The following is a 54,313-nucleotide window of genomic DNA, read 5'->3' on the forward strand; positions in this document are numbered from 1 at the left end:
AAATGAAGTCGTCATGCTGTTATGAGGCGGTCACCTTCGGGACCCAGGAACAGGCAGAATGTCCAGCACCACCCCGCGCCGCGCCGAAATCAGCCGGGCGACCAAGGAAACGGAGATCTACGTTTCGGTCGATCTCGACGGATCGGGCAAGTTCGACGTCTCCACCGGCGTCGGCTTCTTCGACCATATGCTGGAGCAGCTGTCGCGGCATTCGCTGATCGACATGACCGTCAGGGCCAAGGGCGACCTGCACATCGACGACCACCACACGGTGGAGGATGTCGGCATCGCACTCGGACAGGCGATCTCGAAGGCGCTGGGAGAGCGGCGCGGCATCTGCCGCTACGCCTCGCTCGACCTTGCCATGGACGAGACGCTGACGCGCGCCGCGATCGACGTGTCCGGCCGGCCGTTCCTCGTCTGGAACGTCGCCTTCACCTCGCCGAAGATCGGCACGTTCGACACCGAGCTGGTGCGCGAGTTCTTCCAGGCGCTGTCGCAGAACGCCGGCGTGACGCTGCACGTCGCCAATCACTACGGCGCCAACAGCCACCACATCGCCGAGACCTGCTTCAAGGCCGTGGCGCGGGTGCTGCGGACGGCGATCGAGGCCGATCCGCGCCAGGCCGGTGCCATTCCCTCGACCAAGGGAACCCTGAAAGGATAGTCCATGGCGAGTTTTGTGGTCATGGAGGCCCCGGAGGGCGGCGATGAAGCGGCCTATATCCGGGACGGCTTCCACTTCTTTGCCTTCCTGCTACCTCCGATCTGGCTGGCCTGGCACCGGCTCTGGATCGAGGCGTTGGTGGCGTTCGCCGTGATGGCCGTGCTCGGATCGCTCGGCAGCGTCTCCGGCCTCAGTGAGGCTGCTCCTTTGCTGTCGCTTCTCGTCTCGCTCTATGTCGGGCTGGAGGCCCCGGCGCTGCGCATCGCAGCGCTCCGCCGCCGTGGCTGGCGCGAATGGGGCGTGGTCGACGCCTACAATCGCGACGACGCCGAGACGAAGCACCTGTTCGGCGACAGCGTCGAACAGGCAGAGGAAACGAGGGTGCCCGCGCCGATGCCCGAACCTCAGCCGCTGGCTCCGCGCGCAGGTCCGTCCGGTCCCGCCCTTGGGCTCTTTTCCTATCCGGGAGCGCGCTGATGCGGGTCGCGATCATCGACTACGGTTCGGGCAATCTCCGCTCGGCCACCAAGGCGTTCGAGCGCGCCGCGCGCGAGGCCGGCATCTCGGCCGAGATCGACCTGACGGCCGATGCGGAACGCGTGCGCACGGCGGACCGCATCGTCCTGCCCGGCGTGGGCGCCTATGCCGACTGCGCTGCCGGCCTGCACGCGGTCGAAGGCATGTGGGAGGCGGTCGAGGACGTCGCCATCCGCAAGGCCCGCCCCTTTCTCGGCATTTGCGTCGGCATGCAGCTCATGTCCGACCGGGGGCTGGAAAAGACGATCACCAAGGGCTTCGGCTGGATCTCCGGCGACGTGAAGGAGATCGAGCCTCGCGATCCGTCGCTGAAGATCCCGCAGATCGGCTGGAACACGATTCACGTGAAACACCCACATCCGCTGTTCGACGGGATATCGACCGGCGAGGGTGGGCTGCACGCCTATTTCGTGCATTCCTACCATCTGGATGCGACGGATCCGGATCAGGTTCTGGCGGTCACGGACTATGGCGGCCCGGTCACGGCCGCCGTCGGCCGAGACAATCTCGCCGGCACGCAGTTCCATCCCGAGAAGAGCCAGGCGCTCGGCTTGGCCTTGATCGCCAACTTCCTGAAATGGAAACCTTGAGGAGACCGCCATGACGACCAAGAAGGGCTACTGGATGGCGATGGTCGACATCACCGATCCGGAGAACTACCCGCGCTACATGGCGGCGAACAAGGCGGCGTTCGACAAATACGGCGCGAAATTCCTCGTCCGCGGTGGGCAGCACCAGATGTTCGAGGGGCCGGCCGCGACGCGCATGGTCGTCATCGAGTTCAAGGACTACCAGACCGCGCTCGACTGCCACAATTCGCCCGAATACCAGGCCGCGCTGAAGCTGCGCCAGCAATATGCCGTGTCGCACATGGCAGTGGTCGAGGGCGTCTGAAGGATGATCCTGTTTCCCGCGATCGACCTCAAGGACGGCAAATGCGTCCGCCTCAAGCTCGGCGACATGGCGACGGCGACCGTCTATAACGAGGATCCCGCCGCCCAGGCGAAAGCCTTTGAAGACCAGGGTTTCTCCTGGCTGCACGTGGTCGATCTCAACGGCGCCTTCAAGGGCCAGAGCGTCAACAGCGCGGCCGTCGGCGCCATCCTCAAGGCGACGAAGAACCCTGTGCAGCTCGGCGGCGGCATCCGCACCATTCCGCAGATCGAGGATTGGCTCGACCGCGGCCTCGCGCGCGTCATCCTCGGCACCGTCGCCGTGCGCGACCCGGATCTGGTGAAGGAAGCCTGCCGCCTGTTTCCGGGTCGGATCGCCGTCGGTATCGATGCCAAGAGCGGCAAGGTGGCGGTCGAAGGCTGGGCGGAAGCCTCGGAGCTCGGCGTCATCGAGCTCGCCCGCAAGTTCGAGGGCGCCGGCGTCGCCGCGATCATCTACACCGACATCGACCGCGATGGCGTGCTGACCGGCATCAACTGGGAATCGACCATCGAGCTGGCGAACGCGGTGTCCATTCCCGTCATCGCCTCCGGCGGTCTCGCCTCGCTCGCCGACATCGTGCGCATGACCATGCCGGACGCTCAAAAGCTCGAAGGCGCCATCTCCGGCCGCGCGCTCTATGACGGGCGCATCGACCCCGCGACCGCGCTGGCGATCCTGTCGGGCGATTATCAGCCGCCCAAGGGTATGCTAGACTAGTCGTATGAATATCCAGTCGAGACTGCCGACCACACCGGACGAATTCCTGCGCTGGAACGAAGGGCGCGAGGGCAAGCGGGAGTTCGTCAACGGAAAGGTGGTCGAGATGATGATCAACGTGACGCGGAACCATGCGCGGATCGCGACGAACACGCTTGTTGCGCTCGCTCGACGGCTGGATCTGGCCCGCTTTGATGTCGGTAGCGCAGATTTCGGCGTGCGTACTCCCGACGGCATCCGCTACCCCGACGTCTATGTGGATCATAAGACCGATGCTTCACGCGGCGACGATCTTGCAGCGACCGAACCCGTCATGCTGGTAGAGATACTGTCGTCTTCGTCCTATGGACGCGATTTTGTCGAGAAGCTTGCGGACTATAGTAAGGTAGCGTCACTTCGACACTATCTTATCCTTTCCCAGGACGATCCCCGCGCGTGGCTTTGGTCACGGGGTGACAGCTCGGAATGGACGGGACCGAAGGAAATCGTCGGCGCCGACGAAAAAGTCGAGCTGCAGGCATTAGCCATCGCTCTGGATATGTCCGAACTCTTTGCCGGCATCGGACATTGATCACATGACTCTCAAATCCCGCGTCATCCCCTGCCTGGACGTCAAGGACGGCCGTGTCGTCAAGGGCGTCAACTTCGTCGATCTGATCGACGCCGGTGATCCGGTTGAGGCCGCGCGCGCCTATGACGCCGCCGGCGCGGATGAGCTGTGCTTCCTCGACATCACTGCCTCGTCGGACAATCGAGAGACGATCTTCGACGTCGTCGCCCGCACGGCCGAACAGTGCTTCATGCCGCTCACTGTCGGCGGCGGAGTGCGGCAGGTCGCCGATATCCGCAAGCTGCTGCTCGCCGGGGCCGACAAGGTGTCGATCAACACGGCCGCGGTGAAGAACCCCGACTTCGTTGCCGAGGCCGCCGACAAGTTTGGCAACCAGTGCATCGTCGTCGCCATAGACGCCAAGAAGGTGTCGGGCGCGGGCGAGCCCCTCCGCTGGGAGATCTTCACCCATGGCGGCCGCCAGCCGACCGGTATCGACGCGATCGAGTTTGCCCGCAAGGTGGTGGATCTCGGCGCCGGCGAAATCCTGCTCACCTCGATGGACCGCGACGGCACCAAGGCCGGCTATGACATTCCGCTCACGCGCGCGGTCGCGGATGCGGTGCGCGCACCGGTCATCGCCTCCGGCGGCGTCGGAAATCTCGAGCATATGGTGGAAGGAATACGCGATGGCCACGCCACTGCGGTTCTCGCCGCCTCCATCTTCCACTTCGGCACCTATTCGATCGCCGAGGCGAAGGAATATATGGCAAAGGCTGGCCTCGCGATGAGACTCGACTCCGCGCCGCTCGCAGCGTAAACGCGCCTGCGATGGCCGGCTTTTCCCTGTCCGATCTCGAACGCATCATCGGCGAGCGCGCGCTTTCCGGCGACGACAGCTCGTGGACCGCGAAGCTCTACCGCTCCGGCATGGAGCGCGCCGCCAAGAAGATGGGCGAGGAAGCGGTGGAAACCGTGATCGCCGCCGTGAAAGGTGACGACGGAGCACTGGTTTCGGAGAGTGCCGACCTTCTCTATCATTGGCTGGTGGTCATGAAGGTCGCCGGAATACCGCTCTCGGACGTAATGACCGAGCTCGAGCGGCGCACCGCGCAGTCGGGAATCGCCGAAAAGGCGTCTCGCAAGCAGGACTGACGGCAAAGGATCGGCCGATGGATCAACTTGCTCCCACCGAGAAATACTCGCCCTACCGCGTCTTCACGGCGCAACAATGGGCCGGTTTCCGGGCCGACACCCCGCTGACGCTGAGAGCCGACGAAGTGCAGCGGCTTCGCTCCATGAACGACCCGATCGATCTGGAGGAAGTGCGGCGCATCTACCTGTCGATGTCGCGCCTTCTGTCGGCACATGTCGAGGCAAGCCAGCTTCTCTTCCGCCAGCGCCAGCTCTTCTTTGGCACCGACGACGCGGTGAAGACGCCCTTCATCATCGGCATTGCCGGTTCGGTGGCGGTCGGCAAGTCGACCACCGCGCGTGTCCTGAAGGAGCTGCTGCAGCGCTGGCCGTCGAGCCCGAAGGTCGACCTGGTCACGACCGACGGCTTCCTCTGGCCGAACGAGGTGCTGCGCCGCGAGAGCCTGATGGAGCGCAAGGGCTTTCCGGAAAGCTACGACGTCGGCGCCCTGCTCCGCTTCCTGTCCGCGATCAAGTCGGGCCAGCGCAATGTCCACGCGCCGCTCTATTCGCACCTGACCTACGACGTGCTGACCGGCCAGTTCGTCACCATCGATCGGCCCGACATCCTCATCTTCGAGGGCATCAACGTGCTCCAGACGCGCGACCTGCCGAAAGACGGCAAGGTGGTGCCCTTCGTGTCCGATTTCTTCGACTTCTCGATCTATATCGACGCCGAGGAGCAGCTGATCCACAAGTGGTATATCGACCGCTTCATGCGCCTGCGCGAGACCGCGTTCCGCGACCCGAATTCGTTCTTTCACCGCTATGCGAGCCTGTCGAAGGACGCGGCGCTCGCCATCGCCGAAGGCCTGTGGGCGAACATCAACCTCAAGAACCTGCACGAGAACATCCTGCCGACGCGCCCCCGCGCCGACCTGATCCTCAAGAAGGGCGCCGACCACCTCATCGAGGAAGTGGCGCTCAGGAAACTCTGAGAAAGACCTTCTTCACCACGACATATACGGCGACCGTGACCGCGACGGCGACATAGCCGTCGATCGCGTAGTGCCAGGCGAGATAGACCGAGCTCGCCAGCACCAGCGCGACATAGGCAAAGGCCAGCATCCCCCATCGCCGGCTGAACTCCGCAACGAAGAGCGCGTTCAGCGTCACCAGGCCGACATGCATGCTCGGGAAGGCCGAGATGCCCGAGCCCAGGCCGGATTGCCCGCTGGAATAGAAGTGCCAGAGATAGTCCTGCACCCTCGTCGCCGAATGCGCGCTGTCGCCGGAGGCGGCAAGGAATGCGAGCTGCTCGCCGAAGCGTGCGGCGTCTCCCGTGACGAAGCCGTAGAACGCCGGCCCGGCCGACAGGAACAGGCCGGCGAGCAGATTGCCGACGAGAGCCCAGGTGATCATGTAGGTGACGAGATAGCGCGTGCGCACCGCGCCCATGCTTGCAGAGACCGCCATGAAGAAAAGCGTCGCGTAGCAGACGATGAACCAGCCCTGGTTGTAGTTCCACTCCACAAAGGCGCGGACCCATGGAGTGCCGCCGACCGCATAGAGATAGCGCCAGGGATCGGCGCCGAAATGCAGCGCGCGGTCGATGTCGGCTTGCGCGACATCGTAGGGAAATCCCCCCTGCCACAGTGGCAACGCGGTCTTCAGTGAGGTGAAGGCGCCCTGGAAGACCATCATCGCCAGGAGCAGGCCAAGGCCCGTCGCGAACTGCTGGATATGCCTCGCGGCGAGCGCCTTGCGCAGCGCCAGCCGCCGGCCGTGCCGGGTCTCCAGACGATGGATGATCCGCAGGGCAAGCAGCAGCGCATAGATGGCCGGAAAGACCACGAAGAAGGCAGCCGGCCAGACGACGAAATAGGAGCCGAAAGCGAAGGCCTGCGTCGCGCCCGTCGAGAGGATCGCGATGCAGGCGCCGATCGTGTAGACGGCGACAAGCAGATAGACCGGCAGGCCGATCGCGGACGCCGAGAGTGCCAATGGCCTCGAACTGCCCGCGGAAAGCGCTACCGAGCTCATCGGAGCGCCTTTTCCGCTCGGCCTCGGCTTGCGAGCCCGGCGATATGCCACACGGCGACGGCCGCGATGGCGCCGACGATCCCGTCGACGGCATAGTGCCAGGCGAGATGGATCGAGCCGAGGAAGATCAGTACCGCGTAGAGGCTCAGCGCCAGTCCGAGACGCCGGCTTATCCGGAAGCCCGCGAGGGCGAACAGAACCGCCTGGGCGTTGTGCATGCTCGGCATCGCCGAGATGCCACCCGGCTCCGCGATCACGTCGGTATAGGAGCTCCAGAGGAAAGCCTTCGACATCGTCGAACTGAGGGGGAAGCTCTCGGTGACCCCGGCGAGATAGGCGTTGAGGCCGGAATAGGGTGCTGCGAGATCGGGAAACAGCGCCGGAAGGAAGCACGGCCCGGCCGACGAGAAGAGCAGCGCCATGCCGATCCCGATGCCGGTCCATGCAAGGAAGACGGCGAGCCAGTACTGCCGGCGCAGGTCCGGCGAGACATTGGGACTTACGGCGATCCAGGCCCAGACGATGAAGACCAGCGGCACCCAGGCCGAATAGAGGTAGTCGAGCACGATCGTGACGGCCGGATAGCCGAGGACGGGGTGCAGCCACTCCCAGGGTTGATATCCGCCGAACAGCACCGTGTCCCAGGCGAGGAACGTTGCGTCCCAGCCGAACGGCCTGATCACCGGAATGAGCGTCTTGTTGTAGAGGAACGAGCCCATGAAGAGCGCGAGGACGACGAACGAGAACATGAGCCGCGTCAGGCGACCGTTCGAGGCGATCGCGAGCAGCGTCCTGCCGATCTCGTAGGTCGGGCGATCCGCGCGGCGCAGGAGCACGCGAATGCCGACGAATGCGATGACCGCGCTGCAAAGCACCGCGAATGCGCGCAGCGTCCGTTCCAGATAGACGACGATCATCGGCAGGAACTCGTCGCCGCGCAGCGCGGAGACGAGGATCGATGATGTCAGGAATACGCCCAGGAAGATGTAGATGACGCGGTTGTCCCGCATCTCCGCAACGAGCCAGCCCGAAAAGACCTGCGGCTGCTCCGCCGCGGCGGAGCGTTCCAACGCTGCTTCGCTCATGCCTTTTCGGACCTGCCAAACCCTTAGCGGACTCCTATCCCAGTGCGCTTAAGGAAGCGTTTCGGCCTGCGCGGTTCGGTTTACCCGCCGCATCGTCAGATTGATCCGGCCGCCGTTCTTCAGCAGGGGTGAGGTTCCGGGAAAGATCCGGTCCACGCCGTGAAAGGCGAGCCGCGAGCGGCCGCCGAGCACCACCACGTCGCCGCTGTTCAGCCGGAAGGACTGCGTCGGATCGTTCCGCGCCGTTCCGCCGATCCTGAACAGGCAGGTGTCGCCGAGCGAGACGGACACGACCGGCGCCGAGAGGTCCTGCTCGTCCTTGTCCTGGTGCAGTCCCATCCGGGCTGTGTCGTCGTAGAAATTGACCAGGCAGGCCTCGGGCTCGACGTCGGCATCCGCCACCTCGCGCCAGATTGTCATCAGCTGCTGCGGGATAGGCGGCCACGGCGTGCCTGTCACCGGGTGTGTGGTCTGGTAGCGATATCCCCGCTCCCGGTCGGTCACCCAGCCGAGCGTGCCGCAATTCGTCATGCGCACGCTCATCGGCTTGCCGGTCCGTGGCATTTCGGGGATGTAAAGCGGCGCCGCAAGCACCACCGCTCTGATATCCTCCACGAGGGCACGCTGTTGCTCTATGTCGAGATAGGCGGGCAGGTGCCTGAAACCGTCGGGAAACGCCTTCATCGGATCGTTGCGCTCGTCCGGCCGGGATCAACCGGCCGGACAGGCTGTCGGGCCGCTCAGGCGGTCTCGAGATCGGGAATCCGGAGCACCTGGCCCGGATAGATCTTGTCCGGATGGGTCAGCATCGGGCGGTTCGCCTCGAAGATCACCGTATACTTGGAAGCCTTTCCCTTGCCGTAGTGCTTCTCGGCGATCTTGGAGAGGTTGTCGCCCTTCTTGACGGTATAGAACACCGGCTCCTTCGCCGGGGTGGCGGCCTTCACGATCGAAGTCATGTCGACGTTTCCGTCGAGCTTGAGTCCGGAATCGGGGGCCACGACCTTCAGCTCGCCGGCCTCGACCTTGGAGATGCCCAGAGTGTTGCCGACGGCGATCACGGCCTTCTCGAAGATCGACTGGTCCGCGACGACGCCCTTGAGCACCGCCTTGTCGCCCTGCACCTCGATCTCGACCTTGTCGGTCCCGAGATTGTAGGAATCGAGGTCCTTCTTGAGCTTGTCGGCCGCCGGCGGCTCGTCGTCGCCTATACCCAGCTTCTTGCCGACGGATTTGACGAAATCGAAAATACCCATTGGTTCATGGTCTCCAGCTGTTGAACCCGCGCGGACCTTGCCACCACAGGACGAAGATGGAAAGGCATTAAAGGCGTCAGTCGAGTCCGACCCGCCCCCGCATCTTCTTCACGCCGGCGCGGCCGGATTTCTCCTTCAGCCGCCGTTCGACCGCGCCCTTGCTCGGCTTGGTCTTCTTCCGCGGCTTCGGCGGAGGTTCCGACGCCTTGGCGACCAGGTCGGCAAGACGTTGGCGCGCGTCCTCGCGGTTGCGCTCCTGCAGGCGGTAGCGGCTCGCCTCGATGACGATGACCCCGTCCTTGGTCGCCCGCTGGCCGGCGATGCGGATCAGCGTTTCGCGAACATGATCGGGCAGGTCGCGCGCATTGGCGGCGTCGAAGCGCAGCTGCACCGCCGTCGCGACCTTGTTGACGTTCTGCCCGCCCGGTCCGGACGCGCGGATGAACGTCTCCTCGATCTCGTCGTCATGGACGACGATGCCGGGACGGATGATGATGTCCTCGCCGATGGGCATGGGCCCTTGTCGCCTGCCGCGGGACAAAAGAAAAGGCCCGGCGCGCGGCCGGGCCCGTTTCGCGAGACGCCGCCGGGATTACTCGGCTGCTTCCTGGACGCGAGGGGCCGCGCCCCGCACGGCCTGATCGACATGGCTTTCGAACTTGCCGAAATTGTCGATGAACATGCCGACGAGCTTCCTCGCCTGGCGGTCGTAGGCCGCCTTGTCCGCCCAGGTCGAGCGCGGATCGAGGATCGAGCCGTCGACATCGGGAACCGACACCGGCACCTCGAAGCCGAAGTTCGGATCGGTGCGGAACTCGGCGTTCTTCAGCGAGCCGTTCAGCGCGGCGGCCAGCAGCGCCCGCGTCGCCTTGATCGGCATGCGCCGGCCCGTGCCGTAGGCGCCGCCGGTCCAGCCGGTATTGACCAGCCAGCAGTCCACATTGTGCTCGGCGATCAGCTCGCGCAGCAGGTTGCCGTATTCGGACGGATGCCGCGGCATGAAGGGTGCGCCGAAGCAGGTGGAGAAGGTCGCCTCCGGTTCAGTGACACCGCGCTCGGTGCCGGCGACCTTGGCCGTGTAGCCGGACAGGAAGTGGTACATCGCCTGCGCCGGCGTCAGCCTGGCGATCGGCGGCATCACGCCGAAGGCGTCCGCCGTCAGCATGATGATGTTCTTCGGATGCGGGGCGCGGCCGGTCTCGCTGGCGTTCGGAATGAAATCGAGCGGATAGGCGCAGCGCGTGTTCTCGGTGAGCGAGCCGTCGTCGAAGTCGGGGACGCGCTTCTCGTCGAGGACGACGTTTTCGAGCACGGTGCCGAACCGGCGCGTGGTCGCGAAGATCTCGGGCTCGGCCTCCGCCGAGAGGCGGATCGTCTTGGCGTAGCAGCCGCCTTCGAAGTTGAAGATGCCGTCCTTGCCCCAGCCGTGCTCGTCGTCGCCGATCAGCGTGCGGGTCGGGTCGGCGGAAAGCGTCGTCTTGCCGGTGCCGGACAGGCCGAAGAAGACGGCCGAATCGCCCTTCGGCCCGACGTTCGCCGAGCAGTGCATCGGCATGACGCCGCGCTCCGGCAGCAGGTAGTTGAGCATGGTGAAGACGGACTTCTTCATCTCGCCCGCATAGGCGGAGCCGCCGATCAGCACGATCATCCGGGTGAGGTCGACCGCGATGACCGTCTCGGAGCGCGTGCCGTGGCGCGCGGGATCGGCGCGGAAGGAGGGCAGGTCGATGATCGTCATCTTCGGGACGAAGGTCGCGAGCTTGGCGCGGTCCGGACGGATGAGCAGGTTGCGGATGAACAGCGAGTGCCAGGCGAATTCGGTGATCACGCGCACCGGCAGCACGTTGGCGGGGTCGGCGCCGCCTTCGAGGTCCTGCACATAGAGGTCCTTGCCCTTTGCCAGCGCCTTGAAATCGGCGAACAGCGTCTCGAACTGCTCAGGCGAGATCGCCTTGTTGTTGTCCCACCAGACCTTGCCTTCCGTGTTGCCGTCCCGGACGACGAACTTGTCCTTCGGCGAACGGCCGGTATGCTGCCCCGTATAGGCCACCAGTGCGCCCTCGGCGCTCAGATGAGCTTCGCCGAGACGAATCGCCGCCTCGTAGAGTTCGGCCGCGCCGAGATTGTAGCGGACCTCTCCGAGCCCCTCCAATCCGATCGTTCCGATTGCCTGATCCGGATTGAAGACGCCGGACTCTTTCTTCGGCATACCTGCTCTCCCTAAAATTCGCGATTGGGTGTGTCACGGCACGGCAATATCGGGCGGTCGAGGGCGGGTTACCGCACCACCGCCTCGCTTGAATCGGTCAGAAACAGAAAAGCCGAACGATATCAAATCATTAATCGATTTAAAGATTTTGAAGAATTTCTAAATCGTTTATATCGGACTAACATGTCGTCGTTCCACATGCGTCGGCGGGATTGGCCGTGGAGCGATCCGACCGCCATCGGACGGAAACCCGCGGGTGGCAGCCTGTCGCGCGCCGGCGATCCGTGCCACATTTTGTGCCTAGTTTGTCCGCAACAAGCCCTTCCAATAAGAGAAGGGACATCCGCTCATGAGGGAGCCGTTCGATATGGCAACAATTGCGCTCGTCGATGACGACCGAAATATCCTGACGTCGGTCTCGATCGCGCTGGAATCCGAAGGCTATCGGGTCGAGACATATACCGACGGCGCATCCGCGCTGGAGGGACTGACTGCCCGTCCGCCGAACCTCGCGATTTTCGACATCAAGATGCCGCGCATGGACGGAATGGAACTCCTGCGCCGGCTGCGGCAGAAATCCGATCTGCCGGTCATCTTCCTGACCTCGAAGGACGACGAGATCGACGAGCTGTTCGGCCTGAAAATGGGCGCCGACGATTTCATCCGCAAACCCTTCTCGCAGCGGCTGCTCGTGGAGCGTGTGAAGGCTGTGCTGCGGCGCGGCGCGGCCAAGGACGCCGCCGTCAAGACGCCCAGCCAGCAGGCCCGCTCGCTCGAACGCGGCCAGCTCGTCATGGACCAGGAGCGCCACACCTGCACCTGGAAGGGTGAGCCGGTGACGCTGACGGTCACCGAGTTCCTGATCCTGCATTCGCTCGCCCAGCGGCCCGGCGTCGTGAAGAGCCGTGACGCGCTGATGGATTCGGCCTATGATGAGCAGGTCTATGTCGATGACCGCACGATCGACAGCCACATCAAGCGCCTGCGCAAGAAGTTCAAGGCTGTCGACGACGACTTCGACATGATCGAGACGCTTTACGGCGTCGGCTACCGGTTTCGCGAGGCGTGAGCCGGCAGGGCCGGATGCCGTCCGGCAGGGTAATGCCGGAACATGGGTTGCGGACCGCGGGCTGAATGACGGCGGATACGGAGATCGACAGGACCGCGGCGCCGCCGCGGAGCGCCACGCGGGCCAGATCATGGCTGCCCGCGCGGGCCGCCACGTCGCTGCGCCGCTTTCTCGGCCACTACGTCTTCTCGAGCCTGACGCGGCGCATCCTCGTCCTCAACCTTGCCGGGCTTGCGGTGCTGGTCTCGGGCATCCTCTACATGAACCAGTTCCGCGAGGGGCTGATCGAGGCGCGCGTTGAGAGCCTGATGACGCAGGGCGAGATCATCGCGGCCGCGATCGCGGCCTCGGCGACGGTCGACACCGATGCGATCACGCTCGATCCGGAGAAGCTGCTCGAGCTCCAGGCGGGCGAGAGCGTCAATCCGACGAGCGACCAGCTCGACAGCCTCGACTTCCCGATCAATCCGGAACTGGTCGCGCCGGTCCTGCGGCGGCTGATCTCGCCTACCCGCACCCGCGCGCGTATCTTCGACCGCGACGCCAACCTGCTGCTCGATTCCAAGCACATCTATTCGCGCGGCCAGATCCTGCGCTACCAGCTGCCGCCGGTCGATCAGGAACAGCAGGGCGTGCTCGACCGCATCGGCAAGTTCGTCGGCAACCTTTTTCGCAGGACCGACCTGCCCGTCTACCGCGAGCAGCCCGGCGGCAGCGGCGCGATCTATCCCGAGGTGATCAAGGCGCTGACGGGCAACCGGGCAACCGTCGTGCGCGTGAACGAGCAGGGTGAGCAGATGGTGTCCGTCGCCGTGCCGGTGCAGCGCTTCCGGGCGGTGCTCGGCGTCCTGATGCTCTCCACCGAAGGGGGCGACATCGACAACATCATAGCCGCCGAACGCCAGGCCATTCTCAGCGTCTTCGGCGTGGCTGCGTTCGTCATGGCCCTCTTGTCGCTGCTCACGGCGTCGACCATCGCCAATCCGCTGCGGCGGCTGGCTGCGGCGGCGGTCAGGGTGCGGCGCGGCACCAAGCACCGCGAGGAAATCCCCGATTTCTCCGACCGCGAGGACGAGATCGGCAATCTGTCGACCGCCCTTCGTGACATGACCAACGCGCTCTACGCCCGCATCGAGGCGATCGAGAGCTTCGCAGCCGATGTGAGCCATGAGCTCAAGAATCCGCTCACCTCGCTGCGCAGCGCCGTCGAGACGCTGCCACTGGCCAGGAACGAGGATTCGCGCCAGCGGCTGATGGATGTGATCCAGCACGACGTGCGCCGCCTCGACCGGCTGATCACCGACATCTCCGACGCCTCCCGCCTCGACGCCGAGCTCGCGCGCCAGGACGCGTCCACCGTCGATCTCAAGAAGCTGGTGTCCGATCTCGTCTCCTTCTCGCGCGAGGGCGGCCGGCACAAGAAGGCGGTCGACATCGAGCTCAAGGTCGGCAAGCTACCGCAGGGGGTAAAGGGCTGGACGGTCGTCGGCCACGACCTGCGGCTCGGCCAGGTGCTCACCAACCTCATCGAGAACGCCCGTTCCTTCGTGCCGGACGAAGGCGGGCGCATCGTCATCTCCATGACCCGGTCCGGACGCCGCGTCGTCGTGTCGGTGGACGACAACGGCCCGGGCATCCGTGCCGAGAACATCGACCGCATCTTCGAGCGCTTCTACACCGACCGGCCCGGCAGCGAGTCTTTCGGTCAGAATTCGGGTCTCGGCCTGTCGATCAGCCGCCAGATCGTCGAGGCGCATGGCGGCACGCTGACCGCCGAGAACATCCCCGGCATCAAGCCGGGCGACATTCGCGGCGCCCGCTTCGTCATCTCGTTGCCGGCCGAATGATCCGGTCCGCCCGCGAGGGCATTCCCGACGACGCCGTGAACCTCCATGCCTCCGTGGTCGTGCTGGATGCCGGCGCGGTGATGATCAGGGGTCGGACCGGCGCTGGCAAGACGCATCTGGCGCTTGCGCTGATCGACGAATGGCAGCGGAAGGGCCGCTTCGCGCGGCTTCTGGCCGACGATCAGGTCTTCGTCATGCGCCGCGACGGCCGGCTGACGGCCCGCACGCCGCATGCGACCGCCGGGCTGGCGGAGATCCGCGGCGTCGGCATCGTCGAGGTGCCGCACGAGCCGGCGGCGCAGGTGGATCTCGTCGTCGATCTGGTCGAACAGGATGCGCCGGATACACCTCTGTCGACGGTGCGGATCGAGGCCGTCGACCTGCCGCTTTTGACGCTGCGCCATCGCGACGCGGCTGCATCCTGCGTCTCCGTCGCACGGGCGCTCGCGACAATTCGCGCCGTCCCGGGCGGTCAAAACGGTGAAATTATGCTTGCCTCGGATAACGATTTGGGCTTGCCAAGCAGGCGCGGGCGGACAACATAGCCCACTCCGCCGACCGGCAGGACCGGGTCGCGTCCATCAGAGTATGCACCTGAGTGGTGTGTCGGGAGTCTGCACAGTATGATCGGTCTCGTGCTCGTCACGCACGGTCGTTTGGCTGAAGAGTTCCGCAATGCGGTGGAACATGTCGTCGGGCCCCAGAAGAATCTCGAAACCGTCTGCATCGGACCCGACGACGATATGGAGCAGCGCCGGCTCGACATCATCGCCGCCGTGCGCAAGGCCGACAGCGGCACCGGCGTGATCATGCTCACCGACATGTTCGGCGGCACGCCCTCCAACCTCGCGATCTCGGTGATGAATCCGGGCCGGATCGAGGTCATCGCCGGCATGAACCTGCCGATGCTGATCAAGCTGTCGAGCGTGCGCGCGGGCGACAACATGCAGGCGGCGATCGACGAGGCGCAGGCTGCCGGCCGCAAATACATCAACGTCGCGAGCCAGGTGCTGACCGGGAAATGAAGGCCGACGTCGACAAGATCACCCGCGAACTGCCGATCATCAACCAGCGCGGCCTGCATGCGCGCGCTTCCGCGAAGTTCGTCCAGACCGTGAACCGGTTCAACGCCATGGTCACGGTCGAAAAGGACGGCGTCTCCGTCGGCGGCAATTCGATCATGGGCCTGATGATGCTTGCGGCGAGCCCCGGATGCTGCATCCGGGTCTCGGCGAGCGGGCCGGACGCCTCCGATGTCATCGCCGCGCTCGAGCTCCTGATCGCCGATCGCTTCGGCGAGGAGATGTGACCGGCGCGACGCCGGGCACATGCAGGGATAAAGATTTCTTTATGTCCCATTGAGATCAAGTCGTCTGTCTGCTAGGGAAACCGCCGAAACGGGCCGCCCCACCACTGGCGGCGTGCCTGGTCCAGAGCCTTTCATACGGAGCAGACCATGGCCAACGACTATGTGATTGCCGACATCAAGCTTGCGGACTGGGGCCGCAAGGAGATCGAGATCGCCGAGACTGAGATGCCCGGCCTCATGGCTGCGCGCGAGGAGTTCGGCCCGTCCAAGCCGCTCAAGGGCGCGCGCATCTCCGGCTCGCTGCACATGACGATCCAGACCGCCGTGCTGATCGAGACCCTTCAGGCGCTGGGCGCGGATGTCCGCTGGGCCTCGTGCAACATCTTCTCGACCCAGGACCACGCGGCCGCGGCGATCGCAGCTGCCGGCACCCCGGTCTTCGCCATCAAGGGCGAGAACCTGACCGAGTATTGGGAATACACCGACAAGATCTTCCAGTGGGCCGATGGCGGCACCACCAACATGATCCTGGACGATGGTGGCGACGCCACCATGTACATCCTGATCGGCGCCCGCGCGGAAGCCGGCGAGGACGTGCTGTCGAAGCCGGGCAACGAGGAAGAGGAAATCCTCTTCGCGCAGATCAAGAAGCGCATGGCCGCCACGCCCGGTTTCTTCACCAAGAACCGCGACGCGATCCGCGGTGTCACCGAAGAGACCACCACCGGCGTCAACCGCCTCTACCAGCTGCAGAAGAAGGGCCTGCTGCCCTTCCCGGCGATCAACGTCAACGACTCGGTCACCAAGTCGAAGTTCGACAACAAATACGGCTGCAAGGAATCGTTGGTGGACGGCATCCGCCGCGGCACCGACGTGATGATGGCCGGCAAGGTCGCGGTCGTCTGCGGCTACGGTGACGTCGGCAAGGGTTCGGCCGCCTCGCTGAAGGGTGCCGGCGCTCGCGTCAAGGTCACCGAGGTCGACCCGATCTGCGCGCTGCAGGCTGCAATGGACGGGTTCGAGGTCGTGACGCTTGAGGACGCGGCCCCGACGGCCGACATCATCATTACGACGACCGGCAACAAGGACGTCATCACCATCGAGCACATGCGCCAGTTCAAGGACATGGCGATCGTCGGAAACATCGGCCACTTCGACAACGAGATTCAGGTCGCCGCGCTGCGCAACCTGAAATGGACCAACGTCAAGCCGCAGGTCGACATGATCGAGTTCCCGGGCGGCAAGCGCATCATCCTGCTGTCGGAAGGCCGGCTGCTCAATCTCGGCAATGCGACCGGTCATCCGAGCTTCGTCATGTCGGCATCGTTCACCAACCAGGTGCTGGCCCAGATCGAGCTCTGGACCAAGCCCGGCGTCTACAAGAACGAGGTCTATGTGCTGCCGAAGCATCTGGACGAAAAGGTCGCCCGCCTGCACCTCGAGAAGCTTGGCGCGAAGCTCACGGAGCTTTCGGGAGAACAGGCCGCCTATATCGGCGTGCCGCAGAACGGTCCGTTCAAGGCCGAACACTACCGCTATTGATCTGACGTTCTGCAAATACAGCATCTAGATGCCGGCTGCGCACACGCGCGGCCGGCATCATTTTTTGCCGCGACACTGCTTCCCGCAGATTCCCCTTGAGGCTATGTTGAGCTGATTCGCGGCGTTTTCCGCCCGCAAGATTGCCTTCCGGCGATTTGTTTCTGGTTCTCCGGCAAAGATCGTTCTCGTGTCCAGTGCGCGGGAACGAAAGGGGATTCCGGTGTTGCGGCCACCGGGGGCGGAGCGACGGCGCGGCAGACGGCATGAAAAGGCCGGAGAGGACGAGGCATGCCCGGGGACATCCGGACGGACGCGGCGCGCGGGGGCAGCCGTGACACGACCGATTCAATCGGTAGCGCCGTACGGCGCGACAGGAAGGCCATTTTTGGCCTGCGCAATCCTTTGAAAGCAGGCGTGAGCCTCGCCGCCGTCTCGCTTCTTGCCGGCGTGGCGCCCGTCGCGGCGCTCGACCTGACGACGATGCAGGCGGAAATGAGTGTCGCCACGTCCGACGTCATCCAGGTCGCGGTCTTCGCCGGCATAATGGGAGCGGCGCTTCTTTCGGCGATCTGGCTCATCCGCGAGCGCGGCCGCATCGCGGCGGACAATCTCGAGCTGCGAGGGCGGCTCGCGGAACAGAATACCGCGCTTCAGCGGGCGGAATCGCTGCTGAACCTGAACGACCAGCGGCTGGTCGTGTGGATGAAGGACAGGGCGAAGCCCGACGTGGTGGGCTCGCTCGGGCTCGCGGCGGGCGTGCCGGAAGAGCGTGCAACCTTCCTCGCCTTCGGCCGCTGGCTGATGGCGCGTTCCGCCTCGCAGCTCGAACGCGCGATCGCCGAGCTTCGGGAGAAGGGCCGGACCTTCGAACTGGTTGTCGAGACGCAGCGCGGTTCGCTGCTCGAGGCGCATGGGCGCAATTCGGCGTCCAACGCCATTGTCCGCTTCGTGTCGCTCTCCGATGCGCAGACCGAACATGCCAGGCTCCGCGCCGAGCATATCTCTCTGCAATCCGAATACGAGACCATCCGGGGGCTGATCGATGCCCTGCCGATGCCGTTCTGGCTGCGCGAGATCGAGGGTCGCCTGCGCTGGGTGAATCCGGCCTATGCCGCCGCGGTCGAGACCGGTGAGACGGCGGATGTCGTCCGCGATGGCAAAGAGCTTTTGCCGACATCGGTGCGCGACGCCATCGCCGCGCGCCACCGCGACGGCAAGCTGTTCGAGCAGACCGTCTCTACCGTGATCCATGGCGACCGCAGGCTGTTCTCCGTCGTCGACTACGCCGGCCGCGAAGGCATCGCCGGCATCGCGACGGACCGGACCGAGATCGAGACCGTTCGCGAGGAACTCCGCAAGGTCCAGCGCAGCCACTCCGAGACGCTCGACCAACTCACCACCGCGGTCGCGATCTTCGATGCGCACGAGAAGCTGCGCTTCTACAATCAGGCTTTCCAGAAACTGTGGGATCTCGACGTCGCCTTCCTCGACAGCGCGCCGGCCAATGCGCTGCTGCTCGACCGGCTGCGCACCGACGGCCGCATCCCCGAGCAGCCCGAATGGCGGCGCTGGAAGGAAGGCGTGCTGTCCGCCTACCGCGCCGTGCAGTCGCAGGAAGACTGGTGGCACCTGCCCGACGGCCGCACCATCCGCGTCGTCGCCAATCCGCATCCGGCTGGCGGCGTCACCTGGGTGTTCGAGAACCTGACGGAGCGGATGGATCTCGAAAGCCGTTACAACGCCGCCGTGCGCGTGCAGGGCGAGACGCTGGACAATCTGGCGGAAGGCGTCGCCGTGTTCGGGCCCGACGGCCGGCTGCGCCTGTCCAACCCGTCCTTCGCCAAGCTCTGGGGCCTGCCGGAAGAACTCGCCCGCCCCGACACGCATATCAAGGCGATCCGCGCGGCCTGCGAGCTCACGGCCAAGGACAGCCCCTGGGCCGGCTTCGCCGCCGATGTGACCGGCTTCGCCGACGAACGCCGCGACCGCCGTGGCCAGGTCGAGATGAACGACGGCGCGGTGCTGCGCTACGCCCTGATCAACCTGCCAAACGGCCAGGTGATGATCACCTTTGTGGATGTTACCGACACGGTAAACGTCGAGCGCGCGCTGAAGGACAAGAACGAAGCGCTGCAGATGGCTGACCAGCTGAAGAACGACTTCGTCCAGCACGTCTCCTACGAGCTGCGCTCGCCGCTCACCAACATCATCGGCTTCACCGAATTGCTGTCGCTCCCCGACACCGGCCCACTGCTGCAGCGACAGCGGGAATATCTCGACCATATCGGCTCATCGTCGTCGGTGCTGCTCACCATCGTCAACGACATCCTCGACCTTGCGACCGTGGATGCCGGCATCATGGAGCTCGACATCGGCGAGGTGGACGTCGACCGCATCGTCAAGCAGTCGGCCGAGCTGATCGCCGAGCGGCTGCGCGAACACGGCATCGAGCTCGACGTCGACCTGTCGGCCGCGCCGCAGCGCTTCCGCGCCGACGAGCACCGCGTGCGCCAGGTTCTGTTCAACCTGCTCTCCAACGCCGTCAACTATGCGCCGGACGGCAGCCGCATCACGCTCGCCTGCCGCGGCAAGGGCGGCCTGATCGAATTTTCGGTCACGGACGAAGGACCGGGCATCCCGGCCGAGGTGCTCGACACGGTCTACCGCCGCTTCGAATCCCGCGCCAATGGCGGCCGCCGCCGCGGCGCCGGGCTCGGGCTCTCGATCGTCAAGAGCTTCGTCGAGCTGCACGGCGGCCAGGTCGAGATCTCGACTGGAAAGGGCCGCGGCACCACCGTGACCTGCCGTTTCCCCAGCGAACCGGACGCGATGCGCCCCGCGGCGGAATGACATGCCACCTGAAACGCTGACGATCGAGCTCGCAGACGACGCCGCAACGACGCGCCTCGGCGCGGACATTGCCGCCGTGGCGCGCATCGGCGATGTCTTCGCCCTGTCCGGCGATCTCGGCGCGGGCAAGACGACGCTCGCGCGCGGCTTCGTGCGGGCGCTGGCCGGCGATCCGGCGATGGATGTGCCGAGCCCGACCTTCACCCTCGTCCAGTCCTATGCAGGGCGCCTCCCGGTCCATCATTTCGACCTCTACCGCCTCGCATCCGGATCGGACCTCGACGAACTCGGCTTCGACGAGGCGGTGAGTGACGGTGTTGCTCTCGTCGAATGGCCCGAGCGCGCCGACGGCCTGCTGCCGGCCAGCCGCATCCGCATCGTCCTCACCCATCTCGGCAGCGGCCGCCTCGCCACCATCGAAGCCCCGGACGAGGCGCTCCGCCGCCTGCGCCGCACGCTCGCGATCCGCCAGTTCCTCGCCGGGGCCGGCGCGCCGGAGGCGACACGCACCTTCCTGCTCGGCGATGCCTCGACGCGCACCTACGAGACGGTGACCGAGCCGGGGGCGCCCAAGCGCATCCTGATGAACGCGGCGCGCCAGCCTGACGGCCCGCCGATCCGCGACGGCAAGCCCTACAGCCAGATCGCCCATCTCGCCGAATCGGTGACGCCCTTCGTTGCGATCGCCAAGGCCCTCGCCGTGCGCGGCTTCTGCGCGCCCAAGATCTTCGCGCAGGACCTCGACCAGGGACTGTTGCTGATCGAGCATCTCGGCGACGCCGGCTTCCTCGACGCCTCCGGCGCCCCGGTGCGCGAGCGCTATCTCGCCGCCGCCACCCTGCTCGCTGACATGCACCGCCAGAGCTGGCCGCTGGAGATGGAGGCTGCGCCCGGCGTGATCCATCGCCTGCCCGCCTATGATCGCGAGGCGATGATGATCGAGGTGGAGCTCCTCACCGATTGGTATGTGCCGGCGCAGACCGGCCGTGCCGTCGAGGATGCCGAGCGGGCTGACTACCGCGCCGCCTGGGACGCCGCGATCGCGCGCCTCGCCTCGGCCGAAAAGAGCATCGTGCTGCGCGACTATCATTCGCCCAACCTCATCTGGCGCGAGGATCGGGAAGGCAACGACCGGCTCGGCGTCATCGACTTCCAGGACGCGCTCTGGGGTCCGGCCGCCTACGATGTCGCCTCGCTGGCGCTCGATGCGCGCGTCACCATCCCGCTCGAGCTGGAGCGGGCGACGGTAGACGCCTACAAGACGACGCGGCATGCGCATGGCAGCTTCGACGAGGCTGCCTTCGACCAGGCCTATGCCATCATGGCCGCGCAGCGGAACTCGAAGATCCTCGGCATCTTCGTCAGGCTCAACAAGCGCGACGGCAAGCCGCAATATCTCAAGCACCTGCCGCGCATCCGCGACTATGTCGCGCGCGTCCTGCCGCATCCCGCTCTTGCCGAGGTGCGCGAATTCTACCTGTCGCGCGGGCTGGCCGGATGAGTTCCGTCCCGTCCAAGGCAATGGTCCTCGCCGCCGGGCTCGGCAAGCGCATGCGGCCGATCACCGACACGATACCGAAGCCGCTGGTAAAGATAGCCGGCAAACCAATGATCGATTGGGGCCTGGACGCCCTCGCAGATGCAGGCGTCGAAACGGCGGTCGTCAACGTGCACTACCTCCCCGACCAGATCGTCGCCCACCTCGCCTCGAGAACGAAACCGGCCATCGATATCTCCGACGAGCGCGACGCGCTGCTGGAATCCGGCGGCGGCATCGTCCGGGCGCTGCCGAGGCTCGGCCCCGCCCCCTTCTTCGTCCTCAACGCCGACACGTTCTGGATCGACAGCGTGGACAACAATCTCGTCCGCCTCGGGCTTGCCTGGAACGACGCGGAGATGGATATTCTCCTCATGCTGGCAAGGCTCGATCAGGCGACGGGGCATTCGGGAGGAACGGACTTCCTGCTGGCCTCCGACGGACGTCTTTCGCGCGCGAAGGGCGATCCGCGCGGATTGATCTACGCCGGCGCCGCGATCGTCCATCCGCGCATCTTCGACCACGCTCCGGCAGGCGCGCATTCGCTCAACGCCGAATTCGACGCGGCCCTCGCCACCGGCCGCCTGCACGGCATGGTCATGGACGGCGACTGGATCACCGTCGGCACGCCCGACGCCATCGCGCCCGCCGAGGCGGCAGTCGCACGGGCTGTCGCGAAGCCGCGATGAGCGAGCCCCAGCCGCGGGTGTTCTCGATCCCGCCGGGCGCGCCTTTCCTGCCGTCGCTCGCCGACGCGCTGCTGTCCGGCGCGCTGGTCCCAGGCTTTCGCCCGGGCGACGATCCTCTCGCGCTCGCCGGCGCCACCGTCTTCGTGCCGACCCGCCGCGCGGCGCGTGCGCTGCGGACGATCTTCGCCGAGCGACTCGGCGGCAAGGCGGCGATCCTGCCGGTCATCCGGCCGCTCGGGGATGTCGACGAGGATCTCGCCTGGTTCGACACCACCTTGCCGCCGCCGCCGGCGCTCGATCCGCCCATCGACGCCTTGGAACGCCTGCTCCTGCTCGCCCCGCTGGTCCGCGCGTGGAAGCGTCGCCTGCCCGCGCATGTGGCGAGCCTCTTCGCCGAAGAGATCGTGGTGCCGACCTCCTCGGCTGAGGCGGTCTGGCTGGCGCGCGACCTGGCGGACCTGATCGACGAGATCGAGACGGCCGAGGCCGACTGGACGCGGCTCTCCGGCATCGTGCGCGACGAGCTCGCCGCCTGGTGGCAGGTGACGCTCGACTTCCTGCAGATCGTCACCTCGCTCTGGCCTGCTGCCCTGGAGGAGCGCCGACGCTCCAATCCCGCCGGACATCGCAGCCGGCTGATCGACGCCGAATCCGAGCGCCTGCTCCGCAATCCGCCGGCCGGCCCCGTCATCGCCGCCGGTTCCACCGGCTCGATCCCCGCGACCGCTCGCCTGTTGCGCGTTATCTCGCGTCTGCCGAATGGCGCCGTCGTGCTGCCCGGGCTCGATCTGTCGCTCGATGAGGCTGCCTGGACGATGCTGTCGCAAGCCGGCGTCGCGCCTTCGGTGTTCGGCCATCCGCAGTTCGGCCTCAACCGCCTGATCGGCGAACTTGGCGTGCAGCGCGCCGACATCGCCGAGATCGGTACACCGGCGCCGGAGCTTGCCGCGCGCGCGGCGATCGTCTCGGATGCGCTGCGGCCCGCCGAAGCGACCGAGACATGGCCGCAGAGCCGCGGCGCCGTCCTTTCCGCGATCGAGGCGGGTGCGCTCGACGGCGTCACCCTGGTCGAAGCGGCCAATGAGCGCGACGAGGCGCTGGCGGTCGCGCTCGCGCTGCGCAAGGCGGCGGCGGTTCCGGGCCGCCGTGCCGCGCTCGTCACGGCCGACCGCGCGCTGGCGCGCCGGGTGAGCGCCGAGCTGCTGCGTTTCGGCATCGTGGCGGACGACTCCGCCGGCACGCCGCTCGCCGACACGCCGCCGGCGATGCTGCTGCGGCTGCTGGTCGAATGCGTCATGCGGCCGGGCGATCCGGTGGCGATCCTGTCCTTCCTCAAGCAGCCGCTGCTGCGCGCCGGGCTGGAGCGCGGCCGCGTGCGCCGCGCCGCCGAGGCGATCGAGCTGGTCGCGCTGCGCGGCGGCGTCGGCCGCCCCGACCTCTGCGCACTTGCGGATGATTTCGGTGCAAGACTGCTGGCCGACAACAACAGCGACGACGAGGCGGCGGAGAAGAGCAAGCGCAAACCGTTCTGGACGCGTCGCCTGCGCGCCGCAGAGCTGGAAGATGCCCTGCATGTCGCGCATGTGCTCCACGAGGCGGTCGCGGAGCTCGGACGGCTGCGCGGCCAGCGCGCCGACATCACGGTGCTGGCCCGCGCCACCGTCGTCGCCTTCGAAAATGCCGGCCGTTCCGAGAGCGGCGGCGTCGAGGAACTCTATCGCGGCGAGGCGGGCGAGAAGTTGGCCGGCCTGCTGCGCGGCCTGGTGGCGGCCGAGCCGGGCTTCGAGATCGAGGCGTCGGAGTGGCCGGATGTGCTGGCCGCGCTGATCGCTGGCGACATGGTCAAGCCGCGCCACGGCGCCGACCATGCGGTCTCGATCTGGGGTGCGCTGGAGGCGCGGCTCCAGGATGTCGATCTCCTGGTCTGCGGCGGGCTGAACGAAGGCTCGTGGCCGGGCCGGGCCGATCCCGGCGGTTTCATGTCGCGTGTCATGAAAGGCGGGCTGGACCTCGATCCGCCCGAGCGGCGTATCGGCCAGGCCGCGCATGATTTCCAGATGGCGATGGGTGCGCGCGAGGTCATGCTGACGCGCTCCGCGCGCGCCGGTGACGCGCCGTCCGTGCCGTCGCGCTGGCTGCAACGCCTCATCGCGCTGATCGGAGATGAGCCGGCTAAAGAACTTAGGACCAAAGGCGCATTTCTCCTCGCCGAAGCGCGCTTTCATGCGCTCGATGCGCCACCTTCGGTCGACTTCGCCCGCCGCCCCAACCCGGCCCCGCCCCTGGCCGCGCGGCCGCGCCACTTCTCGGTGACGCAGATCGAGACCCTGCGCCGCGACCCCTACGCGATCTACGCGCGCAAGGTCCTGCGGCTCGACCCGCTCGACCCGCTGCTCCGGGACCCCGGCGCGGCGGAGCGCGGCACGCTGTTCCACGACATCCTGCACCGGTTCACGCTTTCGGGCGTCGATGCCGGTTCGCAGGACGCGGTCAGCCTTCTCCTCGCCATCGCCCGTCAGCGTTTCGACGAGGAGCAGCTTCCGCCGGACATCGACGCGGTATGGTGGCCACGCTTTGCGCTGATGGCGCCGCAACTGGTCGAATGGGAGCGGATCAAGCGCGCCGACACCACGACCCGCCATGCCGAGGCCTATGCCGGCTCGATTCCGGTGGGAACCACGGACGTCACCCTGTCCGGCCAGGCCGACCGGATCGACGTAATGCGTGGCGGCCTCGCAGACATCCTCGACTACAAGACCGGCTCTTCGCCCTCGAAGGTCCAGGCGCATCGGCTCGTCTCGCCACAATTGCCGCTGGAGGGTGCGCTGATGATGCGCGGCGCCTTCGAGGCGCTGGGTGTGCTGACGCCCGGCGAGCTTGCCTATGTGCGGCTCAGGGCAAGCGGCGCGGTGGAGGAGGAGTCGATCCTCAGCATCAAGGGCTCGGACAAATCCGCCGCCGGCCTCTCCGAAGAGGCGTGGCAGCGGCTCGACCGGCTCTTGCAGCATTACAACGATCCGCGCACCGGTTATCTCTCCCGCGCGCTGCCCTTCCGCGAAGGCGACACGGACGGCGACTACGACCATCTCGCGCGCGTACTCGAATGGTCGGCCGGCGGCGACGACGGCGCGGAGGGCGGCGAATGAGCGGCCGCCTGATCATCCCGGTCGACACGCTGGCCGAACAGGCCCGCGCCTCCGATCCGTCCAGCTCCGCCTGGGTGTCGGCCAATGCCGGCTCGGGCAAGACCCATGTGCTGGCGCAGCGCGTCATCCGGCTCCTGCTCGACGATGTCGAGCCGTCGAAGATCCTCTGCCTGACCTACACCAAGGCGGCGGCGGCCAACATGTCGAACCGCGTCTTCCGCGATCTTGGGCGCTGGACGACGCTCGACGAGGCGACCCTGCGCGACGAGATCGCCCGGATAGACGGACAGCCGCCACCTGGCCCACGCCTGCGGCGGGCCAGGCAGCTCTTTGCGCGTGCGCTGGAGACGCCGGGCGGCCTCAAGATCCAGACCATCCACGCCTTCTGCGAAGCGGTCCTGCACCAGTTCCCGCTCGAGGCGAACATCGCTGGCCATTTCGAGATGCTGGACGGCCAGATGGAGCAGGCGCTCGTCGCCGAAGCCCGCCGGGACATGCTGACAGGCATCGCCGCGCGTCAGGACGAGGCGCTGGCCGGCGCCTTCGAACGCGTGCTGGCGATCGCCGGCGAGGCAGGCCTGGACAGGCTGCTGGGCGAGATCGTCGCGAAGCGGGAAAGCCTGCGCGCCTTCCTCGACCAGGTCGGCGGCGACATGGGAGTCCTGTTCGAGGAATTCGGCTTCGACCCGTCCGACACCGCATCAGACCTCGCGGCCGCTATCTGGCCTTTGCCCGGCTTCCCGCCGGACTACTTTGCCGCCTTCGCCAACGCCTCCCTGAAGCACGACGCCAAATCGGTCGTGAACAATATTCTCCCGTATGCGAAGCTGGCTTTCGAGACGCGGGATCCGCTGATCCGCTTCGAGCACCTTCGCAAGGGGTTCCTCAAGGCCGATGGCGACCCGTACGGCCCCGCGACCTTCAAGAAGGCCCTGCTGGCCGACCTGCCGGATTTACTGGAAAGATATGGCGCGGCGTCGTCGGCACTTGTCGTGGTGGCCGATCGCGTCGCGCTGCACGGCATGATCGAGGCAACCGCCGCCGCGCTCACCGTCGCCGACGTTCTGATCGGCCGCTACGAGCGATTGAAGGCAGCGCGCGGCTTTCTCGACTTCAACGATCTGATCTCGCGCACGGCGCGGCTGCTCGCCCGCGCCGATGTCGGGCCGTGGGTCCAGTACAAGCTCGACCGCGGCATCGACCATGTGCTGGTCGACGAGGCGCAGGACACCAGCCCCGACCAGTGGCAGGTCGTGCGCCGGCTGGCAGAGGAATTCTTCGCCGGCCTCGGCGCGCGCGACAACGTCGCCCGCACCGTTTTCGCGGTCGGCGACGAGAAGCAGTCGATCTATTCCTTCCAGGGCGCCGATCCCGAATCCTTCTCACTGAGCGGTGCTGCCTTCGCGGAGCGTGTGCGCGGGTCTGGCGGCCGCTTCGAGCGTGTTCGGCTGCAACGCTCGTTCCGCTCGACCACCGACGTTCTCGGCGCGGTCGACCTGGTGTTCGCAGCCGACACGGCGCGCAAGGGACTGACCCAGGACGACGAGCCGATCGAGCATCCGACCATCCGCGAATTGCAGCCCGGCCATGTCGAGGTCTGGCCGCTGGTCGAACCGCAGCAGGTGGAAGAGCCGGACGACTGGACGCAGGCGATCGACCACGCCTCCGCGCCGGCCGTCCAGCTCGCGGAACACATTGCCATGACGATCCGCGACTGGATCAGGAACGGCGAGTGCCTCGAAGGCAAGCAGGTGGACGGCGCTCCGCGCCGGATGACCGCCGGCGACGTGCTGGTGCTCGTGCGCAAGCGCGACCGCTTCGTCCACGCTTTGTCGCGCGCGCTGAAGAACCGCGAGGTCAACGTCGCCGGCGCCGACCGGCTCAGCCTGTCCGGCCATGTCGCGGTGAAGGACCTGATCGCGCTCGGCCGCGTGGCGCTGCAGCCGCATGACGACCTGTCGCTGGCCGCCCTGCTGCGCAGCCCGGTCTTCGGCCTCAGCGAGGAACAGCTCTTCGAACTCGCCTGGAACCGCCACGACGCTCCGCTCGGCCGCGTGCTGCGCCAGCGGGCGCAGTCGGATCTCCTGCTCGCGCCCGTGGTGGAGAGCCTGGAGCGCTGGGGCAACGAGGCGGCCTTCAAGCCGGTGTTCGAGTTCTACGCCACCCTGCTCGCGCGCGACGGCATCCGCTCGAAAATGGTGGCGCGGCTCGGGCCCTCGGCCGGCGAAATCCTCGACGAGTTCCTGAGCTTCGCGCTGGCGGTCGAGCGCACCGGCCTGCCGGGGCTGGAATCCTTCCTCGCCTCCCTGGAGTCCGCCGGTCCCGACATCAAGCGCGAGATGGACCAGACGCGCGATGAGGTCCGTATCATGACAGTCCACGCCGCCAAGGGCCTCGAGGCGCCGGTGGTGTTCCTGGTCGACGGGGCGGGGCGGCCGTCGCTCGACGCGCACCTGCCGCGCCTGATCCCGATCGAGGCGAAGAACGGCGGCTGGCGCGGCAACGGCTATCTGTGGCGCGGCGGGTCCGACCTGGCAAACTCGGTCTCGACGGCGCAGAACCGCCTCCTCTCCGGCAAGGCGGAGGACGAATACCGCCGCCTGCTCTATGTCGGCATGACCCGTGCCGAGGACCGGCTGATCGTCTGCGGCTATCGCGGCAGGCAGAACCCGGTGCCCGGCATCTGGCACGACCTGGTGACGACGGCGCTCTCCGCTTCGCCGCACAGCCGCACCGTGCCGCATCCGGTGACAGGGGCCGATATCCTGCGCTTCCGCCGCAGCCCCGAAGCGCCTGCGCAGGCCGCACCCTCCATGTCAGTGCCTGCCGTGGCGGCCGGTCCCGTTTTCGCGCCGCTCGCGCCCCTGCCCGGGCACGATGCGCCCGCGCGCAGCCTGTCTCCGTCGGCCGCGGCCGCACTTCTCGACCCGCCGGACGAGAGCGTCGCGCCTGCGCGCTCGCCGGTGCTGGATCCGCAAGCGGAACCCTCCTTCGCCATCGCGCGGGGCCTCGCGATCCACCGGCTGCTGCAGATGCTGCCCGCGATGCCTGAAGGCGAACGCGAATCCGCCGCGCGACGCTATCTCGACAATGCCGAAGGCCGCTGGACGCCGGCCGATCGCGATCAGGCCTGGATGTCGGTGCAAAAGGTGCTTTCCGACCCTCTGTTTGCCCCTGTCTTCACCGCCGGCTCACGCGCGGAGGTGGCCGTGACGGGAACGCTCGCGCTCGCCGGCCGAGAGGTCGTCGTGTCCGGCACGATCGACCGCCTGTCGGTCTCGGCCGGCCGCGTGCTGATCGTCGACTACAAGACCAACCGCCCGCCGCCGGAGGACCTCTCGAAGGTTCCGGAGGCCTATGTCGTCCAGCTTTCGCTCTACCGGGCCCTTCTCGCACAAATCTATCCCGACCGGGAGGTCACCGCCGCTCTGCTGTTCACGGAAGCGCCGCGGCTGATCGAACTGCCTGCGTCGCTGATGGACGCCGCGCTTGAACGACTCACGCGAGCGTGAGACAGTCCGGCTTGATTGCGCGGTCGCGCACCACCACATATCAGTTCAACATCTGGCGGCAGGCCCGCCAATTCAGCATAGATTTAGGCAAGGAGAGCCATCATGGCCACCGTCAAGGTCGACAAGAACAACTTCCAGTCGGACGTGCTGCAGTCCGCCGAGCCCGTCGTCGTGGACTTCTGGGCCGAGTGGTGCGGCCCCTGCAAGATGATCGCCCCGTCCCTGGACGAGATCTCGACCGAGATGGCCGGCAAGGTGAAGATCGCCAAGCTCAACATCGACGAGAACCCGGAGCTCGCCGCCCAGTTCGGCGTCCGCTCCATCCCGACGCTGATGGTGTTCAAGGGCGGCGAAGTGGCCGACATCAAGGTCGGCGCCGCGCCGAAGACCGCGCTGTCTGCCTGGATCGGCGGCAACGTCTGATCCGGCGTCAGCTCAATTGATCATGAAAGCCCGGCCTTGCGCCGGGCTTTTTCATTTCGGTGGCGTTCCGTTGAGGCGCAGCACTTCGCCGGCAAGGTAGAGCGAGCCGCAGATCAGGATGCGCGGTGGCGTGTCCGCCTCATCCCAGTTGTCCCGCAGCAGAAGCAGCGCATTCTCGATCGACGCCACAGGTTCCGCTGACAGGCCGGCCTCCGCCGCATGCGCCGCCAGCACCGTGTTCGGCACGCTGGCTTCGCTCATGTTCACCGGCACGGTGAAGACGTGCCGCGCCATGCCCTCGAACGCCCTGAAGAAGTTCGTCTGATCCTTGGTGTTGATCATGCCGCAGATCAGGAACAGCGGGCGCGGAAAGCGCTCCTCCTGCTCGACGATCGCTTCGGCGATCACCACGCTCGCACCCGGATTGTGTCCGCCATCGAGCCACAGCTCCGCGCCGCGCGGCGCGAAATCGGTCAGCCGTCCGCTGCTCAGCTTCTGCAGCCTGCCCGGCCACTCGACCGTCTGCATTGCCTTTTCGACATCGGCGACGCCGAGGCTGAAGCCCGCCGCCTTCACGGTGGCGATCGCGGCGGCGGCATTGGCGAACTGGTGCCGTCCGGGAAGGCGCGGCGGCGGCAGGTCGAGCAGCCCGTCCTCGTCCTGGTAGATCAAGCGGCCGTTCTCTTCGAAGGCGATGAAGTCCTGGCCATGAACATAGGCCGGCGCGCCGAGCCGCTCGGCCGTGCCGACGATGACGTCCCGCGCCCCGTCGCTGTCCTGCGCGCCCACCACGACGGGCCGCCCCCGCTTGATGATGCCCGCCTTTTCGGCGGCGATCAGCTCCACCCGGTCGCCGAGATAGGCCTCGTGGTCGAGCGAGACGGGCATGATCGCGCAGGCGGCCGGGTTCTCGATCACATTGGTCGCGTCGAACCGGCCGCCGAGCCCGACCTCGACGATTGCCACATCCGCCGGATGCTCGGAAAACAGCAGGAAGCCGACGGCGGTCAGGATCTCGAACACGGTGATGGTCTGGCCGTCATTCGCCGTGCCGACGCGCCTGATCGCATCGGCGAACACCTCGTCCTCGACGAACCTGCCGCCGCCCGGCGCGCCGATCCGGTAGCGCTCGTGCCAGTTGACGAGGTGGGGCGAGGTATGGACGTGAACCGTACGGCCGCTCGCCTCCAGCAGCGCGCGCGAGAAGGCCGCCGCGGAGCCCTTGCCGTTGGTGCCGGCGATGTGGATCACCGGCGGCAGCCGGTCCTGCGGATTGCCGAGCTTTTCCAGCAGGCGGCGTATGCGGCCGAGCGACAGGTCGAAGCCCTTGGGATGCAGGGTCATCAACCGATCGATCTCGCGTTCGGCGGCGCTCTTGGTCATCGGAAACATGCCATCCGGTCGCAGGACGTTCATGGTCGGGATACTCCACGCCCTGCGGCAAAGAAGATGAAAGCGTCGAGACGGACTCTATGCCCCGGCCTGGGCCGGAGCCGACGCAGCGCGCGCCATCGGCGCGTCAACCTGCGCCACCGGCGCATGCATCAGGATCTTGAGCAGCCGCGCGACGGTCTCCTTCATCTCCAGGCGCGACACCACCATGTCGACCATGCCGTGCTCCATCAGATATTCCGCCCGCTGGAAGCCGTCCGGCAGCTTCTCGCGGATAGTCTGCTCGATCACGCGCGGGCCGGCAAAGCCGATCAACGCGCCGGGTTCCGCGATATGGATGTCGCCGAGCATGGCGTAGGAGGCGGTGACGCCGCCGGTGGTCGGATTGGTCAGCACCACGATGTAGGGCAGGCCCGCCTCGCGCAGCCGCTCGACCGCAACCGTGGTGCGGGGCAGCTGCATCAGCGACAGGATGCCTTCCTGCATGCGTGCCCCGCCGGAAGCCGCGAACAGCACCATCGGCCGCTTCTCTGCCAGCGCGATCTCGAATGCCTTGATGATGGCGTCGCCGGCCGCCATGCCGAGCGAGCCGCCCATGAAGGCGAAATCCTGCACGCAGGCGACGATCGGCAGGCCTTCGATCGTGCCGCGCACCGAAAGGATGGCGTCCTCAAGACTCGTCTTGGCCTTGGCGTCCTTCAGTCGGTCGATATAGCGCTTCTCGTCGCGAAACTTCAGCGGATCGACCACCACCTTCGGGTTCTCGATGGCCGCGTATTCGCCATTGTCCATGAAGAACTTGAGCCGTTCCTTGGCCGAGATCTTCATGTGGTGGCCGGACGAGGGGATGACCCACTGGTTCTCTTCGAGATCCTTGTGGAAGACCATCTCGCCGGTCTCGGGATCCTTGATCCAGAGATTTTCCGGTATCTCGCGCCGTCCGAGCATCGAATTGATCTTCGGGCGGACGTAATTGGTGATCCAGTTCATGCCGGTCTCCCTTCGGGCGAGATGAGGCTCAAGCAGGGAATGTGGGGCGACTATTCGGCGGGAGCAAGGCGGGCCGCGCGCACGCCTGCCGCGAGGCCCGACACAAGCGTCGCGACCGCGTCCGCCGGGTCGGCCGTCTTCTCCCCCTTGGGACCGAGCACATTTGCGATCGCGTTGACGATCGCCGTGCCCACCACCACACCGTCCGCCGAAGCACCGATCGTGCGCGCCTGCTCGGCCGTCTTGACGCCGAAGCCGACGCAGACCGGCAGGTCGGTATGTCCCTTGATGCGTTTCACCGCCGTGGCGACCTTGCTGGTATCGGCGAGCGCCGAGCCGGTGATGCCGGTCATCGACACGTAGTAGACGAAGCCGGACGTGTTCTCGAGCACCTTGGGCAGGCGCTTGTCGTCCGTCGTCGGCGTGGCGAGGCGGATGAAGTTGATCCCGGCCTTGAGCGCGGGAATGCACAGCTCCTCGTCCATCTCCGGCGGCAGGTCGACCACGATCAGCCCGTCGATGCCCGCGGTCTTGGCGTCGGCCAGGAACCGGTCGACGCCGTAGATGTAGATCGGGTTGTAGTAGCCCATCATCACGATCGGCGTCTCGTCGTCAGACTTGCGGAACTCCGCCGCCATGTCGAGCGTCTTGCGCAGCGTCTGGCCCGCCTTGAGCGCCCTGAGGCCGGCCGCCTGGATCGCCGGCCCGTCCGCCATCGGATCAGAGAACGGCATGCCGAGTTCGATCACGTCGGAGCCCGAGCGCGGCAGGGCCTTCATGATCGACAGCGACGTGGCATAGTCGGGGTCGCCGCCCATGATATAGGTGACGAGCGCCGGTCGGCCCTCGCCCTTCAGTCGCGCCATGCGCCGGTCGATGCGGGTGGTCATTTTTCGTTTTTTCCGTCGTCGTCCAGGACCAAGTCCAAAGGATTGGAGCGCTGATCCCAAATGTGCACAATCTCGATCGTCTCTGCTTCAATCCGGTAGATGAGACAGAAAGGAGTCCGCCGGACTGGATATTGGCGATATCTCGTCCGCGCAATAGTCTTGCCTGAAAGAGGATTGTCGCCGAGGTTGATGAGGGCTCGTTCGAAGCGCTTGTAAGCGTTTGGGCCGCCTTCCGGAAAGACGCTCAGGTAGTAGTCGGTCATCCACTCGAAGTCGGTCGTCGTCGTCGGAAGAAAGATGATCTTCATCAACGACGTGTGCGCTGGGGCAGGAAGACGTCAGGTTGAGGCGGTGGCGTTTTCTTTCCGTCGAACAGGTCTTTGATCCACGGCAGCATGGCTTCGCTGGAAATGAACACGCCCTTGTCCGCCTCGGTGGCGGCGGCATCGAGCATGTCGCGTAGACGCGTCTGTTGGTCGAGGTAGGATACAATCGCCTCTTCAGCGATCTCGGATGCTGATTTGCTCGAGAGGTGCGCTTCCTTCTCGAGCTGTTGCTTAAGCTCGGCGGTCACATGCAGTGAAAGCGGCACTTCACCCATCTTCACGCTCCTCAGTCACGTCGGCCGCAAAATAGCACACCGCCCACCCCGCGCCAAACGCGGCCTCAGATCTCCATGCCCATCATCTTGGCCACCGTGTGCACATCCTTGTCGCCGCGGCCGGACAGGTTGACGATGATTGTCTTGTCCTTGCCCATGCCGGGCGCGATCTTGATGGCGTGCGCGATGGCGTGCGCGGATTCCAGCGCGGGGATGATCCCTTCCGTCTTGGTGCAGAGCTGGAAGGCGTCCAGCGCCTCATCGTCGAGGATCGGCACATATTCGACGCGGCCGGTGTCGCGCAGCCAGGAGTGCTCGGGCCCGACGCCGGGATAGTCCAGGCCCGCGGAGATCGAGTGGCCGTCGAGGATCTGCCCGTCCTCGTTCTGCAGCAGATAGGTGCGGTTGCCGTGCAGCACGCCCGGCTTGCCGGCATTCATCGACGCGCAGTGCTCGATGCCGTCCAGCCCGCGCCCACCGGCCTCGATGCCGATGATGCGCACGTCCTTGTCGTCGAGGAAAGGATGGAACAGGCCGATCGCGTTGGAGCCGCCGCCCACCGCGGCGATGATCACGTCGGGCAGCCGGCCTTCTTGCTCCAGCATCTGCTGGCGCGCCTCGATCCCGATCACCGACTGGAACTCGCGCACCAGTTCCGGATAGGGGTGCGGGCCGGCGGCGGTGCCGATCAGGTAATAGGTGTCCTCGACATTGGTCACCCAGTCGCGCAGCGCCTCGTTCATCGCGTCCTTCAGCGTGCCGTGGCCCGAACTGACCGGGTTCACCTCGGCGCCGAGCAGCTTCATGCGGAACACGTTCGGCTTCTGTCGCTCGACATCGGTTGCACCCATGTAGACGACGCAAGGATAGCCGAACCGCGCCGCGACGGTCGCAGACGCCACGCCGTGCTGGCCGGCGCCCGTCTCGGCGATGATGCGCTTCTTGCCCATGCGCTTGGCGAGCAGGATTTGCCCGAGGCAGTTGTTGATCTTGTGCGAGCCGGTGTGGTTCAGGTCTTCGCGCTTGAAGAAGATCTTTGCGCCGCCGAGATGCTTCGTCAGGCCTTCGGCGAAATAGAGCTTCGACGGACGGCCCGCATAATAGGTCGACAGCGACTTGAGCTCGGCCTGGAACTCGGGATCGGTCTTGGCCTCGTTCCAGTGCCGCTCCAGGTCCAGGATCAGCGGCATCAGCGTTTCGGCGACGAAACGGCCGCCGAAGATACCGAACATACCCTGCTCGTCGGGACCGGTGCGGAAGGAATTGGGCTCGATCGGCTTGTTCATACCGGACTCCTGAATGCGGGGACAGATACGGACACGCCCCGGAAACCGTGGCAATGGCTATGTCGCGTCGAGGGCGAAAAGTAAACTGTCTGCTGCGTTTCGCGAGGAGTCGAGGGTGCGCCTCGCTATATCACCCCGTGCATCGATTTCCGCCCGCTCCCGCGCCGACGCCCTCTCCCGCTCGGCATTGGCAGTTTTTCTGCGGCTGATTTGTCCACGCCCCCTCCGGCCTCCCGCATGATCTGGTCGAAAGGAGACAGCGATGGGCTGGAAGGCGAGGATTGGAAGGGAGGGGGATATTCTGCAGCGCATCGCGGCGTGGCTGTTCGCCCTGGCCGATCTCGCCGAACGCGCCGCAAGCGCGCCCTATGCCACGCGCTGCCGCATGCTCTGGGCTTTGCAGCAGGCGGACGAGGTGGTGCGGGAGTTTGTCGCCGGCTCCGAGTGGAACCCGGCCGGCCGGCAGTGGTCGCCGGCGACGACGGGCGTCCGCTACGGCAATGAACCCGCGGACGCGATAAGCCTCGCTCTGGCGCTGCGTGCGCTGGCGCTCGTGGTGCAGACCATGGCCATGCAGATCCGTCACCGATCATACCGCCGGACCGCCGAAGGCTGCGATGATGGCCGCCACGACGGCCGGCTGCGAACCGATGCCGATGGAATCATCCAGACGCTCACGGCAGTGTTTGCCGAGGTCGAACTCCGTGACACATCGTAAGCGCCGTCCTCCTCTGCGGAGAAGAAGGCCGGAGGTCATCCGACGGGGGTGAGCGGCGCGAACGAAAACGGCGAGATCGGCGCAAGAGGAAAAGCTTACCCTGCGCCGGTGCCGGCGCGCGCCCTGCCGTCAGCTTCAAGCCTTCCGCGCCGCCTCGAAGAAGTCCCGGATCAGTCCCGTGTCCTTGACCCCCGGCGCGGATTCGACACCGGACGAAACATCCAGACCCGGCGGATTCGCGATCCGGATCGCATCGCCCACATTGTCCGGATTGAGCCCGCCCGACAGCATGTAGTCGAGGCCGGGATCGAGCGCGGCTAGCAGGCGCCAGTCGAACGACACGCCGTTGCCACCGGGAAGCTCGGAACCTTTGGGCGCCTTGGCGTCGAGCAGCAGCCGGTCCGCGACGCCGACGAAACCCTGGATCGGCAGCAGGTCGGCGGGCTCGCTCACCGACAGCGCCTTCATCACCGGCAGATTGTAACGCTCCCGCACGTAAGTCACACGTTCCGGCGTTTCCTTACCGTGAAGCTGCAGCATGTCGGGCTTCATCTGCGACACGATCGCGTCGAGGAAGTCGTCGCTCGCATCGACGGTCACCGCGACCGCCTTGGCGCGCCCAATTGCCGCCTGCCGCAGCAAGGCTGCCTGCGCCGGCGTCACATTGCGCGGGCTTTTTGGAAAGAAGATGAAGCCGACATGGCTCGCCCCGCCGTCGAGCACCGCCGCGATCGTCTCTGGCGTGGACAGGCCGCATATCTTGATGTCGAGGGGCATGATGCCGGCGAAATGCCACGAACGGCGATGCGAGTCGAGAGAAACACGCGCCTCCCGGCATTGAGGCGGCGGACGCATCGCCCTACTCTATGTCCCAGGGCAAACGCAGAGGGGGCGCCAGATGACCACGCAGCCGGCAACAATCGAGCAACTCGAGAAGAAGATCGCGCAGGCCTATCAGGTGATCGGCCAGCTCCTCGAACAGTCGGGCTTCGACGGCGGCGAAGGTCGTCGGGCACTGGACTACTTCTCGGGGGACGACTTCGATCCGGACTTCCTGCCCTGGCCGCGCCCGGGAGAAGAAGGCCTACGGCCCGAACAGCTCAACGCCGGAAACGACGGGTGAGGCCTACTCGAACCTGATCGCCTGAAGCGCCGCGCCGTTCTTCTTCAGCCAGGCCCGCGCCTCGTCCGTCCTCGGGCAGAGTTCCCGGCACAGCGCCCAGAACTTCGGTCCGTGGTTCATCTCCCTCAGATGCGCCACTTCGTGTGCGACGAGGTAGTCGATCACCGTCGGGCGCGCCATCATGATGCGCCAGGAGAAGGACAGGCTGCCGTCGGAGGTGCAGGAACCCCAGCGACTGGTCGTGTCCTTGAAGCGGATCGCCTTGGCTTTGCGGCCGACGGCGGCGGTGTGCTTCGCCACCAGCGCCTCTATGTCCTTCTTCGCCTCGCGCTTGAGGAAGTCTGCGACTCGTCGGGCAAGATGCGTGCGCTCGCCATGCACGATCAGCGCCGGCGCGCCATCGACCTCGGCCGCCGTCACAGAGCCGCGCTTGCCCGGCTCGTGGACGATGAGATGCGGCACGCCGCGCACCGGAACCTTCACGCCCGGCCGTATCTGCGGCCTGTCCGGCACTTTGGCGATGCGGGCCTCCAGCCAGCCTTGGTGGCGGTCGATGAACCGGTCGACCTCGCGGGCGGGGATGCCCGGCGGAACCGTCACGCGCAGGCCTTGTCCGCCGGCGTCGATGCGCAGCGTCAGCCGCCGGGCGCGTGCGTTCTCGACGATGCGCAGCGGCAGCGCGCGCCCGCCGACCTCGTGCATCCGTTCGAGCGGCTCGGCAGGCCGGCGCGGCTCTGGCTTTCTCAGGAGCGAGAAGATCATGCGCGCGATGATAAGCGATTCGCGCGCATGGAGCAGGAGGTCGCGGCCTCCTCGAACGGTCAGGCCGCCTCGCCCTCCGGCGGCGCAGACAGGCGGGCGCGCAGGAAGGCGACGACGAAGGTGCCGGACATCAGGAGAACGATCGTCGGCGCTGGCGCGGAGTCCAGGAAGAAGGACAGGTAGACGCCGAGCAGCGACGCGACGACCGCCACCGTCACCGAAATCGCGATCATCGTGCCAAAACGCCGTGCGACCAGGAAACCGATCGCACCCGGCGCGATCAGCAGCGCGATCGCGAGGATGATGCCAACCGACTTGAGCGCGCCGACGATCGACAGCGAGAGCAGCGCCAGCAGGCCGTAATGCAGCAGCCGAACCGGCAGGCCGATCGCCTTCGCGTGCTGTTCGTCGAAGGCGTGCAGCATCAGGTCTCGCCACTTGATCGCCAGCGCGCCCGCGACGACCGCCGCGATGGTCCCGGCCTCGATGATGTCGCCCCAACCGACGCCCAGCATGTCGCCGAACAGGATATGGTCGAGGTGCAGCTCCGTCTCGATCATCGAATAGAGCACCAGACCCAGCCCGAACATGCCCGAGAAGAGGACGCCCATGACGGTGTCCTCCTTGATGCGGCTGTTTTCCTTCAGGTAGCCGGTGCCGATGGCGCAGAACATGCCTGCCGCGAAGGCGCCGAGGCCGATAGGCAGGCCGGCGACATAAGCCAGAACCACGCCGGGCAGCACCGCATGGGAGACCGCGTCGCCCATCAGCGACCAGCCCTTCAGCACCAGGAACGGCGACAAGAGCCCCATCGGGATCGCCACAAGCAGCGAGACGATGAAAGCCTGCTGCATGAAGGGGAAGGAGAAGGGGAGGAGGAGCGTCTCGATCATGCCTGCGCCTCCAGCGCTTCCCGTGCCCGCCGCCGCGCGGCCAACAGGCCATGCTTGGGCGCGAAGACGAAGGCGGTCAGGAAGACCGCCATCTGCAACACGACGATCACCCCACCGGTTGCGCCGTCGAGGAAATAGGAGATGTAGGCGCCGACAAGGCTCGACAGCGCCCCGATCGCGACTGCGATCGTGATCAGGCGCGGGAACCGGTCGGTGAGCAGGTAGGCGGTCGCGCCCGGCGTGACGACCATGGCGATCACGAGGAAGGCGCCGACGGTCTGCAGTGCCGCCACCGTGCAGGCGGCGAGCAGGGTGAAGAAGACCCCCTTGAGCAGGCCCGGCCGCAGGCCGATCGACCGCGCATGGTTCTCGTCGAAGAAGGCGACCATCAGATCCTTCCACTTGGCGATGAGGATCGCGAGCGACACACCGGCGATCAGCACAAGCTGGAGCGTGTCGGCGGGAGTAATGGCGAGGATGTTGCCGAGCACGATCGTCTGGATGTTCACCGAGGTCGGCGACAGCGACACCATGAACAGGCCAAGCCCGAAGAAGGAGGTGAAGATCATGCCGATGATCGCATCCTCGCGCAGCCTGGTCCGCTGGTTGAGGAAGAGCATGGCACCGGCGGCGAGCCCGCCGGCCAGGAAAGCGCCGAGTGCGAAGGGTAGGCCCAGCATATAGGCGCCGGCGACGCCCGGCACGATCGAATGCGAGAGCGCGTCGCCGATCAGCGACCAGCCCTTGAGCATCAGGAAGGCCGACAGGAAGGCGCAGACTGCGCCGACCAGCGCCGAGACCCACATGGCGTTGACCATGTAGCCGTAGCCGAACGGTTCGAGCAGGGTCGCGATCATTCGGCCGGCTCGTCGGGCTTGCGGGAGGCCGGAGCAGCGCTTCCGGTCTGTGCCTTCTCGGAATAGACCACAAGCGGCCGCTCGTCGTCGGAGATGACGGTGACCTGCCGGGCGTCTTCGTCGTCGTGCAGTTCCGCGCCGCCGAGAACGAAATGGCGCAGCACGCCGCCGAAGGCGCGTTCGAGATTGTCGCGCGTGAAGACGGTCTCGGTCGGCCCTTCCGCCAGCACGGTGCGGTTGATGAGGATCACGCGGTCGCAGAAGTCCGGAACAGACCCAAGGTTATGCGTCGACACGAGCATGATCTTGCCCTCGTCACGCAGGCTGCGCATCAGCGCGATGATCGCGTCCTCGGTATTGACGTCCACCCCGGTGAACGGTTCATCGAGCAGGATAACCTCGCCTTCCTGCGCCAGCGCGCGCGCCAGGAAGACGCGCTTCTTCTGGCCGCCGGACAATTCGCCGATCTGCCGCTTGCGATAGTCGCCCATACCCACGCGGGCGAGCGCCTGCGTCACCATCTCGTGGTCGTGGCGGGAGGGAATGCGCATGAAGTTCATGTGGCCGTAACGGCCCATCATCACCACGTCCTCGACCAGCACCGGAAAGGTCCAGTCGACCTCCTCGGCCTGCGGGACATAGGCGACGACGTTCTTCTTCAGCGCCCGCCCGGCCGGCTCGCCGAACATGGTGACGGAGCCGGCGGCGAGCGGCACGAAGCCCATGATGGCCTTGAACAGGGTCGACTTGCCCGACCCGTTCACGCCGACCAGCGCGGTGATCGAGCCGCGCGGAATGGAGAAGGAGGCAGACCGCAGCGCGGTATTGCCACTCCGGTAGGTGACGGTGAGATTCTTCGCGACCAGGCCGGCGGTGACCGCCGGCCCGTTTCGTTCCCCGTCAGGCAAAGCCTGTTTCTGCGGTGCCATATTCATTCCGCGAGGCCTTTTGCGATCGTTTCGGTCGTTACCCGCATCAGGTCGAGATAGGTCGGCACCGGGCCGTCCGCTTCGCTGAGCGAGTCCACATAGAGAACGCCACCGTAGCGGGCTCCGGTCTCACGCGCCACCTGCTGTGCCGGGTCGGGCGACACCGTGCTTTCGCTGAAGACGACCGGGATCTTGTCGGCCTTCACCGCGTCGACGACCTTGCGCACCTGCTGCGGTGTGCCCTGGCCGTCGGCATTGATCGGCCAGAGATAGAGTTCCTTCAGGCCGAAATCGCGCGCGAGATAGGAGAATGCGCCTTCGCTGGTGACCAGCCAGCGGCGCTCCTGCGGGATCGCGTCGAGCGCGGCGCGCACTGGGGCGACGGTGGCGTCGATCTTCGCCTTGTAGGCTTCGGCGTTCGCCTTGTAGGCCTCGGCATTATCCGGGTCATACTTGGCGAAGGCGGTCGCAATGTTGTCGACATAGATCTTCACGTCTGTCGGCGACATCCAGGCATGGGGATTAGGCTTGCCGGTGTAAGGTCCTTCGGAAATGCCGATCGGGTCGACCCCGTCCGACAGCACGACGCTCGGAATGTCGCGCAGGTTCTGGAAGAAGCGCTGGAACCAGGTCTCGAGGTTGAGCCCGTTCCACAGGATCAGGTCGGCGTCCTGCGCCTTGACGATGTCGCGCGGTGTCGGCTGGTAGTTGTGGATCTCCGCGCCGGCGCGCGTGATGGATTCCACCTCCGCCGTGTCGCCGGCAACGTTCTTCGCGATGTCCGCGATGACAGTGAAGGTCGTCACGGCCTTGAACTTCTCGGCCGCATCCGCGGAGACGATTGTTGCGGCGGACAGGGCCAGGCCGATCAGGGCGCTGCGTAGGATGGAAGGCATTCTGCGTCTTTCTCCACATTGCCGCGTCGACACGGCTCCACGATCGACATAGGGCGCGGCCGGCCGATTGTCAATGCAAATGCAAATCGTTTGCAACTAGGAAAACTTGGCAATGCGTCCGCCCTGTCGCATATAGCGGCGATGACGGAGGAAGCGAAAAAGCTGCGCGACTACGAGGCTCGCCTACGGGAGGCCGGCGTGCGTATCACGCGGCCGCGCCGGGCGATCTTGCAGATCCTTTCCGAGACGGCGGATCATCCCGACGCGATGGAGATCTTCCAGCGGGCGTTGTCGATCGATCCGACGATTTCGCTCTCGACCGTCTACCGCACCATGAAACTGCTCGAGGACAAGGGCGAGATCCAGCGCCACGCCTTCGCCGGCGGGCCCTCGCGCTTCGAGCAGGCGGCGGGCGAGCACCACGACCATCTGATCGACCTCGACACCGGCGACGTGATCGAGTTCCATTCCGAGCGGATCGAGCAGCTGCAGGACGAGATCGCGCGCAGGCTTGGCTACGACATCGTGTATCACCGGCTGGAGCTCTACGGCCGCAAGCGCAAGAGCCGCTAGCTCACGCTGCCCGGATCAAATCCGCGGCCTTCTCGGCAATCATGATCGTCGGCGCATTGGTGTTGCCGCCGATCAGCGTCGGCATGACCGAGGCGTCGACGACCCGCAGCTGTTCCAGGCCCCGCACGCGAAGCCTCGTATCGACCACGGCGTTCTCGTCCGTCCCCATCCTGCATGTTCCGACCGGATGGTAGATGGTGTCCGACCGCGCCCGGATGTGGCGGATCAGCTCGGTATCGTCGGGCTCTGTCCCGCCGAGATAGAGCTCTGTCTTGCGATAGGGTGCGAGTGCAGGTGCTGCCAGGATGCGCCGCATGATCCGGATGCCCTTGAGCAAGGTCTCCGTATCGCGCTCGTCGGCGAGGAAATTCGGGTCGATCCGGGGCGGTGCGAGCGGGTTGGCGCTGTCGAGGCCGACAGTGCCGCGCGAATGCGGCCTGGGCACGCAGACATGGCATGAATAGCCATGGCCGAGATGCAGCTTGCGCGCATGGTCGTCGATGATGCCGACGACGAAGTGAAGCTGGAGATCCGGCTTCTCCAGCGCCGGATCCGACCGGATGAAGGCAGCGCCTTCAGCCCCCGGCGAGGCGATCAGGCCCGTGCCGTCCCGCTTCCATCGCCTTGCCTCACGGATGATGTCGACAAGGCCGCCGAAACTCACGCCGAGCAGGTTGCGGTCGCCCGACTTCCAAGACGCGACGAAGTCGAGATGGTCCTGCAGGTTCTGCCCGACGCCGGCAAGCTCGTGCTTCACGAGGATGCCATGCCGCGCGAGTTCCGCGCCCGGCCCGATGCCCGACAGCAGGAGAAGCTGCGGCGAGTTGAATGCGCCGCCGCACAGGATCACCTCACGCCGCGCCGAGACGATCTCTTCCCGGCCGCCGCGCCGGAACCGGACCCCTGTCGCCCGCTTGTTCTCAAGCACGATCCCGGTTGCATGGGCGTCGGTCAGCACCGACAGGTTTCTTCGGTCCATCGCCGGATGCAGATAGGCCGCCGCTGCCGAACAGCGCTCGCCCATCTTTGGCCCGGACCAGAACTGCGTGACCTGGTAGTAGCCCGCGCCCTCCTGCTCCGGTCCGTTGAAATCGTCGTTGAATCGGATCTGGTTTTCACCGCAGGCGTCGACGAAGGCCTGCACGATCGGCCGCGGCGTGCGCTGTTCGCCTACCTGCAGCGGGCCCGACGCGCCATGGAAGGCGTCCTCGCCGCGCTGGTTGCCCTCGGCCTTGCGGAAATAAGGCAGCACGTCCTGCCATCCCCAGCCATCGCAGCCAGCGGCCGTCCAGCCGTCATAGTCCGAGCGATGGCCGCGGATGTAGAGCATCGCGTTGATGGCGCTCGACCCGCCCAGCGCCTTGCCGCGCGGCTGGTAGCCGCGGCGTCCGCCAAGGCCGGGCTGGGGAACGGTCTGGTAGGCCCAGTTCGAGATCTTGGGCCGCCCGGGCAGCATCAAGGCCGTACCGGTCGGCGCGCGGATGAGGATGTGCTTGCCGTCGCCGCCTGCCTCGAGCAGGCAGACGGTCGCGTCCGTGTCCTCGCTCAGCCGTGCGGCAAGCGTCGATCCGGCGGACCCGCCTCCGACGATGACATAGTCGAATTCCATGGTCCCCTCCCGGCCAGCCTTCATCTTGGCGCGACCGGGCTCAGGAATCCAGTGGGATGATGATGCTCAGGCCGCCATCGCCGGCCGCATCATATGCTGGCCGTGTCTGATCTCGGTGCCGAGCACTTTCAGGCATTCGCGCATGAAGTTGGAAAGCCCTGGCCAGCCCTTGGCGGAGACGAGATTGCCGTCGACATGCGCGCCATTTGCAGGAACGTCGACATAGATGCCGCCGGCGAGAGTCACTTCGGGCTCGCAATATTGCAGCGCCGCGACCTTCTTGCCGCGCACCACACCGTCGACGGCGATCAGGATCTGCACGCCATGGCAGATGGTGAAGATCGGCTTTCCGGTCTCGTGGAAATGACGCACGATCGCCTGCACGCGCTTGTCGATGCGGATGTATTCCGGGCCGCGGCCGCCGGCGCAGTAGACGGCGTCGTAGTCCTCGGGCTTAACCTCGGCGAAGGTCTTGTTGACGTAGTAGTCGTGGCCGAGCTTCTCGGTATAGGTCTGGTGCCCTTCGAAGTCGTGCAGCGACGTCTTGACGAGCTCGCCCGCTTTCTTGTCCGGACAGACCACATGGACGGTGTGGCCAACCGCATGCATGGTCTGCTCGAACACGAAGATTTCGTATTCCTCGCTGAACTCGCCCACGAGCATCAATATCTTCTTGCCTGCCATAGTCTTCCTCCCTGGCGTCGATTATTCCGCGATCCGAAATAATTCGAGGCATCCTAATCGAGGATCGATCGTCAGGGAAGAGGTTTGGTAGGACCAGTCTAATCTCGCAGGCGGCGCCAGGAATAGCCGCTTGTCGTGTCGGAAGACGTGGACGTGGGCTGGTAATACAGGCCGATTCCGCCGGTTTCGCCTTTCTCGAGCCGCTCGATCAGGACCGGGTGAGACACTTCGAACTCGTCGAAGCCGACGCGCAGCATATGCGGCAACTGGTCGACCAGAACCTGCCCTGTCGCACGTATGGGCCCGGCATAGCCATACCGGCTGCGCAGCAGCTCGGCCTTGGAGAAGGAACGCCCATCGTTGAAGGCTGGAAATGACAAAGCGACGAGCGCCACCTGGTCGAGCACGTCGGCGATCGCCTCCACCGGGTCGGCAGGCGCCAGCAGCACGCCGATCCTGTCCCTGTCGCGCAGCCTCTCGTCGGCCGGGATCTCGAGGAATGCACTGAGCGGCAGGATCAGCTTGCCGTTGGAGCCGGGCGCGTCGAACTCCTCGGAATGGCTCCATTCGTCGTCGCGAAAGCCGGACGGCGTCCAGAGCCGCGTCTCGGGCGGGGGGGCGGGTTCGGTCATGACAGTTCCTAGAGCGACGATGCCGTCAGCGAGTGGTCGAGGTCCGACAGGTGAATGCCGCATTCCGTCTTGGCTTGTCCAGCCCAACGTCCGGATCGCGCATCTTCGCCTTCCTTGACCGGCTGGGTGCAGGGAAAGCAGCCGATGGACAGGTAGCCGTAGGCGACGAGCGGATTTTCCCTCAACTGGTGCTCGCGCATATAGGCGGCGAGATCGGCCGTCGTCCACTTCGCCAGCGGATTGATGCGGATGCGCGGTCCCACCGCCTCGAATACCGGCAAACCGTTGCGCGTCGCCGCCTGGAAGCGCTTGCGGCCGGTGAACCAGGCCGCGAGCGGCTCGACCGCGCGCGCCATCGGTTCGACCTTGCGGATGTTGCAGCAAGCGTCGGTATTCGACTTGTGCAGTTCGCCCTCGGGATCCGTTTCCCGCAGCGAGGAAGCCAGCGGCTCGAAGACCGTGATATTGCGCAGCCCAAAATCGGCCGAGAGCGCGTCCCGGTATTGCAGCGTCTCGCCGAAATGCTTGCCGGTATCGAGGAAGATCACCTGCAGCGCCGGGTCTATGCGCGCGATCATGTGCAGCAGCACGGCGGAATCCGCGCCGAACGACGACACCGCGCCCAGCCCCTGCAGTCCGAAGCGGCCGATCGAGAAGGTGATAATGTCCTGCGGCTCAAGCTGCCCGTAGCGGGCCTCCAGCGCCGCGGCCTCGATCGCAGCCTCTTCCTCGGCGCTAAGCTGCTTTAGCTTCGCTAGCATAGAGCGCCTCCTTGAAGGGCGCGGGGCCGAGACGGCGATAGGCGTCGAGGAACTTTTCCGAGGCGTCGCGGCGATGCGCGAGATAGGTGTCGACGATCTTCTCGATCGCGTCGGTGATCTCGTCGGGGCCGAAGCCGCGTCCGATGATCTCGCCGATCGAGGCATTCTCGTCGCCCGAGCCACCCAGCGTCACCTGGTAAAGCTCCGCGCCCTTCTTCTCCACGCCGAGGATGCCGATATGGCCGACATGGTGATGGCCGCAGGCATTGATGCAGCCGGAGATCTTCAGCTTCAGCTCGCCGATCTCCTTCTGCCGCGCCAGCGAGGCAAAGCGCTGAGAGATGTCCTGTGCGACCGAGATCGAACGCGCATTGGCGAGCGCGCAGTAGTCCAGGCCCGGGCAGGCGATGATGTCCGTGATCAGGTTCGAGTTCGCCGTGGCGAGCCCGATCTCGACCAGCCGGTCGTAGATCGCCTTGAGATCGGCCCGCGCGACATGCGGCAGGATCAGGTTCTGCTCATGGCTGACACGGATCTCGTCGAACGCATAGCGCTCGGCGATGTCGGCGACCGCGTCCATCTGGCCGTCGCTGGCATCGCCCGGCGCTTCGCCGGTGCCCTTGAGGGATATGGTCACCGCGGCGTAGTCGGGGTGCTTGTGCGTGACGACGTTCTGGTCGAGCCATTCGCCGAACGAGCGCGAGTCGAGCCGCGCGAGCTTCACCACCTCGTCGCCCTCGGGACGCGGCGCCAGCGCCGGCGGCGCGAAATAGGCGCCGATCGCGGCGATGTCCTGCTCGGGCAGCGTCAGCACGCTGTCCTTGAGCGCATTCCACTCGGCCTCGACCTGACGCGAGAATTCTTCCGTGCCGGTCTCGTGCACCAGGATCTTGATGCGCGCCTTGTATTTGTTGTCGCGGCGGCCGTGCAGATTGTACACGCGCATCACAGCGGTGATGTAGGAGAGCAGGTGCTCTTCCGGCAGGAAATCCTTGATCTTCTTGGCGATGATCGGCGTGCGGCCCTGACCGCCGCCGACCCAGACGGCGAAGCCAAGCTCGCCCTTCTCGTTTTTCTTCAGATGCAGGCCGATGTCGTGAACCTGGATCGCGGCGCGATCGCGCTCCGCGCCCGTCACGGCGATCTTGAACTTGCGCGGCAGGTAGGAGAACTCGGGATGCACCGACGACCACTGGCGCAGGATCTCGGCATAGGGCCGTGGATCGGCCACCTCGTCGGCGGCAGCACCCGCGAAATGATCGGCGGTCACATTGCGGATGCAGTTGCCGCTGGTCTGCAGCGCGTGCATCTCGACCGAGGCGAGATCGGCAAGGATCGCCGGGATGTCCGACAGGGCCGGCCAGTTGTACTGGATGTTCTGCCGCGTGGTGAAATGGCCGTAGCCCTTGTCGTAGGTGCGGGCGATATGCGCGAGCATCCGCATCTGCTTCGACGACAGCGTTCCGTAGGGGATCGCGACGCGCAGCATGTAGGCGTGGAGCTGGAGGTAGACGCCGTTCATCAGCCGCAGCGGCCGGAACTGGTCCTCCGTGATCTCGCCGGCAAGCCTGCGGTCCACCTGGTCGCGGAACTCGGCGACGCGGGCCTGGACGAAGGAATGGTCGAATTCGTCGTAGCGATACATCTTCTTCTTCCCTTGGGCCGGCTAGATGCCGGCCGCGAACCCTTCGTCGACGGGACGCGGGCGCGCCTGTTTTCCGAGATCGGTCCGGTTCGTCGGTCCGGCGGCCCGGATGCGCTCGCGCAGCCTGAGCGGCCGGATCTCGCCCTCCAGCAGCTCGACGTCGATCAGGTCGACATCCACCACCTCGTTGCGGGCGTAGGAGTCCTTGCCGAGGCGCTCCAGCCGCTCCTCGGCCGGCTTGTCGTGCGCAACCTCGGCATAGTCGATCGTCTCGTGCCAGACCTGGTCGGAGCCGAACCAGACGGCTTCTCCATCTGTGAGCCGGTTTGCGGTGAGAACCTTCATCTCTGTCTCCGTCAGGCGGCGACCGTCTCGCGGTCGTGGACCGCGAGCGCCGTGGATGTGTCGAACCGCGCACCTGCGACCGCGTCGCCGATTATCGTCATCACCGGGCCGGTCAGGTCCTCGCGCGCTTCGAGCGCGGGCAGGTCGGCGAGCGTGCCGTGGAACAGGCGGCGCGAGGCGAGGCTTGCGTTCTCGACCACGGCGACGGCCGTGTCCGGCGAGAGCCCGGCCTCGATAAGGCGCGTCGCCACGTCGGCCGCGATCGAGCGGCCCATGTAAACTGCGACCGTCGCGCCCGAGATCGCCAGCTTCCCCCAATCCGGCAGTGTGCCGCCCTTCAAATCGTGGCCGGTGGTGAACACCATCGACGAGGCGACGCCGCGCAGCGTCAGCGGCAGCTCGAAATCGGCCGCGGCCGCGAAGGCCGCGGTCACGCCGGGCACCACTTCGTAGGACACGCCGGCCTCGCGCAGCGCCGCCATCTCCTCGCCTGCGCGTCCGAAGACCAGCGGATCGCCGCACTTCAGCCGCACCACGCGCTTGCCCGCCTGCCCGAGTTCGACCAGCAGCTCGTTGATCTCAGCCTGGCTCTTGGAGTGGCAGCCCTTGCGCTTGCCGACGCCGATGCGCTCGGCGTCGCGACGGCCCATGGCGATCACCGCCTCGGGCACCAGCGCGTCGTGGACGATCACGTCCGCCTCCATCAGCAGGCGGTGCGCGCGTAGGGTGAGGAGATCCTCGGCGCCCGGCCCGGCGCCGACGAGCGCGACATGGCCAACAATTTCGCCCTGGCGCGACAGCAGAATGTCTGCCGCGACCTGCGCTTCCTCGAACGAGCCGATCTCCATCGCCCGCGCCGGTGCGCCATTGAAGAATTCGTTCCAGTAGCCGCGCCGCGCCGCGCCCTTCGGCAACAGACGCTCGACAGCCGCCCGGTAAGACGCCGCCAGCGTTGCCAGCCGGCCGAGCGACGGTGACAGCATCCGGTCGATCCGGGCGCGGATCATCTGCGCCAACACGGGCCCAGCGCCCTCGGTGCCGATCGCGATTGCCACCGGCGCGCGGTTGACCAGCGCCGGCGTGAAGAAGTCGCACAGTTCCGGCCGGTCGACGGCGTTGACACAGATGCCGGCGGCGCGGGCATCCGCGACGATCCGCTCATCGAGCGCCTCATCGCCCGTGGCGGCGAAGACCAGGGTCGCGCCCGCAAGCAGCTTCGCCTCATAGGGCGCCTTCAGCAGGCGCGCATCATTGGCGGCAGCCCAGGCAGCCAGCTCCGCTTCCGCATCCTCGGCGACGATCGTCAGCCTCGCACTCGACTGTGCCATCAGGCGCGCCTTGGCCAGCGCTTCGTCGCCGTTGCCGACGATGACGACGCTACGGCCTTCCACCTTCATGAAGACCGGAAACGCATTGAGCCTGGATTCGTGCGAGGACATCTCTGGGGTCACCTTGGAGCGTCGCATTTTCCCGGATCATCCCCGCAATATGGAGGCATCGGCTGTCTCGGCGTGCGCGGCAAGGCAATCGCTTTTCTGTCGCGCGAAGAGCGCGCGCAAAAATATTCCACGGACGCGTCGTTCGCGCTCGATGCCCCGTCGATTGTCCAGCTAAGGGCCGATCAGCTCCGCGGTTTCTGGAGAGCCAGTAAAATGAATATGTTGACGCGGCATCAGGCCGTACGTTCAGGTCAATCTATACAATTTTTATAGACAATGGAGGATTTCATGAGGACGCGACCTTTGCCCTGTCGCGCAAGTCCATTCCGATTTCTGCGGCGTTTTGGAATCCGCTTCCTTTTTCACCAGATCGCCGACCGGAGGCGACGTTACGCTCGGCTCCGGAGTTGATCGCGCGCCCAGTTGACGATCTGTTGAGCGGTCATGGCCCCGGAAACCCGCGCAACCTCCTGTCCATCGGCGAACAGCAGCATCGTCGGAATGCTTCTGATTCCGAGACGACCGGCCAGTTCGTTCTCCGAGTCGGAATTGAGCTTGAGCAGACGGATGCCGGGCTCGAGCGTCGCGGCGGCAGCCTCGAAGGCGGGCGACATCATGCGGCAGGGGCCGCACCAGGGAGCCCAGACGTCCACCAGCACGGGAATGTCGCCACGCTGCGTTTGGCGCTTGAACATGTCGGCGTCGGCATCCACCGGTTTCGAGGCAAAGAGCGGCGTTCTGCATTTGCCGCACCGCGCCGACCCCGCCGGGCGATCGTCGGGCACTCTGTTGACCCCGCCGCACGTCGTGCAGACGATCTGATGGCTACCGGACATTCATTATCGCTCCACACCTGGCCCCGTCGCCGGCTCGGGCCGTCGTCAGGGTTGACTAAATATACGTATCTAAGTAGATACAAAAAAATGAATATCAATATTCGCGTTGATTCCGTTGCGATGCGGGATGCCGCCGACGAGGCCAGCGACCTGTTGAAGGCGCTTTCGAACCGTCACCGTCTCCTGATCCTCTGCCATCTGGTGGAGGGGGAGAGATCGGTCGGCGAACTCGCTTCGTTTCTCGGCATCCGGGACTCCACCGTATCCCAGCACCTCGCATTGCTGCGTCGCGATGGCGTGATCGCAGGCCGCCGCGACGGGCAGACCATCTGGTACCGTATCGTGAACGAGGCGGCGAAGGCGGTGGTGGAGGTGCTGTATCGAGCCTATTGTGCGCCGGTGCGATGACACGATGGTGCACACCACCCATTCCTGAAATGCACGTTGAAATCCGCTGCGCTTGTATGTACATAAATTTCAGAAATTACTGAAATAAGAGACATGCCCTCATGAACCTCTCTCCGACGATCCAGGCCTTCGTGCTGCATTTCGGCGAGATGGGCAGTCGTTGGGGCATCAACCGGACCGTCGGACAGATCTATGCGCTGCTCTACGTCTCCGGCGAGCCGCTCTGCGCGGACCAGATCGTCGAGGCTCTCGGCATATCGCGATCCAACGTCTCGATGAGCCTGCGTGAGTTGCAGGGCTGGAACCTCGTTCTGCTCAAGCATCTGCCGGGCGACAGGCGTGACTACTTCACCACGCCGGATGATGTCTGGCAGATCCTCCGCACGCTTGCGGAGGAGCGCAAGAAGCGCGAGGTCGACCCGACGCTCTCGGTCCTGCGCGAACTGCTCATGCAGGCGCCGACGAGCGAGGCGGACCGGCATGCGCAGCAGCGGCTGGGCGAGATGCATGCGCTGATCGAGCGGCTGACGACATGGTACGACGACGTGAAGCGGCTGGAGCCCGAGCGGCTAGTAGCGCTTCTGGCTCTCGGCTCGAAGGTGACGAAACTTCTCGACACCAAGGACAGGATCGTCTCTCTTGGCCGCAAGCGCAAAGAGCAGAGCACGCCATGACCGCGGCCGAGCCTTACGTTACGCGCCGGGTTACAGCTTCGGTGTCCTTCGCTCCTGCTGAGGAAGCGGGGGCTCTCGTCCGTCCCCGAGCGACATCGAGACTGCCCGCCCGCGCGGGAACGTTGCTGCAGGCCGCCGCAGCGCTGCTGTGGATTCCGCAGGCGGGCCTCATCGCCATGGTTATAGGCGGCATCGCGGCGGGCGAGCCCGCGCGCGCAACGCTGGTTCCGGCCGCGACCGTTTTCCTGCTCGGCATCGTCCGCGCCGGCCTGGAGCGGTCCGGTGTCCGCTCAGCCTTCGATGCGGCGAGAAAGCACCTGTCGGACTTGCGCGCCGAGGCGATCGCCGTGGTCGCGGGCCGGTCTCCCCTCGACATGTCCGCGCCGTCGTCCGGGCTCGTCGCCTCCGCGCTTGCCGAGCAGGCCGAGGCGGTTGTGCCCTATCTCGCGCGCTTCCAGCCCCTGCGCTTCAAGGCGGCCGTCGTGCCCCTGGCCATCCTTGCCTGCGTGCTTGCCTTCTCCTGGGTGGCCGCCCTCATCCTGCTGGTGGCCGCGCCGCTGATTCCGCTGTTCATGGCGCTGATCGGCTGGCGTGCCAAGGAGGCGAGCGAAAGGCAGCTTGCCCGGATGGGCGACATGAACGCCTTCCTGCTCGACCGCCTGCGTGGCCTGGCGACGATCCGCACCTTTGGCACGGTCGACCTGACCGCGCTGCGGCTGCGTGCCTCCGCCGACGACCTCAGGACGCGGACGATGGCGGTGCTGCGCATCGCTTTCCTTTCGTCTGCGGTGCTGGAATTGTTCGCCGCGCTCGGCGTGGCGATGGTCGCGGTCTATGTCGGCTTCCATTTTCTGGGCCAGCTCGAATTCGGCGCCTGGGCCGGCAAGCTGTCGCTCGCGCAGGGCCTGTTCGTCCTGATGCTTGCCCCCGCCTTCTTCGAGCCGCTGCGCGACCTGTCGACAGTCTGGCACGATCGCGCCGCCGGGCAGGCGGGACTGGAGGCGATCGAGAAGATGGCCGTCCGTGGCATGCCGATCGTCGGCGCGACCGCCGGAGAGGTCCGACCGACGGAGCGCGGCACAGCGCTGTCAGTCAGGGCGGAAGACCTCACCTTCCGATATCCTGGCCGCGATAGCTACGTTCTGGCGGGATTCGATCTCGACGTCAGGCCGGGCGAGCACGTCGCTCTCGTCGCGCCGAGCGGCGCGGGCAAGTCGACGATACTGGCCTTGCTCGCCGGCCTCGCGCCGGTGTCTGGCGGCATCGTCCGGATCGGCGGCGAGCCGCTCAACGCGGCCAATGCGGCGCGTCTGCGCGCCTCCATGGCCTGGATCGGCCAGCCGCCGCACATCTTCCCCGGCACCATCGCAAGCAATGTCGCCCTCGGCCGGCCGGAAATCGGAGCAAGTGAGATGACTGCGGCTTTGAAGGTCGCCCGGCTCGACGGCGTGGCAGCCCGTCGTGGCCCGTCTCCCGTTGGCGAGAACGGCGTCGGCCTGTCGGGCGGCGAGGCCTTGCGCCTGGCAATCGCGCGCGCGGCCGCCGGCGCGGACAAGGGCCTGATCCTTGCCGACGAGCCCACCGCCCACCTCGACAGCGCTACCGCGAGCGAAGTGATCGAGAGCCTGCTCGCCGCCGCGGCCGGGTGCACGCTCGTCGTCGCCACGCACGACCCCGTCCTTGCGGGCCGCATGGACCGTGTCATCGACCTGTCCCACAGGCTGGCGGAGGCGGCGGAATGAGCCGGTTCCGCCCCCTGCGCGCTGTGCTCGCACTCTTCCAATCCGGCGACATGCGGATGCTGCTCGCCGGCGCTGTGCTTTCGCTCGCGACGGCGCTTGCCGGCATCGCGCTTCTCGGCCTGTCCGGCTGGTTCATCACGGCGACGTCGATCGCCGGCGCTTCGGTTGCAACGGCGCTCGCCTTCGACGTCTTCATGCCGTCGGCCGGCATACGCCTGCTGGCGCTGGGCCGGACCGCCTCGCGCTACGGCGAACGGCTGGCGACCCATGAGGCGACCCTCAAGGTCCTGGCCGCATTGAGGGAGCGGGTGTTCCGCGGCTGGGCCTCGCCCGCTGCAGCCCGGGCGCTCGCCATGCGCCCGTCGCGAGCCCTGTTCCGGTTGACGCTCGACATCGACGCGCTGGATACGCTCTACCTTCGGATCATCGTCCCGGTCTTCGCCGCGACAGGCACCGCGCTGGCGATTTCGGCTGCCCTCGGCTTCATCCATCCGCTGCTGGGCGCCGGCGCGGCGCTGCTGTTGCTTGCAGCTGGGCTCGGCATTCCCGCACTCGCAACCCGGCGCGCGGAAACGTTTGTGCGCCGAAGGGCACATGCGCTCGAGGCACTGCGCTCGCGCACCATCGACCTGGTGAAAGGAAGGACAGACCTGCTGATGGCCGGGCGCGCCAGCGCCCAGATAGAGGCAGTTGCCGCGGCGGACCGGCGTCTTGCGCAGGCCGACATCGGGCTCACCCGCGTCGAAGCCGATGCGGGCTTTGCGCTCGGGGTGGCTGGCGCCGGGTTGCTGGCAGGCGTGCTGCTTGCTGTGGCCCTGCTCGCGGAGCGCGGCGACATCGGCGCGCCGGCCGCGGCCTTCGCCATACTCCTGGCAATGGCAAGCCTCGAACCGTTCGCGCCGCTGCGGCGCGGCGCGGTCGAGTTCGGCCGCACTCTCCTGGCTGCGCGCCGTCTGGCGCCACGGCTGACGAACGAGGCTGGAACCACCGCGCTGCCCGAACCGGCGCAGGCGGGTGTCGCGGCACGGCTGCATTTGGTCTCGGCGAGCTATGACGGCCATGTCCGCCCGGTCCTGTTCGATGTCTCGCTCACCCTCCGGCGCGGCGAACGCGTCGCCATCATCGGCCAGAGTGGGGCAGGCAAATCCACAATCCTGTCTCTTCTCGCTGCGGAGCTGCCTGCCATGCGGGGCAGCGTGGAAATCCTGCCGGCGACGCTGCTGACGCAGCGCACGGAGCTGTTTGCCGATACGCTGCACGGAAACCTGGCGCTTGCCCGGCCCGAAGCGACGGAAACTGAAATGTTCGCGTCGCTCGCGGCCGCAGGCCTTGATGACATGATGGGGCGCCTGCCGCGCGGGCTGTACACGCCGCTTGGCGAGGCGGGCGCCGGCCTGTCGGGCGGCCAGGCCCGCCGCCTCGCGCTCGCGCGCATCCTGTTGCGCGATGCGCCGGTGTGGTTGATGGACGAGCCGACGGAAGGGCTCGACGGCCCGACCGCGCGCGATGTCGTCGCGCGCATCGACGCCGCGGCCGTCAATCGCTCGCTCGTCATCGCCACCCACATCCGCCGCGAAGCCGAACTCGCCGACCGCCTCGTCCTGATGCGCGACGGTCGGATCGTCGCGGAGGCGTCACGCGGAAGCGCGAAATATGAAGAGATGCTCAGCGGGCTTCGCCCGGACTGAGTTGGAACGTCGAAGCCCGGGCAGCCGCAAGGCGGCCCCAGCAAACAAAGGAGGCGGCAGCGCCGGATCCGGTCATGGAACTCGATATCGTAGCTCTCTCGCGGCTGCAGTTCGCAATCACCGCGCTCTATCACTTCCTCTTCGTTCCGCTCACGCTCGGCCTGTCGATCCTGCTCGCCATCATGGAGACGGTCTATGTAATGACCGGCCGGGTGATCTGGCGGCAGATGACCAAGTTCTGGGGCACGCTGTTCGGCATCAACTTCGTCCTCGGCGTCGCCACCGGCATCGTGATGGAATTCCAGTTCGGCATGAACTGGAGCTACTACAGCCACTATGTCGGCGACATCTTCGGCGCGCCGCTGGCGATCGAGGGCCTTATGGCCTTCTTCCTCGAGGCGACTTTTGTCGGCCTGTTCTTCTTCGGCTGGGACAAGCTGTCGAAGATCGGCCATCTCGCCGCCACCTGGGCCGTGGCGCTTGGCTCCAACCTCTCGGCGCTGTGGATCCTGATTGCCAACGGCTGGATGCAGAACCCGGTCGGCTCGGCCTTCAACCCGCAGACCATGCGCATGGAGGTCGTCGACTTCTACGAGGTCCTGTTCAACCCGGTGGCGCAGGCGAAGTTTGTCCACACCGTCTCGGCGGGATATGTCACGGCAGCTGTTTTCGTCCTCGGCGTGTCGGCGTGGTACCTGCTCAAGGGCCGCAGCGTCGCCTTGGCGAAGCGCTCGATGACAGTGGCCGCGTCCTTCGGCCTTGCCTCGGCCTTGTCGGTCGTGGTGCTCGGCGACGAGAGTGGGTATCTCTCGACCGAGCATCAGAAGATGAAGCTCGCCGCGATCGAGGCGATGTGGAAGACCGAGCCGGCGCCCGCGCCCT

The 54,313-nt window shown here is 66.2% G+C and carries 55 protein-coding genes (1 of these 55 only partly in view); 29 read left to right on the top strand and 26 right to left on the bottom strand.

Annotated features, from left to right (window positions below; all coding sequences use genetic code 11):
- The first annotated feature begins 58 nt into the window (after nucleotides 1–58).
- Genes hisB through coaA form a run of 9 tightly spaced genes read left to right on the top strand, consistent with a single transcriptional unit; the run spans nucleotide 59 to nucleotide 5,539 of the window.
- A complete protein-coding gene (gene hisB / locus B9Z03_RS03690) occupies nucleotides 59–667 on the top strand; it encodes an imidazoleglycerol-phosphate dehydratase HisB (protein WP_085462940.1) in 609 nt (202 codons plus the stop codon).
- Nucleotides 668–670: 3 nt separating this feature from the next.
- Entirely contained in the window at nucleotides 671–1,144 is a 474-nt protein-coding gene (locus tag B9Z03_RS03695) for a DUF2628 domain-containing protein (protein WP_085462941.1), read from the top strand.
- Nucleotides 1,144–1,794, top strand: a complete 651-nt coding sequence (hisH, locus tag B9Z03_RS03700) for an imidazole glycerol phosphate synthase subunit HisH (protein WP_085462942.1) — start codon at nucleotides 1,144–1,146, stop codon at nucleotides 1,792–1,794. Before B9Z03_RS03695 ends, hisH begins: the two co-directional genes overlap by 1 nt.
- Before the next feature lie 10 nt (nucleotides 1,795–1,804).
- The gene (locus B9Z03_RS03705; RefSeq protein WP_085462943.1) at nucleotides 1,805–2,098 is read left to right on the top strand and encodes a DUF1330 domain-containing protein; all 294 of its coding nucleotides are present in this window, start codon (nucleotides 1,805–1,807) and stop codon (nucleotides 2,096–2,098) included.
- 3 nt (nucleotides 2,099–2,101) lie between these two features.
- Entirely contained in the window at nucleotides 2,102–2,857 is a 756-nt protein-coding gene (gene hisA, locus B9Z03_RS03710) for a 1-(5-phosphoribosyl)-5-[(5-phosphoribosylamino)methylideneamino]imidazole-4-carboxamide isomerase (protein WP_085462944.1), read from the top strand.
- 4 nt (nucleotides 2,858–2,861) lie between these two features.
- Nucleotides 2,862–3,428 carry a Uma2 family endonuclease gene (locus B9Z03_RS03715; RefSeq protein ID WP_085462945.1) on the top strand — a complete coding sequence of 189 codons (567 nt, stop codon included), beginning with the start codon at nucleotides 2,862–2,864 and terminating at the stop codon, nucleotides 3,426–3,428.
- Between the two features lie 4 nt (nucleotides 3,429–3,432).
- Nucleotides 3,433–4,227 carry an imidazole glycerol phosphate synthase subunit HisF gene (gene hisF / locus B9Z03_RS03720; protein ID WP_085462946.1) on the top strand — a complete coding sequence of 265 codons (795 nt, stop codon included), beginning with the start codon at nucleotides 3,433–3,435 and terminating at the stop codon, nucleotides 4,225–4,227.
- Between the two features lie 11 nt (nucleotides 4,228–4,238).
- Nucleotides 4,239–4,562, top strand: a complete 324-nt coding sequence (locus tag B9Z03_RS03725; RefSeq protein ID WP_085462947.1) for a phosphoribosyl-ATP diphosphatase — start codon at nucleotides 4,239–4,241, stop codon at nucleotides 4,560–4,562.
- Between the two features lie 17 nt (nucleotides 4,563–4,579).
- Nucleotides 4,580–5,539, top strand: coding sequence for a type I pantothenate kinase (gene coaA, locus B9Z03_RS03730; protein ID WP_085462948.1), 960 nt, complete (start codon nucleotides 4,580–4,582; stop codon nucleotides 5,537–5,539).
- Here coaA and B9Z03_RS03735 read toward each other — a convergent pair.
- The 6 genes from B9Z03_RS03735 to B9Z03_RS03760 all read right to left on the bottom strand — a co-directional run bounded on the left by B9Z03_RS03735 (nucleotide 5,526) and on the right by B9Z03_RS03760 (nucleotide 11,134).
- Nucleotides 5,526–6,584 carry a phosphatase PAP2 family protein gene (locus B9Z03_RS03735; protein WP_085462949.1) on the bottom strand — a complete coding sequence of 353 codons (1,059 nt, stop codon included), beginning with the start codon at nucleotides 6,582–6,584 and terminating at the stop codon, nucleotides 5,526–5,528. The two genes, coaA and B9Z03_RS03735, sit on opposite strands and share 14 nt — an antisense overlap.
- The gene (locus B9Z03_RS03740; protein ID WP_085462950.1) at nucleotides 6,581–7,669 is read right to left on the bottom strand and encodes a phosphatase PAP2 family protein; all 1,089 of its coding nucleotides are present in this window, start codon (nucleotides 7,667–7,669) and stop codon (nucleotides 6,581–6,583) included. The genes B9Z03_RS03735 and B9Z03_RS03740 overlap by 4 nt, the downstream gene beginning before the upstream one ends.
- Before the next feature lie 48 nt (nucleotides 7,670–7,717).
- The gene (locus B9Z03_RS03745) at nucleotides 7,718–8,353 is read right to left on the bottom strand and encodes an alpha-ketoglutarate-dependent dioxygenase AlkB family protein (protein ID WP_085462951.1); all 636 of its coding nucleotides are present in this window, start codon (nucleotides 8,351–8,353) and stop codon (nucleotides 7,718–7,720) included.
- A gap of 56 nt (nucleotides 8,354–8,409) precedes the next feature.
- Complete coding sequence (lysM, locus tag B9Z03_RS03750) at nucleotides 8,410–8,925, bottom strand: peptidoglycan-binding protein LysM (RefSeq protein WP_085462952.1); 516 nt, start codon at nucleotides 8,923–8,925, stop codon at nucleotides 8,410–8,412.
- A 76-nt stretch (nucleotides 8,926–9,001) separates the two neighbouring features.
- The gene (gene arfB, locus B9Z03_RS03755) at nucleotides 9,002–9,439 is read right to left on the bottom strand and encodes an alternative ribosome rescue aminoacyl-tRNA hydrolase ArfB (protein WP_085462953.1); all 438 of its coding nucleotides are present in this window, start codon (nucleotides 9,437–9,439) and stop codon (nucleotides 9,002–9,004) included.
- A gap of 78 nt (nucleotides 9,440–9,517) precedes the next feature.
- Nucleotides 9,518–11,134: a phosphoenolpyruvate carboxykinase gene (locus B9Z03_RS03760; protein ID WP_085462954.1), complete on the bottom strand. Its 1,617-nt coding sequence runs from the start codon at nucleotides 11,132–11,134 to the stop codon at nucleotides 9,518–9,520.
- Nucleotides 11,135–11,501: 367 nt separating this feature from the next.
- Between B9Z03_RS03760 and B9Z03_RS03765 the strand changes: the two genes are divergently transcribed.
- From B9Z03_RS03765 to trxA, 12 genes are all read left to right on the top strand, one after another.
- Nucleotides 11,502–12,203, top strand: coding sequence for a response regulator transcription factor (locus B9Z03_RS03765; protein WP_139832153.1), 702 nt, complete (start codon nucleotides 11,502–11,504; stop codon nucleotides 12,201–12,203).
- Nucleotides 12,204–12,268: 65 nt separating this feature from the next.
- The gene (locus B9Z03_RS03770; protein WP_085462956.1) at nucleotides 12,269–14,050 is read left to right on the top strand and encodes a sensor histidine kinase; all 1,782 of its coding nucleotides are present in this window, start codon (nucleotides 12,269–12,271) and stop codon (nucleotides 14,048–14,050) included.
- A complete protein-coding gene (locus tag B9Z03_RS03775; protein WP_085462957.1) occupies nucleotides 14,047–14,595 on the top strand; it encodes an HPr kinase/phosphorylase in 549 nt (182 codons plus the stop codon). Before B9Z03_RS03770 ends, B9Z03_RS03775 begins: the two co-directional genes overlap by 4 nt.
- Nucleotides 14,596–14,673: 78 nt before the next feature.
- Nucleotides 14,674–15,075 (top strand): PTS sugar transporter subunit IIA, encoded by a 402-nt coding sequence (locus B9Z03_RS03780; protein ID WP_085462958.1) that lies wholly within the window; start codon nucleotides 14,674–14,676, stop codon nucleotides 15,073–15,075.
- Nucleotides 15,072–15,359 carry an HPr family phosphocarrier protein gene (locus B9Z03_RS03785; protein ID WP_085462959.1) on the top strand — a complete coding sequence of 96 codons (288 nt, stop codon included), beginning with the start codon at nucleotides 15,072–15,074 and terminating at the stop codon, nucleotides 15,357–15,359. The genes B9Z03_RS03780 and B9Z03_RS03785 overlap by 4 nt, the downstream gene beginning before the upstream one ends.
- 147 nt (nucleotides 15,360–15,506) lie before the next feature.
- Complete coding sequence (ahcY, locus tag B9Z03_RS03790) at nucleotides 15,507–16,901, top strand: adenosylhomocysteinase (RefSeq protein ID WP_085462960.1); 1,395 nt, start codon at nucleotides 15,507–15,509, stop codon at nucleotides 16,899–16,901.
- Between the two features lie 288 nt (nucleotides 16,902–17,189).
- Nucleotides 17,190–19,751: a sensor histidine kinase gene (locus tag B9Z03_RS03795; protein WP_085462961.1), complete on the top strand. Its 2,562-nt coding sequence runs from the start codon at nucleotides 17,190–17,192 to the stop codon at nucleotides 19,749–19,751.
- 1 nt (nucleotide 19,752) lies between these two features.
- Nucleotides 19,753–21,252 (top strand): tRNA (adenosine(37)-N6)-threonylcarbamoyltransferase complex ATPase subunit type 1 TsaE, encoded by a 1,500-nt coding sequence (tsaE, locus tag B9Z03_RS03800; protein WP_085462962.1) that lies wholly within the window; start codon nucleotides 19,753–19,755, stop codon nucleotides 21,250–21,252.
- Nucleotides 21,249–21,977 carry a nucleotidyltransferase family protein gene (locus B9Z03_RS03805; protein WP_085462963.1) on the top strand — a complete coding sequence of 243 codons (729 nt, stop codon included), beginning with the start codon at nucleotides 21,249–21,251 and terminating at the stop codon, nucleotides 21,975–21,977. The genes tsaE and B9Z03_RS03805 overlap by 4 nt, the downstream gene beginning before the upstream one ends.
- Nucleotides 21,974–25,123, top strand: coding sequence for a double-strand break repair protein AddB (addB, locus tag B9Z03_RS03810; RefSeq protein WP_085462964.1), 3,150 nt, complete (start codon nucleotides 21,974–21,976; stop codon nucleotides 25,121–25,123). The genes B9Z03_RS03805 and addB overlap by 4 nt, the downstream gene beginning before the upstream one ends.
- Entirely contained in the window at nucleotides 25,120–28,635 is a 3,516-nt protein-coding gene (addA, locus tag B9Z03_RS03815) for a double-strand break repair helicase AddA (RefSeq protein WP_085462965.1), read from the top strand. Before addB ends, addA begins: the two co-directional genes overlap by 4 nt.
- A 102-nt stretch (nucleotides 28,636–28,737) precedes the next feature.
- On the top strand, nucleotides 28,738–29,058 hold the full coding sequence (gene trxA / locus B9Z03_RS03820) for a thioredoxin (RefSeq protein ID WP_085462966.1): 321 nt from the start codon (nucleotides 28,738–28,740) through the stop codon (nucleotides 29,056–29,058).
- 51 nt (nucleotides 29,059–29,109) lie between these two features.
- On the opposite strand, the gene B9Z03_RS03825 is transcribed toward trxA, so the two are convergent.
- From B9Z03_RS03825 to trpB, 6 genes are all read right to left on the bottom strand, one after another.
- On the bottom strand, nucleotides 29,110–30,441 hold the full coding sequence (locus tag B9Z03_RS03825; RefSeq protein WP_085467486.1) for a bifunctional folylpolyglutamate synthase/dihydrofolate synthase: 1,332 nt from the start codon (nucleotides 30,439–30,441) through the stop codon (nucleotides 29,110–29,112).
- 87 nt (nucleotides 30,442–30,528) lie between these two features.
- Entirely contained in the window at nucleotides 30,529–31,440 is a 912-nt protein-coding gene (gene accD, locus B9Z03_RS03830; protein ID WP_085462967.1) for an acetyl-CoA carboxylase, carboxyltransferase subunit beta, read from the bottom strand.
- A 50-nt stretch (nucleotides 31,441–31,490) separates the two neighbouring features.
- On the bottom strand, nucleotides 31,491–32,330 hold the full coding sequence (gene trpA, locus B9Z03_RS03835) for a tryptophan synthase subunit alpha (protein ID WP_085462968.1): 840 nt from the start codon (nucleotides 32,328–32,330) through the stop codon (nucleotides 31,491–31,493).
- Nucleotides 32,327–32,638 carry a type II toxin-antitoxin system RelE/ParE family toxin gene (locus tag B9Z03_RS03840; RefSeq protein WP_085462969.1) on the bottom strand — a complete coding sequence of 104 codons (312 nt, stop codon included), beginning with the start codon at nucleotides 32,636–32,638 and terminating at the stop codon, nucleotides 32,327–32,329. The genes trpA and B9Z03_RS03840 overlap by 4 nt, the downstream gene beginning before the upstream one ends.
- On the bottom strand, nucleotides 32,638–32,931 hold the full coding sequence (locus B9Z03_RS03845) for a CopG family ribbon-helix-helix protein (protein WP_085462970.1): 294 nt from the start codon (nucleotides 32,929–32,931) through the stop codon (nucleotides 32,638–32,640). Before B9Z03_RS03845 ends, B9Z03_RS03840 begins: the two co-directional genes overlap by 1 nt.
- Nucleotides 32,932–32,996: 65 nt before the next feature.
- Nucleotides 32,997–34,217 carry a tryptophan synthase subunit beta gene (gene trpB, locus B9Z03_RS03850; RefSeq protein ID WP_085462971.1) on the bottom strand — a complete coding sequence of 407 codons (1,221 nt, stop codon included), beginning with the start codon at nucleotides 34,215–34,217 and terminating at the stop codon, nucleotides 32,997–32,999.
- Between the two features lie 262 nt (nucleotides 34,218–34,479).
- Here trpB and B9Z03_RS03855 point away from each other — a divergent pair, with 262 nt between their 5' ends.
- The gene (locus B9Z03_RS03855; RefSeq protein ID WP_085462972.1) at nucleotides 34,480–34,935 is read left to right on the top strand and encodes a hypothetical protein; all 456 of its coding nucleotides are present in this window, start codon (nucleotides 34,480–34,482) and stop codon (nucleotides 34,933–34,935) included.
- 135 nt (nucleotides 34,936–35,070) lie between these two features.
- Here the strand turns inward: B9Z03_RS03855 and B9Z03_RS03860 are convergent, their stop codons facing one another.
- The gene (locus B9Z03_RS03860; protein WP_085467487.1) at nucleotides 35,071–35,712 is read right to left on the bottom strand and encodes a phosphoribosylanthranilate isomerase; all 642 of its coding nucleotides are present in this window, start codon (nucleotides 35,710–35,712) and stop codon (nucleotides 35,071–35,073) included.
- Between the two features lie 121 nt (nucleotides 35,713–35,833).
- Between B9Z03_RS03860 and B9Z03_RS03865 the strand changes: the two genes are divergently transcribed.
- On the top strand, nucleotides 35,834–36,058 hold the full coding sequence (locus B9Z03_RS03865; RefSeq protein ID WP_085462973.1) for a hypothetical protein: 225 nt from the start codon (nucleotides 35,834–35,836) through the stop codon (nucleotides 36,056–36,058).
- 3 nt (nucleotides 36,059–36,061) lie between these two features.
- Here the strand turns inward: B9Z03_RS03865 and B9Z03_RS03870 are convergent, their stop codons facing one another.
- Genes B9Z03_RS03870 through B9Z03_RS03890 form a run of 5 tightly spaced genes read right to left on the bottom strand, consistent with a single transcriptional unit; the run spans nucleotide 36,062 to nucleotide 40,395 of the window.
- Nucleotides 36,062–36,820, bottom strand: coding sequence for a M48 family metallopeptidase (locus tag B9Z03_RS03870; protein WP_085462974.1), 759 nt, complete (start codon nucleotides 36,818–36,820; stop codon nucleotides 36,062–36,064).
- A gap of 59 nt (nucleotides 36,821–36,879) precedes the next feature.
- Nucleotides 36,880–37,713 carry a metal ABC transporter permease gene (locus B9Z03_RS03875; RefSeq protein ID WP_085462975.1) on the bottom strand — a complete coding sequence of 278 codons (834 nt, stop codon included), beginning with the start codon at nucleotides 37,711–37,713 and terminating at the stop codon, nucleotides 36,880–36,882.
- The gene (locus tag B9Z03_RS03880) at nucleotides 37,710–38,570 is read right to left on the bottom strand and encodes a metal ABC transporter permease (protein WP_085462976.1); all 861 of its coding nucleotides are present in this window, start codon (nucleotides 38,568–38,570) and stop codon (nucleotides 37,710–37,712) included. The genes B9Z03_RS03875 and B9Z03_RS03880 overlap by 4 nt, the downstream gene beginning before the upstream one ends.
- Nucleotides 38,567–39,505, bottom strand: coding sequence for a manganese/iron ABC transporter ATP-binding protein (locus B9Z03_RS03885; RefSeq protein ID WP_085462977.1), 939 nt, complete (start codon nucleotides 39,503–39,505; stop codon nucleotides 38,567–38,569). Before B9Z03_RS03885 ends, B9Z03_RS03880 begins: the two co-directional genes overlap by 4 nt.
- Nucleotides 39,502–40,395, bottom strand: a complete 894-nt coding sequence (locus tag B9Z03_RS03890) for a metal ABC transporter substrate-binding protein (RefSeq protein ID WP_085462978.1) — start codon at nucleotides 40,393–40,395, stop codon at nucleotides 39,502–39,504. The genes B9Z03_RS03885 and B9Z03_RS03890 overlap by 4 nt, the downstream gene beginning before the upstream one ends.
- Nucleotides 40,396–40,536: 141 nt before the next feature.
- On the opposite strand from B9Z03_RS03890, the gene B9Z03_RS03895 reads away from it, so the two are divergent.
- The gene (locus B9Z03_RS03895) at nucleotides 40,537–40,968 is read left to right on the top strand and encodes a Fur family transcriptional regulator (RefSeq protein WP_085462979.1); all 432 of its coding nucleotides are present in this window, start codon (nucleotides 40,537–40,539) and stop codon (nucleotides 40,966–40,968) included.
- A gap of 1 nt (nucleotide 40,969) precedes the next feature.
- Here the strand turns inward: B9Z03_RS03895 and B9Z03_RS03900 are convergent, their stop codons facing one another.
- From B9Z03_RS03900 to trxC, 8 genes are all read right to left on the bottom strand, one after another.
- Nucleotides 40,970–42,577 (bottom strand): GMC family oxidoreductase, encoded by a 1,608-nt coding sequence (locus B9Z03_RS03900; RefSeq protein ID WP_085462980.1) that lies wholly within the window; start codon nucleotides 42,575–42,577, stop codon nucleotides 40,970–40,972.
- A gap of 66 nt (nucleotides 42,578–42,643) precedes the next feature.
- Nucleotides 42,644–43,261, bottom strand: a complete 618-nt coding sequence (locus tag B9Z03_RS03905; RefSeq protein WP_085462981.1) for a DJ-1/PfpI family protein — start codon at nucleotides 43,259–43,261, stop codon at nucleotides 42,644–42,646.
- Nucleotides 43,262–43,359: 98 nt separating this feature from the next.
- Entirely contained in the window at nucleotides 43,360–43,893 is a 534-nt protein-coding gene (locus B9Z03_RS03910; RefSeq protein WP_085462982.1) for a DUF934 domain-containing protein, read from the bottom strand.
- A gap of 8 nt (nucleotides 43,894–43,901) precedes the next feature.
- Nucleotides 43,902–44,654, bottom strand: coding sequence for a phosphoadenylyl-sulfate reductase (locus B9Z03_RS03915; RefSeq protein ID WP_085462983.1), 753 nt, complete (start codon nucleotides 44,652–44,654; stop codon nucleotides 43,902–43,904).
- Nucleotides 44,629–46,299: a nitrite/sulfite reductase gene (locus tag B9Z03_RS03920; protein WP_085462984.1), complete on the bottom strand. Its 1,671-nt coding sequence runs from the start codon at nucleotides 46,297–46,299 to the stop codon at nucleotides 44,629–44,631. Before B9Z03_RS03920 ends, B9Z03_RS03915 begins: the two co-directional genes overlap by 26 nt.
- Nucleotides 46,300–46,320: 21 nt before the next feature.
- Entirely contained in the window at nucleotides 46,321–46,644 is a 324-nt protein-coding gene (locus B9Z03_RS03925; protein ID WP_085462985.1) for a DUF2849 domain-containing protein, read from the bottom strand.
- Between the two features lie 11 nt (nucleotides 46,645–46,655).
- On the bottom strand, nucleotides 46,656–48,110 hold the full coding sequence (gene cysG, locus B9Z03_RS03930) for a siroheme synthase CysG (RefSeq protein WP_432416986.1): 1,455 nt from the start codon (nucleotides 48,108–48,110) through the stop codon (nucleotides 46,656–46,658).
- 362 nt (nucleotides 48,111–48,472) lie between these two features.
- Complete coding sequence (gene trxC, locus B9Z03_RS03935; protein WP_085462987.1) at nucleotides 48,473–48,919, bottom strand: thioredoxin TrxC; 447 nt, start codon at nucleotides 48,917–48,919, stop codon at nucleotides 48,473–48,475.
- Between the two features lie 87 nt (nucleotides 48,920–49,006).
- Between trxC and B9Z03_RS03940 the strand changes: the two genes are divergently transcribed.
- The 5 genes from B9Z03_RS03940 to B9Z03_RS03960 form a co-directional block, all read left to right on the top strand.
- On the top strand, nucleotides 49,007–49,327 hold the full coding sequence (locus B9Z03_RS03940; protein ID WP_085462988.1) for an ArsR/SmtB family transcription factor: 321 nt from the start codon (nucleotides 49,007–49,009) through the stop codon (nucleotides 49,325–49,327).
- 101 nt (nucleotides 49,328–49,428) lie between these two features.
- Nucleotides 49,429–50,001, top strand: a complete 573-nt coding sequence (locus B9Z03_RS03945) for a GbsR/MarR family transcriptional regulator (protein WP_085462989.1) — start codon at nucleotides 49,429–49,431, stop codon at nucleotides 49,999–50,001.
- Complete coding sequence (gene cydD / locus B9Z03_RS03950) at nucleotides 49,998–51,743, top strand: thiol reductant ABC exporter subunit CydD (RefSeq protein ID WP_085462990.1); 1,746 nt, start codon at nucleotides 49,998–50,000, stop codon at nucleotides 51,741–51,743. The genes B9Z03_RS03945 and cydD overlap by 4 nt, the downstream gene beginning before the upstream one ends.
- Nucleotides 51,740–53,431 carry an amino acid ABC transporter ATP-binding/permease protein gene (locus B9Z03_RS03955; RefSeq protein ID WP_085462991.1) on the top strand — a complete coding sequence of 564 codons (1,692 nt, stop codon included), beginning with the start codon at nucleotides 51,740–51,742 and terminating at the stop codon, nucleotides 53,429–53,431. The genes cydD and B9Z03_RS03955 overlap by 4 nt, the downstream gene beginning before the upstream one ends.
- A 74-nt stretch (nucleotides 53,432–53,505) precedes the next feature.
- Nucleotides 53,506–54,313, top strand: the 5' portion of a protein-coding gene (locus tag B9Z03_RS03960; protein ID WP_085462992.1) for a cytochrome ubiquinol oxidase subunit I. 770 nt of this gene lie beyond the right edge of the window; 808 of the gene's 1,578 nt are visible here — the first part of the coding sequence; it begins with the start codon at nucleotides 53,506–53,508; the stop codon falls past the right edge of the window.

It is taken from the genome of Mesorhizobium australicum (assembly GCF_900177325.1).
GTDB lineage: Bacteria > Pseudomonadota > Alphaproteobacteria > Rhizobiales > Rhizobiaceae > Mesorhizobium_A > Mesorhizobium_A australicum_A.

What these genes read in the sequence shown, in the direction of transcription:
- hisB (WP_085462940.1), top strand. Translation starts at nt 59, where the DNA reads ATGTCCAGCACCACCCCGCGCCGCGCCGAAATCAGCCGGGCGACCAAG.
- B9Z03_RS03695 (WP_085462941.1), top strand. Translation starts at nt 671, where the DNA reads ATGGCGAGTTTTGTGGTCATGGAGGCCCCGGAGGGCGGCGATGAAGCG.
- hisH (WP_085462942.1), top strand. Translation starts at nt 1,144, where the DNA reads ATGCGGGTCGCGATCATCGACTACGGTTCGGGCAATCTCCGCTCGGCC.
- B9Z03_RS03705 (WP_085462943.1), top strand. Translation starts at nt 1,805, where the DNA reads ATGACGACCAAGAAGGGCTACTGGATGGCGATGGTCGACATCACCGAT.
- hisA (WP_085462944.1), top strand. Translation starts at nt 2,102, where the DNA reads ATGATCCTGTTTCCCGCGATCGACCTCAAGGACGGCAAATGCGTCCGC.
- B9Z03_RS03715 (WP_085462945.1), top strand. Translation starts at nt 2,862, where the DNA reads ATGAATATCCAGTCGAGACTGCCGACCACACCGGACGAATTCCTGCGC.
- hisF (WP_085462946.1), top strand. Translation starts at nt 3,433, where the DNA reads ATGACTCTCAAATCCCGCGTCATCCCCTGCCTGGACGTCAAGGACGGC.
- B9Z03_RS03725 (WP_085462947.1), top strand. Translation starts at nt 4,239, where the DNA reads ATGGCCGGCTTTTCCCTGTCCGATCTCGAACGCATCATCGGCGAGCGC.
- coaA (WP_085462948.1), top strand. Translation starts at nt 4,580, where the DNA reads ATGGATCAACTTGCTCCCACCGAGAAATACTCGCCCTACCGCGTCTTC.
- B9Z03_RS03735 (WP_085462949.1), bottom strand. Translation starts at nt 6,584, where the DNA reads ATGAGCTCGGTAGCGCTTTCCGCGGGCAGTTCGAGGCCATTGGCACTC.
- B9Z03_RS03740 (WP_085462950.1), bottom strand. Translation starts at nt 7,669, where the DNA reads ATGAGCGAAGCAGCGTTGGAACGCTCCGCCGCGGCGGAGCAGCCGCAG.
- B9Z03_RS03745 (WP_085462951.1), bottom strand. Translation starts at nt 8,353, where the DNA reads ATGAAGGCGTTTCCCGACGGTTTCAGGCACCTGCCCGCCTATCTCGAC.
- lysM (WP_085462952.1), bottom strand. Translation starts at nt 8,925, where the DNA reads ATGGGTATTTTCGATTTCGTCAAATCCGTCGGCAAGAAGCTGGGTATA.
- arfB (WP_085462953.1), bottom strand. Translation starts at nt 9,439, where the DNA reads ATGCCCATCGGCGAGGACATCATCATCCGTCCCGGCATCGTCGTCCAT.
- B9Z03_RS03760 (WP_085462954.1), bottom strand. Translation starts at nt 11,134, where the DNA reads ATGCCGAAGAAAGAGTCCGGCGTCTTCAATCCGGATCAGGCAATCGGA.
- B9Z03_RS03765 (WP_139832153.1), top strand. Translation starts at nt 11,502, where the DNA reads ATGGCAACAATTGCGCTCGTCGATGACGACCGAAATATCCTGACGTCG.
- B9Z03_RS03770 (WP_085462956.1), top strand. Translation starts at nt 12,269, where the DNA reads ATGACGGCGGATACGGAGATCGACAGGACCGCGGCGCCGCCGCGGAGC.
- B9Z03_RS03775 (WP_085462957.1), top strand. Translation starts at nt 14,047, where the DNA reads ATGATCCGGTCCGCCCGCGAGGGCATTCCCGACGACGCCGTGAACCTC.
- B9Z03_RS03780 (WP_085462958.1), top strand. Translation starts at nt 14,674, where the DNA reads ATGATCGGTCTCGTGCTCGTCACGCACGGTCGTTTGGCTGAAGAGTTC.
- B9Z03_RS03785 (WP_085462959.1), top strand. Translation starts at nt 15,072, where the DNA reads ATGAAGGCCGACGTCGACAAGATCACCCGCGAACTGCCGATCATCAAC.
- ahcY (WP_085462960.1), top strand. Translation starts at nt 15,507, where the DNA reads ATGGCCAACGACTATGTGATTGCCGACATCAAGCTTGCGGACTGGGGC.
- B9Z03_RS03795 (WP_085462961.1), top strand. Translation starts at nt 17,190, where the DNA reads ATGCCCGGGGACATCCGGACGGACGCGGCGCGCGGGGGCAGCCGTGAC.
- tsaE (WP_085462962.1), top strand. Translation starts at nt 19,753, where the DNA reads ATGCCACCTGAAACGCTGACGATCGAGCTCGCAGACGACGCCGCAACG.
- B9Z03_RS03805 (WP_085462963.1), top strand. Translation starts at nt 21,249, where the DNA reads ATGAGTTCCGTCCCGTCCAAGGCAATGGTCCTCGCCGCCGGGCTCGGC.
- addB (WP_085462964.1), top strand. Translation starts at nt 21,974, where the DNA reads ATGAGCGAGCCCCAGCCGCGGGTGTTCTCGATCCCGCCGGGCGCGCCT.
- addA (WP_085462965.1), top strand. Translation starts at nt 25,120, where the DNA reads ATGAGCGGCCGCCTGATCATCCCGGTCGACACGCTGGCCGAACAGGCC.
- trxA (WP_085462966.1), top strand. Translation starts at nt 28,738, where the DNA reads ATGGCCACCGTCAAGGTCGACAAGAACAACTTCCAGTCGGACGTGCTG.
- B9Z03_RS03825 (WP_085467486.1), bottom strand. Translation starts at nt 30,441, where the DNA reads ATGACCAAGAGCGCCGCCGAACGCGAGATCGATCGGTTGATGACCCTG.
- accD (WP_085462967.1), bottom strand. Translation starts at nt 31,440, where the DNA reads ATGAACTGGATCACCAATTACGTCCGCCCGAAGATCAATTCGATGCTC.
- trpA (WP_085462968.1), bottom strand. Translation starts at nt 32,330, where the DNA reads ATGACCACCCGCATCGACCGGCGCATGGCGCGACTGAAGGGCGAGGGC.
- B9Z03_RS03840 (WP_085462969.1), bottom strand. Translation starts at nt 32,638, where the DNA reads ATGAAGATCATCTTTCTTCCGACGACGACGACCGACTTCGAGTGGATG.
- B9Z03_RS03845 (WP_085462970.1), bottom strand. Translation starts at nt 32,931, where the DNA reads ATGGGTGAAGTGCCGCTTTCACTGCATGTGACCGCCGAGCTTAAGCAA.
- trpB (WP_085462971.1), bottom strand. Translation starts at nt 34,217, where the DNA reads ATGAACAAGCCGATCGAGCCCAATTCCTTCCGCACCGGTCCCGACGAG.
- B9Z03_RS03855 (WP_085462972.1), top strand. Translation starts at nt 34,480, where the DNA reads ATGGGCTGGAAGGCGAGGATTGGAAGGGAGGGGGATATTCTGCAGCGC.
- B9Z03_RS03860 (WP_085467487.1), bottom strand. Translation starts at nt 35,712, where the DNA reads ATGCCCCTCGACATCAAGATATGCGGCCTGTCCACGCCAGAGACGATC.
- B9Z03_RS03865 (WP_085462973.1), top strand. Translation starts at nt 35,834, where the DNA reads ATGACCACGCAGCCGGCAACAATCGAGCAACTCGAGAAGAAGATCGCG.
- B9Z03_RS03870 (WP_085462974.1), bottom strand. Translation starts at nt 36,820, where the DNA reads ATGATCTTCTCGCTCCTGAGAAAGCCAGAGCCGCGCCGGCCTGCCGAG.
- B9Z03_RS03875 (WP_085462975.1), bottom strand. Translation starts at nt 37,713, where the DNA reads ATGATCGAGACGCTCCTCCTCCCCTTCTCCTTCCCCTTCATGCAGCAG.
- B9Z03_RS03880 (WP_085462976.1), bottom strand. Translation starts at nt 38,570, where the DNA reads ATGATCGCGACCCTGCTCGAACCGTTCGGCTACGGCTACATGGTCAAC.
- B9Z03_RS03885 (WP_085462977.1), bottom strand. Translation starts at nt 39,505, where the DNA reads ATGAATATGGCACCGCAGAAACAGGCTTTGCCTGACGGGGAACGAAAC.
- B9Z03_RS03890 (WP_085462978.1), bottom strand. Translation starts at nt 40,395, where the DNA reads ATGCCTTCCATCCTACGCAGCGCCCTGATCGGCCTGGCCCTGTCCGCC.
- B9Z03_RS03895 (WP_085462979.1), top strand. Translation starts at nt 40,537, where the DNA reads ATGACGGAGGAAGCGAAAAAGCTGCGCGACTACGAGGCTCGCCTACGG.
- B9Z03_RS03900 (WP_085462980.1), bottom strand. Translation starts at nt 42,577, where the DNA reads ATGGAATTCGACTATGTCATCGTCGGAGGCGGGTCCGCCGGATCGACG.
- B9Z03_RS03905 (WP_085462981.1), bottom strand. Translation starts at nt 43,261, where the DNA reads ATGGCAGGCAAGAAGATATTGATGCTCGTGGGCGAGTTCAGCGAGGAA.
- B9Z03_RS03910 (WP_085462982.1), bottom strand. Translation starts at nt 43,893, where the DNA reads ATGACCGAACCCGCCCCCCCGCCCGAGACGCGGCTCTGGACGCCGTCC.
- B9Z03_RS03915 (WP_085462983.1), bottom strand. Translation starts at nt 44,654, where the DNA reads ATGCTAGCGAAGCTAAAGCAGCTTAGCGCCGAGGAAGAGGCTGCGATC.
- B9Z03_RS03920 (WP_085462984.1), bottom strand. Translation starts at nt 46,299, where the DNA reads ATGTATCGCTACGACGAATTCGACCATTCCTTCGTCCAGGCCCGCGTC.
- B9Z03_RS03925 (WP_085462985.1), bottom strand. Translation starts at nt 46,644, where the DNA reads ATGAAGGTTCTCACCGCAAACCGGCTCACAGATGGAGAAGCCGTCTGG.
- cysG (WP_432416986.1), bottom strand. Translation starts at nt 48,110, where the DNA reads ATGCGACGCTCCAAGGTGACCCCAGAGATGTCCTCGCACGAATCCAGG.
- trxC (WP_085462987.1), bottom strand. Translation starts at nt 48,919, where the DNA reads ATGTCCGGTAGCCATCAGATCGTCTGCACGACGTGCGGCGGGGTCAAC.
- B9Z03_RS03940 (WP_085462988.1), top strand. Translation starts at nt 49,007, where the DNA reads ATGAATATCAATATTCGCGTTGATTCCGTTGCGATGCGGGATGCCGCC.
- B9Z03_RS03945 (WP_085462989.1), top strand. Translation starts at nt 49,429, where the DNA reads ATGAACCTCTCTCCGACGATCCAGGCCTTCGTGCTGCATTTCGGCGAG.
- cydD (WP_085462990.1), top strand. Translation starts at nt 49,998, where the DNA reads ATGACCGCGGCCGAGCCTTACGTTACGCGCCGGGTTACAGCTTCGGTG.
- B9Z03_RS03955 (WP_085462991.1), top strand. Translation starts at nt 51,740, where the DNA reads ATGAGCCGGTTCCGCCCCCTGCGCGCTGTGCTCGCACTCTTCCAATCC.